The organism is Burkholderia territorii (genome assembly GCF_001718335.1).
In the GTDB taxonomy this organism is placed as follows: Bacteria; Pseudomonadota; Gammaproteobacteria; order Burkholderiales; family Burkholderiaceae; genus Burkholderia; species Burkholderia territorii.
This window is the reverse complement of record NZ_CP013366.1, coordinates 2,107,172-2,164,687: the sequence shown is the minus strand read 5'-3', so window position 1 is coordinate 2,164,687 and position 57,516 is coordinate 2,107,172. Positions and strand designations below refer to the sequence as shown.

At 67.2% G+C, this 57,516-nt stretch carries 51 protein-coding genes (2 of these 51 only partly in view); 34 read left to right on the top strand and 17 right to left on the bottom strand.

All coding sequences use genetic code 11. From position 1 onward, the window contains the following. Positions 1-1,034, top strand: partial view of a DNA repair protein RadA gene (radA, locus tag WS51_RS20545; protein ID WP_044847946.1) — the 3' portion only. Its footprint begins 343 nt before the window's first position; the window shows 1,034 of its 1,377 coding nt (coding positions 344-1,377); its start codon lies beyond the left edge, outside the window; it ends in the stop codon at positions 1,032-1,034. Between the two features lie 132 nt (positions 1,035-1,166). Then, positions 1,167-1,433 (top strand): DUF2866 domain-containing protein, encoded by a 267-nt coding sequence (locus tag WS51_RS20540; protein ID WP_059770265.1) that lies wholly within the window; start codon positions 1,167-1,169, stop codon positions 1,431-1,433. Positions 1,434-1,626: 193 nt separating this feature from the next. On the opposite strand, the gene WS51_RS20535 is transcribed toward WS51_RS20540, so the two are convergent. Next, positions 1,627-3,558 (bottom strand): ATP-binding cassette domain-containing protein, encoded by a 1,932-nt coding sequence (locus WS51_RS20535; protein WP_059448352.1) that lies wholly within the window; start codon positions 3,556-3,558, stop codon positions 1,627-1,629. A gap of 136 nt (positions 3,559-3,694) precedes the next feature. On the opposite strand from WS51_RS20535, the gene WS51_RS20530 reads away from it, so the two are divergent. Beyond that, complete coding sequence (locus WS51_RS20530; protein ID WP_059503294.1) at positions 3,695-4,174, top strand: glutathione peroxidase; 480 nt, start codon at positions 3,695-3,697, stop codon at positions 4,172-4,174. A 121-nt stretch (positions 4,175-4,295) separates the two neighbouring features. On the opposite strand, the gene cls is transcribed toward WS51_RS20530, so the two are convergent. The 6 genes from cls to dapC all read right to left on the bottom strand — a co-directional run bounded on the left by cls (position 4,296) and on the right by dapC (position 10,469). Then, entirely contained in the window at positions 4,296-5,735 is a 1,440-nt protein-coding gene (gene cls / locus WS51_RS20525) for a cardiolipin synthase (protein WP_059798136.1), read from the bottom strand. Positions 5,736-5,848: 113 nt separating this feature from the next. Then, a complete protein-coding gene (gene prmB / locus WS51_RS20520; RefSeq protein ID WP_069229708.1) occupies positions 5,849-6,757 on the bottom strand; it encodes a 50S ribosomal protein L3 N(5)-glutamine methyltransferase in 909 nt (302 codons plus the stop codon). Between the two features lie 11 nt (positions 6,758-6,768). Beyond that, entirely contained in the window at positions 6,769-7,908 is a 1,140-nt protein-coding gene (gene dapE, locus WS51_RS20515) for a succinyl-diaminopimelate desuccinylase (protein ID WP_069229707.1), read from the bottom strand. Between the two features lie 87 nt (positions 7,909-7,995). Then, on the bottom strand, positions 7,996-8,364 hold the full coding sequence (locus WS51_RS20510; RefSeq protein WP_059448347.1) for an ArsC family reductase: 369 nt from the start codon (positions 8,362-8,364) through the stop codon (positions 7,996-7,998). After that, positions 8,364-9,191, bottom strand: coding sequence for a 2,3,4,5-tetrahydropyridine-2,6-dicarboxylate N-succinyltransferase (gene dapD / locus WS51_RS20505; protein WP_006478479.1), 828 nt, complete (start codon positions 9,189-9,191; stop codon positions 8,364-8,366). Before dapD ends, WS51_RS20510 begins: the two co-directional genes overlap by 1 nt. A 45-nt stretch (positions 9,192-9,236) precedes the next feature. Continuing rightward, positions 9,237-10,469: a succinyldiaminopimelate transaminase gene (gene dapC / locus WS51_RS20500; RefSeq protein WP_069229706.1), complete on the bottom strand. Its 1,233-nt coding sequence runs from the start codon at positions 10,467-10,469 to the stop codon at positions 9,237-9,239. Positions 10,470-10,627: 158 nt separating this feature from the next. On the opposite strand from dapC, the gene WS51_RS20495 reads away from it, so the two are divergent. The 5 genes from WS51_RS20495 (at position 10,628) to def (ending at position 19,380) form a co-directional block, all read left to right on the top strand. Then, a complete protein-coding gene (locus WS51_RS20495; RefSeq protein WP_069229705.1) occupies positions 10,628-11,569 on the top strand; it encodes a DMT family transporter in 942 nt (313 codons plus the stop codon). 139 nt (positions 11,570-11,708) lie between these two features. Beyond that, entirely contained in the window at positions 11,709-15,221 is a 3,513-nt protein-coding gene (gene smc / locus WS51_RS20490; protein WP_059448344.1) for a chromosome segregation protein SMC, read from the top strand. A gap of 85 nt (positions 15,222-15,306) precedes the next feature. Then, positions 15,307-16,599, top strand: coding sequence for a cell division protein ZipA C-terminal FtsZ-binding domain-containing protein (locus tag WS51_RS20485; RefSeq protein WP_059448343.1), 1,293 nt, complete (start codon positions 15,307-15,309; stop codon positions 16,597-16,599). Between the two features lie 175 nt (positions 16,600-16,774). Beyond that, positions 16,775-18,850 carry an NAD-dependent DNA ligase LigA gene (gene ligA / locus WS51_RS20480; RefSeq protein WP_059503280.1) on the top strand — a complete coding sequence of 692 codons (2,076 nt, stop codon included), beginning with the start codon at positions 16,775-16,777 and terminating at the stop codon, positions 18,848-18,850. Next, positions 18,847-19,380: a peptide deformylase gene (gene def, locus WS51_RS20475; protein WP_059448341.1), complete on the top strand. Its 534-nt coding sequence runs from the start codon at positions 18,847-18,849 to the stop codon at positions 19,378-19,380. Before ligA ends, def begins: the two co-directional genes overlap by 4 nt. Positions 19,381-19,476: 96 nt before the next feature. Here def and WS51_RS31235 read toward each other — a convergent pair whose 3' ends face one another. From WS51_RS31235 to map, 3 genes are read right to left on the bottom strand one after another with little or no spacing between them, the layout of a single operon-like run. Continuing rightward, positions 19,477-21,378 carry a pseudouridine synthase gene (locus WS51_RS31235; RefSeq protein ID WP_081333590.1) on the bottom strand — a complete coding sequence of 634 codons (1,902 nt, stop codon included), beginning with the start codon at positions 21,376-21,378 and terminating at the stop codon, positions 19,477-19,479. A gap of 16 nt (positions 21,379-21,394) precedes the next feature. Next, the gene (locus WS51_RS20465; RefSeq protein WP_069229704.1) at positions 21,395-23,971 is read right to left on the bottom strand and encodes a [protein-PII] uridylyltransferase; all 2,577 of its coding nucleotides are present in this window, start codon (positions 23,969-23,971) and stop codon (positions 21,395-21,397) included. Between the two features lie 55 nt (positions 23,972-24,026). Further along, entirely contained in the window at positions 24,027-24,842 is an 816-nt protein-coding gene (gene map, locus WS51_RS20460; protein ID WP_059450024.1) for a type I methionyl aminopeptidase, read from the bottom strand. 389 nt (positions 24,843-25,231) lie between these two features. Here map and rpsB point away from each other — a divergent pair, with 389 nt between their 5' ends. The 16 genes from rpsB to WS51_RS20380 all read left to right on the top strand — a co-directional run bounded on the left by rpsB (position 25,232) and on the right by WS51_RS20380 (position 40,883). Beyond that, positions 25,232-25,972, top strand: a complete 741-nt coding sequence (gene rpsB, locus WS51_RS20455; protein WP_059450023.1) for a 30S ribosomal protein S2 — start codon at positions 25,232-25,234, stop codon at positions 25,970-25,972. 162 nt (positions 25,973-26,134) lie between these two features. Continuing rightward, on the top strand, positions 26,135-27,016 hold the full coding sequence (tsf, locus tag WS51_RS20450; protein WP_059503276.1) for a translation elongation factor Ts: 882 nt from the start codon (positions 26,135-26,137) through the stop codon (positions 27,014-27,016). A 156-nt stretch (positions 27,017-27,172) separates the two neighbouring features. After that, complete coding sequence (gene pyrH, locus WS51_RS20445; protein WP_011885142.1) at positions 27,173-27,886, top strand: UMP kinase; 714 nt, start codon at positions 27,173-27,175, stop codon at positions 27,884-27,886. Between the two features lie 102 nt (positions 27,887-27,988). Then, complete coding sequence (frr, locus tag WS51_RS20440; protein ID WP_006483822.1) at positions 27,989-28,549, top strand: ribosome recycling factor; 561 nt, start codon at positions 27,989-27,991, stop codon at positions 28,547-28,549. A gap of 49 nt (positions 28,550-28,598) precedes the next feature. Further along, positions 28,599-29,381: a polyprenyl diphosphate synthase gene (uppS, locus tag WS51_RS20435; RefSeq protein WP_059450021.1), complete on the top strand. Its 783-nt coding sequence runs from the start codon at positions 28,599-28,601 to the stop codon at positions 29,379-29,381. Further along, positions 29,375-30,196, top strand: a complete 822-nt coding sequence (locus WS51_RS20430) for a phosphatidate cytidylyltransferase (protein WP_059770255.1) — start codon at positions 29,375-29,377, stop codon at positions 30,194-30,196. The genes uppS and WS51_RS20430 overlap by 7 nt, the downstream gene beginning before the upstream one ends. Positions 30,197-30,211: 15 nt before the next feature. Continuing rightward, a complete protein-coding gene (locus tag WS51_RS20425; protein WP_059450019.1) occupies positions 30,212-31,408 on the top strand; it encodes a 1-deoxy-D-xylulose-5-phosphate reductoisomerase in 1,197 nt (398 codons plus the stop codon). An 11-nt stretch (positions 31,409-31,419) separates the two neighbouring features. After that, the gene (rseP, locus tag WS51_RS20420) at positions 31,420-32,808 is read left to right on the top strand and encodes an RIP metalloprotease RseP (protein ID WP_059798130.1); all 1,389 of its coding nucleotides are present in this window, start codon (positions 31,420-31,422) and stop codon (positions 32,806-32,808) included. 64 nt (positions 32,809-32,872) lie between these two features. Next, on the top strand, positions 32,873-35,179 hold the full coding sequence (bamA, locus tag WS51_RS20415; protein WP_044843770.1) for an outer membrane protein assembly factor BamA: 2,307 nt from the start codon (positions 32,873-32,875) through the stop codon (positions 35,177-35,179). A 64-nt stretch (positions 35,180-35,243) separates the two neighbouring features. Next, positions 35,244-35,741, top strand: a complete 498-nt coding sequence (locus WS51_RS20410) for an OmpH/Skp family outer membrane protein (protein WP_040144479.1) — start codon at positions 35,244-35,246, stop codon at positions 35,739-35,741. A 16-nt stretch (positions 35,742-35,757) separates the two neighbouring features. Further along, positions 35,758-36,837, top strand: a complete 1,080-nt coding sequence (lpxD, locus tag WS51_RS20405; protein WP_059450016.1) for a UDP-3-O-(3-hydroxymyristoyl)glucosamine N-acyltransferase — start codon at positions 35,758-35,760, stop codon at positions 36,835-36,837. Between the two features lie 129 nt (positions 36,838-36,966). Beyond that, positions 36,967-37,434 (top strand): 3-hydroxyacyl-ACP dehydratase FabZ, encoded by a 468-nt coding sequence (gene fabZ, locus WS51_RS20400; protein ID WP_006495559.1) that lies wholly within the window; start codon positions 36,967-36,969, stop codon positions 37,432-37,434. A 67-nt stretch (positions 37,435-37,501) separates the two neighbouring features. Beyond that, positions 37,502-38,290 (top strand): acyl-ACP--UDP-N-acetylglucosamine O-acyltransferase, encoded by a 789-nt coding sequence (lpxA, locus tag WS51_RS20395; protein ID WP_059450015.1) that lies wholly within the window; start codon positions 37,502-37,504, stop codon positions 38,288-38,290. A gap of 3 nt (positions 38,291-38,293) precedes the next feature. Continuing rightward, positions 38,294-39,463 (top strand): lipid-A-disaccharide synthase, encoded by a 1,170-nt coding sequence (gene lpxB / locus WS51_RS20390; protein WP_059547264.1) that lies wholly within the window; start codon positions 38,294-38,296, stop codon positions 39,461-39,463. Then, positions 39,460-40,104 carry a ribonuclease HII gene (rnhB, locus tag WS51_RS20385; RefSeq protein ID WP_069229703.1) on the top strand — a complete coding sequence of 215 codons (645 nt, stop codon included), beginning with the start codon at positions 39,460-39,462 and terminating at the stop codon, positions 40,102-40,104. Before lpxB ends, rnhB begins: the two co-directional genes overlap by 4 nt. Beyond that, positions 40,101-40,883, top strand: a complete 783-nt coding sequence (locus WS51_RS20380; RefSeq protein ID WP_059846056.1) for a TrmH family RNA methyltransferase — start codon at positions 40,101-40,103, stop codon at positions 40,881-40,883. The genes rnhB and WS51_RS20380 overlap by 4 nt, the downstream gene beginning before the upstream one ends. Before the next feature lie 109 nt (positions 40,884-40,992). Here WS51_RS20380 and ppsR read toward each other — a convergent pair whose 3' ends face one another. Continuing rightward, the gene (gene ppsR / locus WS51_RS20375; RefSeq protein WP_059450011.1) at positions 40,993-41,808 is read right to left on the bottom strand and encodes a posphoenolpyruvate synthetase regulatory kinase/phosphorylase PpsR; all 816 of its coding nucleotides are present in this window, start codon (positions 41,806-41,808) and stop codon (positions 40,993-40,995) included. A 376-nt stretch (positions 41,809-42,184) separates the two neighbouring features. Between ppsR and ppsA the strand changes: the two genes are divergently transcribed. From ppsA to WS51_RS20360, 3 genes are all read left to right on the top strand, one after another. Next, complete coding sequence (gene ppsA / locus WS51_RS20370) at positions 42,185-44,584, top strand: phosphoenolpyruvate synthase (protein WP_059450010.1); 2,400 nt, start codon at positions 42,185-42,187, stop codon at positions 44,582-44,584. A 219-nt stretch (positions 44,585-44,803) separates the two neighbouring features. Continuing rightward, the gene (locus WS51_RS20365) at positions 44,804-45,238 is read left to right on the top strand and encodes an NfeD family protein (protein ID WP_059450009.1); all 435 of its coding nucleotides are present in this window, start codon (positions 44,804-44,806) and stop codon (positions 45,236-45,238) included. Positions 45,239-45,271: 33 nt separating this feature from the next. Beyond that, positions 45,272-46,207 (top strand): SPFH domain-containing protein, encoded by a 936-nt coding sequence (locus WS51_RS20360; RefSeq protein WP_059450008.1) that lies wholly within the window; start codon positions 45,272-45,274, stop codon positions 46,205-46,207. A gap of 273 nt (positions 46,208-46,480) precedes the next feature. On the opposite strand, the gene smpB is transcribed toward WS51_RS20360, so the two are convergent. Beyond that, the gene (gene smpB / locus WS51_RS20355; protein WP_050012888.1) at positions 46,481-46,927 is read right to left on the bottom strand and encodes an SsrA-binding protein SmpB; all 447 of its coding nucleotides are present in this window, start codon (positions 46,925-46,927) and stop codon (positions 46,481-46,483) included. 98 nt (positions 46,928-47,025) lie between these two features. Here smpB and WS51_RS20350 point away from each other — a divergent pair, with 98 nt between their 5' ends. Further along, the gene (locus WS51_RS20350; protein ID WP_059450007.1) at positions 47,026-47,463 is read left to right on the top strand and encodes a type II toxin-antitoxin system RatA family toxin; all 438 of its coding nucleotides are present in this window, start codon (positions 47,026-47,028) and stop codon (positions 47,461-47,463) included. Between the two features lie 4 nt (positions 47,464-47,467). Further along, a complete protein-coding gene (locus tag WS51_RS20345; protein ID WP_059450006.1) occupies positions 47,468-47,791 on the top strand; it encodes an RnfH family protein in 324 nt (107 codons plus the stop codon). 64 nt (positions 47,792-47,855) lie between these two features. Here WS51_RS20345 and WS51_RS20340 read toward each other — a convergent pair whose 3' ends face one another. The 3 genes from WS51_RS20340 to WS51_RS20330 all read right to left on the bottom strand — a co-directional run bounded on the left by WS51_RS20340 (position 47,856) and on the right by WS51_RS20330 (position 50,955). Further along, positions 47,856-48,833, bottom strand: coding sequence for a DMT family transporter (locus tag WS51_RS20340; protein ID WP_059503268.1), 978 nt, complete (start codon positions 48,831-48,833; stop codon positions 47,856-47,858). 187 nt (positions 48,834-49,020) lie between these two features. Further along, entirely contained in the window at positions 49,021-49,704 is a 684-nt protein-coding gene (locus tag WS51_RS20335) for a Vgb family protein (RefSeq protein ID WP_059806759.1), read from the bottom strand. A 30-nt stretch (positions 49,705-49,734) separates the two neighbouring features. Further along, complete coding sequence (locus tag WS51_RS20330) at positions 49,735-50,955, bottom strand: hypothetical protein (RefSeq protein WP_060021560.1); 1,221 nt, start codon at positions 50,953-50,955, stop codon at positions 49,735-49,737. A 113-nt stretch (positions 50,956-51,068) separates the two neighbouring features. On the opposite strand from WS51_RS20330, the gene WS51_RS20325 reads away from it, so the two are divergent. From WS51_RS20325 to guaA, 5 genes are all read left to right on the top strand, one after another. After that, a complete protein-coding gene (locus WS51_RS20325) occupies positions 51,069-51,833 on the top strand; it encodes a DUF899 domain-containing protein (protein ID WP_059503262.1) in 765 nt (254 codons plus the stop codon). A 30-nt stretch (positions 51,834-51,863) separates the two neighbouring features. Next, positions 51,864-52,691, top strand: coding sequence for a DUF2182 domain-containing protein (locus WS51_RS20320; protein ID WP_069229702.1), 828 nt, complete (start codon positions 51,864-51,866; stop codon positions 52,689-52,691). A gap of 274 nt (positions 52,692-52,965) precedes the next feature. Continuing rightward, entirely contained in the window at positions 52,966-54,426 is a 1,461-nt protein-coding gene (gene guaB, locus WS51_RS20315) for an IMP dehydrogenase (protein ID WP_034207642.1), read from the top strand. A 6-nt stretch (positions 54,427-54,432) separates the two neighbouring features. Beyond that, positions 54,433-55,029 carry a hypothetical protein gene (locus WS51_RS20310; RefSeq protein WP_060296489.1) on the top strand — a complete coding sequence of 199 codons (597 nt, stop codon included), beginning with the start codon at positions 54,433-54,435 and terminating at the stop codon, positions 55,027-55,029. Positions 55,030-55,136: 107 nt separating this feature from the next. Continuing rightward, entirely contained in the window at positions 55,137-56,756 is a 1,620-nt protein-coding gene (guaA, locus tag WS51_RS20305) for a glutamine-hydrolyzing GMP synthase (protein ID WP_059449999.1), read from the top strand. Positions 56,757-56,999: 243 nt separating this feature from the next. Here guaA and WS51_RS20300 read toward each other — a convergent pair whose 3' ends face one another. Both WS51_RS20300 and WS51_RS20295 read right to left on the bottom strand, forming a co-directional pair. Beyond that, on the bottom strand, positions 57,000-57,341 hold the full coding sequence (locus tag WS51_RS20300) for a gamma-butyrobetaine hydroxylase-like domain-containing protein (RefSeq protein WP_069229701.1): 342 nt from the start codon (positions 57,339-57,341) through the stop codon (positions 57,000-57,002). Continuing rightward, positions 57,338-57,516, bottom strand: the final stretch of a protein-coding gene (locus WS51_RS20295; RefSeq protein ID WP_069229700.1) for a HEAT repeat domain-containing protein. 817 nt of this gene lie beyond the right edge of the window; the window shows 179 of its 996 coding nt (coding positions 818-996); its start codon lies beyond the right edge, outside the window; it ends in the stop codon at positions 57,338-57,340. The genes WS51_RS20300 and WS51_RS20295 overlap by 4 nt, the downstream gene beginning before the upstream one ends.

Genomic DNA, 57,516 nt, shown 5'->3' with positions numbered 1-57,516 from the left:
GTCGCGCGCTCTATATCAGCGGCGAGGAATCGGCCGCGCAGATCGCGTTGCGCGCGCAACGGCTCGCGCTGCTCGACGGCGGCGCGCCCGCGGCCGAGCTGAAGCTGCTCGCCGAGATCCAGCTCGAGAAGATCCAGGCCGCGATCGACGCGGAACGGCCGGACGTCGCCGTCATCGACTCGATCCAGACCGTCTATTCCGAAGCCCTGACGTCGGCGCCCGGTTCGGTGGCACAGGTGCGCGAGTGTGCGGCGCAGCTCACGCGCATCGCGAAGCAGTCCGGCACGGCGATCATCATGGTCGGGCACGTGACGAAGGAGGGCAACCTCGCCGGCCCGCGCGTGCTCGAGCACATCGTCGACACGGTGCTGTACTTCGAAGGCGATACCCATTCGTCGTTCCGGCTCGTGCGCGCGTTCAAGAACCGCTTCGGCGCGGTCAACGAGCTCGGCGTGTTCGCGATGACCGAGCGTGGGCTGCGCGGTGTCGCGAATCCGTCCGCGTTGTTCCTGTCGCAGCACGAACAGGTCGTGCCCGGTTCCTGCGTGCTCGTCACGCAGGAGGGCACGCGCCCGCTGCTCGTCGAAATCCAGGCGCTCGTCGATACGGCTCACGTGCCGAACCCGCGCCGGCTCGCGGTCGGCCTCGAACAGAACCGGCTCGCGATGCTGCTCGCGGTGCTGCACCGGCACGCGGGCATCGCGTGTTTCGACCAGGACGTATTCCTGAACGCGGTGGGCGGCGTGAAGATCACCGAACCGGCCGCCGACCTCGCGGTGCTGCTCGCGATCCATTCGTCGATGCGCAACAAGGCGCTGCCGAAGGGCCTGATCGTATTCGGCGAAGTCGGGCTGGCGGGCGAGATCCGGCCGTCCCCGCGCGGTCAGGAGCGGCTGCGCGAGGCGGCGAAGCTCGGTTTCACGGCGGCGCTGATTCCGAAGGCGAACGCGCCGAAACAGCCGATCGAAGGGCTGAACGTGATGGCCGTCGAGCGCATCGAGCAGGCGATCGACCGCGTGCGCGATCTCGAATGATCGTGCGCGCCGGCCGGCCGCGATCTGTCGCGTAATTCGTTGTAAAGAATATGTAGGCTGATGTAACCCGCCGGACATCGCTTTTCCCTATCCTTGGGCGGATTGTCGAACCGCGCAATGCGAAGGGAACCTATGTTCAAACAGTATGGGGAAACGTCGGGCGGACGCAGTTACAACCTGCGCGGCTGCCGCGTGTCGGAGCCGATCGTTCAGCCGTGGGGCGGTGGATGCCGGATCGTCGAGTGGATCGACGACGAAGGGCGCCTGGCACGCCGGGTCGTGTCGGAAGACGTGACGGAGGCGGAGGTCGCTGCGGCGATCCGCCGGCCGACCGAAGGGCGGCGCCATCTGATGGGCGACGACGAGCAGATGCCGCGCGATACGTTGCCACGGCGTTGAACGGGCGGCGGCGCCGGCGGGCAGTTGATGCGACGACGGCGAACGCGACAATGACGACAAGGCCGGGCCAGGGTGCCCGGCCTTGTCGTTTCCGAGCCAGGCGCAGCCGGGGCGGTGCGTCGCGCGCTCACCCAGCCCGGCGATGCCGCGCGTGGCCGATGCAACGATCGGCCGACGGCGCCCGGGGCAGCGTTCAGCCGATCTGCTCGAGTTCTTCCTGCGCTGCGAGCCAGTCCGCCTCGACCGTCTCGAGCCGGGTATTGACCTCGCCGAGCTTGCGGATCGCGTCGGTCAGTTCCGTCTTGCGCGCGGCCTCGTAGCTCGATGGATCGGCCACGAACGCGTCGAGGCGCGCCTTCTCCGCGTGCAGCGTTTCCATTTCCTTTTCGAGTTTCGTGATGCGGTTCTGCAGCGGCTTCTTCAACTGCGACAGCCGCTGGCGCTCCTCGGCCGCCTGACGTTTCTGATCCTTGCGATTGACGCCCGGATCCGCGCCCGCTGCCGCCGCGCTGTCGGCCTTCGCGGCCGCGCGCTGCTCTGCCGCATGCTGCAGCAGCCAATCGCGGTAATCGTCGAGGTCGCCATCGAACGGCTGCAGACGGTGCTTCGCGACGAGCATGAACTGGTCGGTGGTCGCGCGCAGCAAGTGGCGATCGTGCGAGACGAGGATCAGCGTGCCTTCGAACTGCGCGAGCGCCATCGTCAGCGCGTGACGCGTTTCGAGGTCCAGGTGGTTGGTCGGTTCGTCGAGCAGCAGCAGGTTCGGCTTCTGCCAGATGATCAGCGCGAGTGCGAGCCGCGCTTTTTCGCCGCCCGAGAACGGGCCGACCGGGCTCGTCGCCATATCGCCCGAGAAATTGAAGCCGCCGAGGAAATCGCGCAGCTCCTGCTCTCGCGTATCGGGGGCGAGCCGTGCAAGATGCGCGAGCGGCGAATCGTCCTCGCGCAGCGTTTCGAGCTGGTGCTGCGCGAAATAGCCGATCGTCAGCCCCTTGCCGTCGCGCACCTGGCCCGACAGCGGCGCGAGCGTGCCGGCCAGCGTCTTGATCAGCGTCGACTTGCCCTGGCCGTTCGCGCCCAGCAGGCCGATGCGCTGGCCGTTCTGGATCGACAGCGTCACGCGTTCGACGATGGGAATCTCGCCGCCGTCGTCGGCGTGGTAGCCGCAGCGGACATCCTCCATCACCATCATCGGATTCGGCGCGGCGTCGGGTGTGCGGAACTCGAAGGTGAACGGCGAGGCGATGTGCGCGGGCGCGATCAGCTCCATCTTCTCGAGCGCCTTCATCCGGCTTTGCGCCTGCTTGGCCTTGGTCGCCTTGGCCTTGAAGCGGTCGACGAAGCTCTGCAGGTGCTCGATCGTTTTCTGCTGCTTTTCGTATGCGCTTTGCTGCAGCGCCAGTTGTTGCGCGCGCAGCACTTCGAACTGCGAGTAATTGCCGCCGTAGCGCTTCACCTGGCGATTTTCCAGATGCAGCGTGACGTTGCAAATCGAGTCGAGAAATTCGCGGTCGTGCGAGATCACGACGAGCGTGCCGGCGTAGCGGTGCAGCCAGTCCTCGAGCCAGACGATCGCATCGAGGTCGAGGTGGTTGGTCGGTTCGTCGAGCAGCAGCAGGTCGGAGCGGCACATCAGCGCCTGCGCGAGGTTCAGCCGCATGCGCCAGCCGCCGGAGAAACTGGCGACCGATTCGCGCGTCTGCGCGAGCGTGAAGCCGAGGCCGAGCAGCAGCGCTTCGGCGCGCGCGGGTGCGGTATAGCCGTCGGCGTCGGCGAAGGCCGCATGCGCGTCGGCTTCGGCGGCGCCGTCATGCGCGGCCGAGGCGGCGGCGATCCGCGCCTCGATCTCGCGCAGCGCGGTGTCGCCGTCGAGCGTGTAGTCGAGCGCGGAACGGTCGACGGCAGGCGTTTCCTGCGACACGTGCGCGATCCGCCACGACGGCGGCATCGCGAAATCACCGGCGTCGGAATGCAGCTCGCCGCGCAGGACCGAGAACAGCGTCGATTTGCCGGCGCCGTTCGCGCCGATCAGGCCGGCCTTTTCGCCGGGATTGAGCACGAACGAGGCTGACTCGAACAGCGGCTTGGTGCCGCGCGCAAGGCTGAACTGATTGAAACGGATCACGGCGGGAATGACTGACCAAAACCGCTATTCTAGACTGCACGCGCGTCGCCCCGGATATCGGCCGTTCGGCAGGTGCCGCAACGGCGCGATTTGGCCTAGACTCCACGTCGATCCGGTTTCGTAAAAGGAGTGCCCGATGTCCACCCTGTATTCGTTCAGCGCAGAGACGCTCGCCGGTCAGCCGGCGTCGCTCGATGCGTACCGCGGCAAGGTGCTGCTGATCGTCAATACTGCGAGCGAGTGCGGTTTCACGCCGCAGTATGCGGGCCTGCAGAAGCTGTACGACCAGTACGCGGCGCGCGGTTTCTTCGTGCTCGGCTTCCCGTGCAACCAGTTCGGCAAGCAGGAGCCGGGCGACGCCTCGCAGATCGGCGCGTTCTGCGAGCGCAACTACGGCGTCACGTTCCCGATGTTCGCGAAGATCGACGTGAAGGGCGACCACGCGCATCCGCTGTACCGCTACCTGACCGACGAGGCGCCCGGCATCCTCGGCCTGAAGGCGATCAAGTGGAATTTCACGAAATTCCTGATCGACCGTGACGGGCGGATCGTCAAGCGCTACGCGCCGTCGACCAAGCCCGAGGAAATCGCCGCGGATATCGAGAAGCTGTTGTAACGCGTCGCAGCCGGGCGGGCCGTCCGTCCGGACCGAACGGGCAGTGGCTACGGCGGCGAGCCGAGCGCCGCGAAAGCGTGTGCCGCTTCCGTGCGGCGCGCGTCGGGCGCTCGCTCGGCTGCTACAGGATCGGTGCGAACAGGCGCGCGACGTGCATCGCGATGCGCCGCCACGCGGGCGAGTGCCGATATTCGTTCGCATCGACTTCGTAGGCTTGCGCGAAATCGGCGTCGAGCATGGCCTCGACCTCGTCGGCAAACGCGCGATCGACGGTCAGCACCATGATTTCGAAGTTGAGCCGGAACGAGCGGTTGTCCAGATTCGCGCTGCCGATCGCGGCGGCGACGCGGTCGATCAGCACGACCTTCTGGTGCAGGAATCCGGGCCGGTAGCGGAACACCTTGACGCCCGCGTCGACGAGATCACGCGCATAGAGCTTCGACGCCTCGAACACGACGTAGTGGTCGCGCCGGCTCGGGATCAGGATGCGCACGTCGACGCCGCGCATCACCGCCAGCTTCAGCGCGGCGATCACCGCTTCGTCGGGTATCAGATACGGCGTCGTGATCCACACGCGTTCGCGCGCGGCGTTGATCGCCTCGACGAAGAACAGCGAGCCGGTTTCCTGTTTGTCGGCCGGCCCCATCGGCACGGCGAGGCAATGCATCGCGTCGTCGGGCAGCGCCTGCGGCGGTGCTGCGAGCGGCGGCAGCGTCTGCGTGGCCCAGTGCCAGTCTTCGGCAAACACGTACTGAATGCTGGCGACCACCGGCCCGCGGATCTCGATATGCGTGTCGCGCCATGGCGACAGGCGACGGTTCGCGCCGAGGTATTCGACGCCGACGTTGTGGCCGCCGACGAATGCGCGATTGCCGTCGACGACGACGATCTTGCGATGGTTGCGGAAGTTGAGCTGGAAGCGGTTGACGAACTTGCGGTGGGTTGCGAACGGATGGACCTCGACGCCGCCGCGGCGCAGCGTGTCGACGTAGCTGTGCGGCAGGTCGAAGCTGCCGATGCTGTCGTACAGCACGTAGCAGCGCACACCGGCCGCCGCGCGGGCGAGCAGTGCGTCGCGCAGCATCTGGCCCAGCGCGTCGTCGCGCACGATGAAGAACTGGACGATCACGTAATCACGTGCGGTGTCGATCGCCGACAGGATCGCCGAGAAGGTCGCATCGCCGTTCACAAGCGTGCGCACCGCGTTGCCACCGACGAACGGCATTCCGCCCAGCCGTGTGAGCGCGAGCATGGCGGCGCGGCCGATCGCGTCGGCGGCCGGCCCGTCGGTTGCGTCCGCATCGGTCCACGGCGCGAGCGGCGTGTGCGTGCGTAGCGCCTCCATCTCGTGGCGCCGTGCGTCGACGTAGCCGGAGAACTTGCTGCGGCCGAGGAACAGATACGGAATGAGCGTCAGGTACGGCATCGCGGCGAGCGACACGGCCCACGCGATCGCGCCTTGCGACGTGCGCGTGTTCATGATCGCATGACACGCCCCGATGATCCCGAGCACGTGGATGGCCAGGATCAGGGTGCCGAGATGTAGCCAGTCGAGGGTCATGGGCGCGTGACGGACTCCTGAAGTCGTGCGGCGCGACGGCCGCTTACGCGCATCTTACCCAACCGTGCGGGACAACGGTGTGCCGTACCCCACGGTTGGATCGCGGCGTGTCGTCAGGCTTTGCGCGGCAGGTCCGATGCCTGGATCAGGAACACGGCGTCGTCGCCCGCGCTGGTGGGCAGCCACGTGAGCTCGAGGCCGCCGAACGCGGCCTCGACGTGCTCGCGCTCGTTGCCGATCTCGACCACGAGCACGCCGTCGTCGTGCAGCCACTTGTGCGCTTCGGCGACGATGCGCCGCACGATGTCCATGCCGTCGTCGCCGCCCGCGAGCGCCATCTCGGGCTCGTGCCGGTATTCGGGCGGCAGCGCGGCCATCGACGAAGCGTTCACGTACGGCGGGTTCGTCAGGATCACGTCGTAGCGCGAGTCGGGATCGGTCCGGAACGCGGGCAGCGGTGCGTAGAGGTCGCCGCGGTAGAGCCCGATGCGGTCTTCGAGGCCGTAGTCGCGCACGTTGATTTCCGCGACTTCGAGTGCCTTGTCCGACAGGTCGACCGCGTCGATCTCGGCGTTCGGGAATGCGCTCGCCGCGAGGATCGAGAGGCAGCCGGAGCCGGTGCACAGCTCGAGCACCGCGCCGACCTGCTCGGGATCGGCGACGTACGGCTGCAGCCCGTCGTCGAGCAGTTCGCCGATGAACGAGCGCGGCACGATCACGCGTTCGTCGACGTAGAAGCGGTGACCATGCATCCATGCTTCATGCGTGAGGTACGCGGCCGGCACGCGATCGGTCGCGCGTCGCTCGATCACCGCGAGTACGGCCGCGATTTCGTCGGGCAAGAGGCGCGCGTCGAGGAACGGCTCAAGCGTATCGAGCGGCAGGTCGAGCGTATGCAGCACGAGGTAGGCGGCTTCGTCGTACGCGTTGTCCGAGCCGTGGCCGAACGAGAGTTTCGCCTTCGAGAAGCGCGTGACCGCATAGCGCAGCAGGTCGCGAACGGTTGCAAAAGGTGTCGTCATGCGGGGCTCCGTCAGGCAATCAGTTGTTCGAGCACGCGCCGGTACACGTTCTTTAGCGGGTCGACGAAGCGCACGTCGATGTGTTCGTCGATCTTGTGGATGCTGCCGTTCGGCGGGCCGAATTCGATCACCTGCGGGCAGATGCGCGCGATGAAGCGGCCGTCGGACGTGCCGCCCGTCGTCGACAGTTCGGTCGTGAGGCCCGTTTCGGCGCGGATCGCGTTCTCGAGCGCGTTCGACAGCTCGCCGCGCGGCGTGAGGAACGGCAGGCCGCTCACCGACCACTTCAGCGTGTACTCGAGGCCATGCTTGTCGAGGATCGCGTGCACGCGGGCCTGCAGGCCCTCGACCGTGCTGGCCGTCGAAAAGCGGAAGTTGAACATCAGATCCGCGTGGCCGGGGATCACGTTGGTCGCGCCGGTGCCTGCGTGCAGGTTCGACACCTGCCAGGTGGTCGGCGGGAAGTATTCGTTGCCTTCGTCCCACTGTTCGGCGGCCAGCTCCGCGAGCGCCGGCGCGAGCAGGTGGATCGGGTTCCTCGCGAGGTGCGGATAGGCGATGTGGCCTTGCACGCCCTTGACGATCAGCTCGCCCGACATCGAGCCGCGGCGGCCGTTCTTCACGACGTCGCCGAGTTCGGTGGTCGACGTCGGCTCGCCGACGATGCAGTAATCGAGACGCTCGCCGCGTGCTTCGAGCAGCTCGACGACCTTCACGGTACCGTCGGTGGCCGGGCCTTCCTCGTCGCTCGTGATCAGGAACGCGATCGCACCGCGGTGGCCGGGGTGCGCCGCGACGAATTCCTCGGAGGCGACGACGAACGCCGCGAGCGACGTCTTCATGTCGGCCGCGCCGCGGCCATACAACTTGCCGTCGCGATGCGCGGGAACGAACGGCGGAGAGGTCCATTGCTCGAGCGGGCCGGTCGGCACGACGTCGGTGTGGCCCGCGAACGCGAGCAGCTTGCCGTCGCGGCCGTCGGTGCCGCGCTTGACGGCCCACAGGTTGGTCACGCCCTGCGACGCGATGGTCTCGCATTCGAAGCCGAGCGCGGCGAGGCGCTCGGTCATGATCTGCTGGCAGTGCTGGTCGTCGGGCGTGACGGACGCGCGGGCGATCAGCTGTTCGGTAAGGGCTAGGGTGGCGGACATGGTTCGGACCACTTTCGATAAAAAATGCCGGCGCGGTGGCCGGCAGCGATGGGGCGTCGTGCAGCGCCAAGCGCCGCGCGGGCGGCCCTATGCGGCAAACAGCGCCGCGTACTGATCGGCGGCGAAGCCGAGCGATTTCACGCGGCCGTTGATGACGAGCACGGGGCGCTTGATGACCGACGGCTTGTGGATCATCAGCGCGACCGCGCCGGACTTCGTTTCCGCGGCTGCCTTCATGGCGTCGTCCAGGCCGCGCCACGTCGTGCCGCGCTTGTTCACGAGCGCGTCGAGCGACACGTCCTTCAGCCAGTCTTCGACGAGCGGTGCGCTGACGCCGAGCTTCTTGAAGTCGTGGAACTCGAACTCGACGCCGTGATCGTCGAGCCACACGCGGGCCTTCTTCACGGTGTCGCAGTTCGGAATGCCGTAGACGACCACGGTGCGCGGCTTGGCCATCAGTCGCCTCGCAGCAGCTCGTTCAGGCCGACCTTCGCGCGGGTCTTCGCGTCGACCTTCTTCACGATCACCGCGCAATACAGGCTGTGCGAGCCGTCCTTCGACGGCAGGTTGCCGGCGACGACGACCGAGCCGGCCGGAATGCGGCCGTAGCTGACTTCACCCGTTTCGCGATCGTAGATCTTCGTGCTCTGGCCGAGGTACACGCCCATCGAGATCACCGAGTTCTCCTCGACGATCACGCCTTCGACGACTTCCGAGCGCGCGCCGATGAAGCAGTTGTCTTCGATGATGACGGGGTTCGCCTGCAGCGGCTCGAGCACGCCGCCGATGCCGACGCCGCCCGACAGGTGCACGTTCTTGCCGATCTGCGCGCACGAGCCGACGGTCGCCCACGTGTCGACCATCGTGCCTTCGTCGACGTACGCGCCGATGTTGGTGTACGACGGCATCAGCACGACGTTCTTCGCGATGAACGAGCCGCGGCGTGCGATGGCCGGCGGCACGACGCGGAAGCCGCCCGCGGCGAAGTCTTCGGCCGTGTAGTTCGCGAACTTCGACGGCACCTTGTCGTAGAACTGCGAGTAGCCGCCAGCCGGCATCGGTGCGTTGTCCTCCAGGCGGAACGACAGCAGCACGGCCTTCTTCAGCCACTGGTGGACCGTCCAGTTGCCGTCGATCTTCTCGGCGACGCGCAGCGCGCCCTTGTCGAGTTGCTCGATCGCGTGAGCGACGGCTTCGCGGACGTCGGCGGGCGCGGCCTTCGGCGACAGCTCGGCGCGGTTTTCCCAGGCGGTGTCGATGATTTGCTGAAGTTGTTGCGACATGTTCGTTTTCGCAGGAGATGAATGGAATTGATCGGGATGGACGACTTACCGCGCGAGAGCCCGGCAGAAATCGACGATGCGTTGCGCGCCCTCGACGCATTCGGGGGTGCCCGCGACGAGCGCGATCCGGATGAAATCGCGGCCCGGATTCGTGCCGTGCGCGTCGCGCGCCAGGTACGAGCCGGGCAGAACCGTCACATTATAGTCGGCGTACAGGCGGCGGGCGAACTCGGTGTCCGACAGGCCGGTGCGCGCGACATTGGCCCACAGGTAGAACGCGGCATCGGGCAGCTTCACGTCGATCACGTCGGCCAGCATCGGCGTGACCGTGCTGAACTTCTGCAGGTACTGCGCGCGATTCTCGCGCACGTGCGCCTCGTCGTTCCACGCGGCGATGCTCGCGTGCTGCCAGACCGGCGACAGCGCGGCGCCGTGGTAGGTGCGGTACAGCAGGAATTTCTTCAGCAGCGCGGCGTCGCCGGCGACGAAGCCCGAGCGCATGCCCGGCACGTTCGAGCGCTTCGACAGGCTCGACAGCATCACAAGCCGCTCGAAGCCGCGACCGAGGCGGTGAGCGGCCTCGAGACCGCCGAGCGGCGGCGCCGCTTCGTCGAAATAGATCTCCGAATAACACTCGTCGGACGCGATCACGAAGCCGTGGCGGTCGGACAGCGCGAACAGCTCGCGCCAGTCGTCGAGCGTCAGCACGGCGCCCGTCGGGTTGCCCGGCGAGCACACGTACAGCAGCTGGGTGCGCGCCCACACTTCATCGGGCACGGCCGCGTAGTCGCACGCGAAGTTGCGCGCCGGGTCGCTGTTCGCGAAATAGGGCTCGGCACCGGACAGGAGCGCCGCACCTTCGTAAATTTGATAGAACGGATTCGGACAGAGTACGATCGCTTTCTTGCCGTCCGCGCGCGGGCGGGCATCGATCACTGTCTGCGCGAGCGAGAACAGCGCCTCGCGCGACCCCGACACGGGCAGCACCTGCGTGGCCGGGTCGATCGACGGCAGCCCGTAGCGGCGTTCCAGCCAGTGTGCGATCGACGTGCGCAGCGCGTCCGAGCCGGCCGTGGCCGGATACGACGCGAGGCCGTCGAGCGAAGCCACGACGGCATCGCGGATCAGCGCCGGCGTCGGGTGCTTGGGCTCGCCGATGCCGAAGCTGATCGGTTTCAGGCCGGCGGAGGGCGTCACGTCCTTGAACAGGGCGCGCAGCTTTTCGAAGGGGTAGGGCTGGAGCGAGTCGAGTCGAGGGTTCACGGGCGAAGCGGCCACACGGCCGGTTGGAGCGAAAGGGGCGGCGCGGCTGCCGCACGGCTGCGAACGGGCGCCGACGGCGCGCGGGTCGCAACGGACGATTATAGCGTGACGCAATGCGGTCACGGCCCGCCGGAACGGCGGCCGGGCCGGTCGAACAAAGGGTATCGAAGCAAATGAACAACGCGGTACGCGGCAGCCTGCCGACGCTGGCCATCCTGATCGGCGCATCGGTATGGGGCCTGATCTGGTATCCGCTGCGGATCCTCGCATCGCTCGGCGTGACCGGCACTCTGGCGAGCGCGTTGACCAGCCTCGTCGCGTTCGTGTTCGTGATCGTCGTGCGGCACCGCACCATCGCGACGCTGCGCTGGCACTGGGTGCTGCCGGGCATTGCGATCACGGCCGGCGTGACGAACCTCGGTTTCGTGTGGGGCACGATCCACGGCGAAGTGCTGCGCGTGATGCTGCTGTTCTATCTGACGCCCGCATGGACCGCGGTCTACGCGCATTTCCTGCTGCGCGAGCGGCTCACCTGGGCCGGTGCGGGGCTCGCGGCGCTGTCGATCGGTGGCGCGATGCTGATGCTGTGGTCGCCGAGCCTCGGCATGCCGCTGCCGGCCAACCCGGCCGAATGGGCAGGGCTCGCGGCCGGCCTGAGTTTCGCGATGAGCAACGTGCTCGTGATCAAGGCGAGCCGCGAGCTGCCGGAGATGCGCGCGGAGATGCGCACCGCGACGCTGTTCGGCGGCGCGGCGGTGTTCGGCGCGATCGCGTCGCTGTTCGAGGGGCTGCCGGCCGCACCGGCAGGCGGCCAGCTCGGCATCGCCGCGATGATCGTCGCCGCGATCGGCGTGACGATGGCGGCGAACAACCTGCTGGTCCAATATGGCCTCGCACGCGTGCCCGCGAACCGCGCATCGATCATCATGCTGTTCGAGATCGTGATCACCGCGCTGTCCGCATGGGTGTTCGCGAACGAACTGCCGAGCGCGCGCGAGTGGGCGGGCGGCGCGTGCATCGTGCTGGCGACGCTGCTGTCGAGCCGCGTGCATCGTGCCGCGCCGGCATCGGGCAAACCCGGCGACGGGCGGGACGGCGCGCGCGCGATGGTATGATGGAAGCCGTTTGCGGGGCCCAACGCTGGATGCGCGCGGCCCCGCTTTTGAATTCCGGGGCGCATCGCGTGCACGGGCCGTCCGGCCCCGCGCGTCGCGGCCCCGTCCGTTTCACACCTTCTTCACATCCGATACCGCCGTGCGTCTGAGCTCGATCAAACTCGCTGGCTTCAAATCCTTCGTCGATCCCACGCATTTCCAGGTTCCGGGCCAGCTTGTCGGCGTGGTGGGCCCGAACGGGTGCGGCAAGTCCAACATCATCGATGCCGTGCGCTGGGTGCTCGGCGAGTCGCGCGCGTCCGAGCTGCGCGGCGAGTCGATGCAGGACGTCATCTTCAACGGCTCGACCGCCCGCAAGCCCGGCAGCCGGGCCAGCGTCGAACTGATCTTCGACAACTCCGACGGCCGCGCGGCTGGCCAGTGGGGCCAGTACGGCGAGATCGCCGTGAAGCGCGTGCTGACGCGCGACGGCACGTCGAGCTACTACATCAACAACCTGCCGGCGCGCCGCCGCGACATCCAGGACATCTTCCTCGGCACGGGCCTCGGGCCCCGCGCATACGCGATCATCGGGCAGGGCATGATCGCGCGGATCATCGAGGCGAAGCCGGAGGAACTGCGCGTGTTCCTCGAGGAAGCCGCGGGTGTGTCGAAGTACAAGGAACGCCGTCGCGAGACCGAGAACCGCCTGCACGACACGCGCGAGAACCTGACGCGCGTCGAGGACATCGTCCGCGAATTGGGCGCGAACCTCGAGAAGCTCGAGGCGCAGGCCGTCGTCGCGACCAAATACAAGGAACTCGTCGCCGACGGCGAGGAGAAGCAGCGCCTGTTGTGGCTGCTGCGCAAGAACGAGGCCGCGGGCGAGCAGCAGAAGCAGCAGCGCGCGATCGAGCAGGCGCAGATCGACCTCGAGGCGCAGACGGCGAAGTTGCGCGAAGTCGAGTCGCAGCTCGAGACGTTGCGGGTCGCGCATTATTCGGCGAGCGATGCGATGCAGGGCGCACAGGGCGCGCTCTACGAGGCGAACGCCGAAGTGAGCCGCCTCGAGGCCGAGATCAAGTTCATCGTCGAATCGCGCAACCGCGTGCAGGCGCAGATCGCCGCGCTGAACGCGCAGCGCGAGCAATGGCGCGCGCAGGCCGAGAAGGCGCAGGACGAGCTCGAGGAAGCCGAAGAGGCGCGGGCGATGGCCGACGAGAAGGCCGCGCTCGCCGAGGACAACGCAGCCGCGAAACACGACGCGCTGCCGGCGCTCGAGGCGAAATGGCGCGATGCGCAGGCGCAGCTCAACGAAGAACGCGCGCGGATCGCGCAGACCGAGCAGTCGCTGAAGCTCGAGGCCGCGCACCAGCGCAATGCCGACCAGCAGCTCCAGCAGCTTCAGCAGCGCCATGAACGCCTGAAGTCCGAGGCGGGCGGGCTCGACGCACCGGACGAAGCGCAGCTCGAGGAGCTGCGCATGCAGCTCGCCGAGCAGGAAGAGATCCTCGCCGAAGCCCAGGCACGTCTGGCCGATGCGCAGGAAGCGCTGCCGCGCCTCGACGGCGAGCGCCGTGCCGCGCAGGAGCGCGTGCAGGCCGAAAGCGCGCAGATTCACCAGCTCGAGGCGCGGCTCGCCGCGCTCAAGCAACTGCAGGAGAACGTGCAGACCGAAGGCAAGATCCAGCCGTGGCTCGACAAGCACGAGCTCGGCGCGCTGCCGCGTCTGTGGAAGAAGCTGCACGTCGAGGCCGGCTGGGAAGCCGCGCTCGAGGCCGTGCTGCGCGAGCGCCTCGCGGCGCTCGAAGTGTCGAATCTCGACTGGGTGAAGGCGTTCGCGACCGATGCGCCGCCCGCGAAGCTCGCGTTCTACGCGCCGCCCGCGGCCGGTGAGCCGCCCGCGGCCGCGGCCGGGCTGCGCCCGGTGCTGTCGCTCGTGCGCATCGACGATGCGGGCATTCGTGCGGTGCTGAACGACTGGCTCGGCAACGTGTACGTCGCCGACGACGTCGCGCAGGCGCTCGCGATGCGCGCGCAACTGCCGGCCGGCGGCGCATTCGTCGTCAAGGCGGGCCATGTCGTCACGCGTGTCGGCGTGCAGCTGTACGCGGCCGATTCGGAGCAGGCCGGGATGCTGGCCCGTCAGCAGGAAATCGAGAATCTGACGCGCCAGGTGCGCGCGCAGGCGCTGCTCGCCGACGAGGCGCGCACCGCCGCCGTGCGCGCGGAGGCGGCGCACACGCAGGCCACGCAGGCGCTCGGCGACGTGCGCGCGCAGGCCGAACGCGCGACGCAGCGCGTGCATGCGCTGCAGATGGACGTGCTCAAGCTCGCGCAGGCGCACGAGCGCTACACGCAGCGCAGTACGCAGATCCGCGAGGAGCTGGAGGAAATCGGCGCGCAGATCGACGAGCAGCGTGCACTGCGCGCGGAATCGGAAGCGAACTTCGAGCGTTTCGACGGCGAACTCGCGGAGCTGCAGGCGCGCTTCGAGGACAACCAGCTCGCATTCGAGGCGCTCGATGAATCGCTGACGCAGGCGCGCCAGGAAGCGCGCGACCTCGAGCGCGGCGCGAACGACGCACGCTTCGCCGCGCGCAACGCGGTCACGCGGATCGACGAGCTCAAGCGCAGCATCCAGGTCGCGCACGAGCAGAGCGAGCGCGTCGCCGCGTCGCTGGAAGACGCGCGCGCCGAACTCGAAACGATCAACGAGCAGACCGCGCACACGGGCCTGCAGGACGCGCTCGAAATTCGCGCGGTGAAGGAAGAGGCGCTGCAGGCCGCGCGGATCGAACTCGACGACCTGACCGCGAAGCTGCGTGCATCGGACGAGCAGCGTCTCGTCGCCGAGCGTTCGCTGCAGCCGCTGCGCGACCGCATCACCGAGCTGCAATTGAAGGAGCAGGCCGCGCGCCTGGCCGTCGAGCAGTTCGCCGAGCAGCTCACGGCGGCCGAGGTCGACGAGGAAGCGCTGCGCGAAAAGCTCACGCCGGACCTGAAGCCGTCGTACCTGCAGGGCGAGGTGACGCGCCTGAACAACGCGATCAACGCGCTGGGCCCGGTCAACATGGCCGCGCTCGACGAGCTGAAGGCCGCGAGCGAGCGCAAGGTGTTCCTCGATGCGCAGTCGGCCGACCTGACCGACGCGATCACGACGCTCGAGGATGCGATCCACAAGATCGACCAGGAAACCCGCACGCTGCTGCAGGGCACCTTCGACGAGGTCAACCGTCACTTCAGCGACCTGTTCCCGCGCCTGTTCGGCGGTGGCCAGGCGAAGCTGATCATGACGGGCGACGAGATCCTCGATGCCGGCGTGCAGGTGATGGCGCAGCCGCCGGGCAAGAAGAACGCGACCATCCACCTGCTGTCGGGCGGCGAGAAGGCGCTGACCGCCACCGCGCTGGTGTTCGCGATGTTCCAGCTGAACCCGGCGCCATTCTGTCTGCTCGACGAGGTCGACGCGCCGCTCGACGACGCGAACACCGAGCGTTTCGCGAATCTGGTGCGCGCGATGTCCGACAAGACGCAGTTCCTCTTCATCTCGCACAACAAGATCGCGATGGAGATGGCGCAGCAGCTGATCGGCGTGACGATGCAGGAGCAGGGCGTGTCGCGGATCGTCGCGGTGGACATGGAAACCGCCGCGGGTTTTGCCCAGAATTGACGTTTGACGAGACCGGACCGCGTTCGCGCGGCGCATGGGCGCCCGTTCGCGGGTCCGACGAACAAGAATTGCTGATGGAGCGTGCATGGACGAGTTGACACTCGGATTGATCGGCGCGGGCGCCGTCGTGGTGGGCGGCGTCGTGGTCTACAACGCATGGCAGGGCGCGAAGGTGCGGCGCAGGATGCCGCGCCCGATGCCGGAGGAAACGGCCGAGGCGATGAATCGCCCCGAGCGCGACGAAGAGTTGCCGTTCATCGAGCCGGTGCGCCAGCCCGTGCGCCGCGAATCCGCTGCGCCGGCACCGGCCGCTGCGGCCGCGGGCGCGCCGGCCGAAGCCGCGCGCGTCGAGCCGACCTTCGGCGGCGTGGCGCCTGCCGACACGCCGGCCGACCTGCAGGCCGAGGCCACCGGCGGCGACGCGCCGTCGGCGTCGAGCGGGCATGCGGAGCAGGTCGACGAAGGTGCGGTCGCCGCCGCACAGGAAGCACCGGCTGCCGACGCATCGAACGAACCGGCCGAACCCGTGCTGCCCGCCGCGACGACCATTTCGTCGGCGCCGCCCGCGATCGTCGACCGCCGGATCGACTGCATCGTGCCGATTCGCCTCGGCGCGCCGCTGCCGGGCGACAAGATCCTGCCGGTCGCGCAACGGCTGCGCCGCGCGGGCACCAAGCCCGTCCATATCGAGGGCAAGCCGGAAGGCGGCCAGTGGGAGCTGCTGCAGAACGGCGTGCGCTATGAAGAACTGCGCGCGGCCGCGCAGCTCGCGAACCGTAGCGGTGCGCTGAACGAGCTCGAATTCTCCGAATTCGTGACGGGCGTGCAGCAGTTCGCCGACGCGATCGACGGCGCGCCGGAATTCCCCGACATGATGGAGACGGTCGCGATGGCGCGCGAGCTCGACGGCTTTGCCGCGCAGTGCGACGCGCAGTTGTCGATCAACGTGATGTCGGACGGCGCGCCGTGGTCGGCGAACTACGTGCAGGCCGTGGCTTCGCAGGACGGGCTGCTGCTGTCGCGCGACGGCACGCGCTTCGTGAAGCTCGACGCGAAACAGAACCCCGTATTCATGCTGCAGTTCGGCGACACGAACTTCCTGCGTGACGACCTGACCTACAAGGGCGGCAACATGATCACGCTGGTGCTCGACGTGCCGGTGGCGGAGGAGGACATCCTGCCGTTCCGGCTGATGTGCGACTACGCGAAGTCGCTGTCCGAGCGGATCGGCGCGCGAGTCGTCGACGATTCGCGCCGGCCGCTGCCGGAATCGACGCTGGCGGCGATCGACCAGCAACTGATGAAGCTGTACGCGAAGCTCGAGGAAGCGGGCATCCCGGCCGGTTCGCCGGTCACGCGCCGCCTCTTCAGCCAGTAACGCGCTTCAAGGGGCGACGGCTTGCGGTGCCGTCGCCCGTCGTCGTTGCAGTGCACACATACATCGTCGGCGTGCACTGCAGCGGCCCGCCGCGCGGCACGCATCGTGCGCCCCCGCCGCGACGTCAAACTGAGATAATCGAACATCCGATTTTCCAGAACGAATTGCCGCCAGCATGGCCCGAACCCAAGCCGAACCGCCAGCCAGCCAGCCCGACGCGCGTGCCGCGTGGCTGCGCGATCAACTCGAGCGGGCGAACTACGCCTATTACGTGCTCGACCAGCCGGATTTGCCCGACGCCGAATACGACCGACTCTTTGGCGAGCTGCAGCAGCTCGAAGCCGATCATCCCGAACTCGTGACGCCCGATTCGCCGACGCAGCGCGTCGGCGGCGAAGTCGCGAGCGGCTTCACGCCGGTCGTCCATGATGCGCCGATGCTGTCGCTGAACAACGGCTTCGCCGACGAGGACATCGTCGCGTTCGACAAGCGCGTCGCCGATGCGCTCGACAAGACGACCGATCTCGCCGGCTCGGTTACGGACCCCGTCGAATACGCATGCGAGCTGAAGTTCGACGGGCTCGCGATCTCGTTGCGCTATGAGAACGGCGTGTTCGTTCAGGCAGCGACGCGCGGCGACGGCACGACCGGCGAGGACGTGACGGAGAACGTCCGCACGATCCGCTCGATTCCGCTGAAGCTGAAGGGCCGGCACGTGCCGGCCGTGCTCGACGTGCGCGGCGAGGTGCTGATGTTCAAGCGCGATTTCGCACGCCTGAACGAACGCCAGCGCGCGGCCGAGCAGCGCGAATTCGCGAATCCGCGCAACGCGGCGGCCGGCAGCCTGCGCCAGCTCGACCCGAAGATCACCGCGCAGCGTCCGTTGTCGTTTTTCTCGTACGGGATCGGCGTGCTCGACGGAATGCCGATGCCGGACACGCACAGCGCGCTGCTCGACTGGTACGAGTCGCTCGGCCTGCCGGTGAACCGCGAGCGCGCGGTCGTGCGCGGCGCCGACGGCCTGCTGGATTTCTTCCGCAAGATCGGCGAGAAGCGCGAGTCGCTGCCGTACGACATCGACGGCGTCGTCTACAAGGTCAACCGGCGCGACGAGCAGGATCGCCTGGGCTTCGTGTCGCGCGCGCCGCGCTTCGCGCTCGCGCACAAGTTCCCCGCGCAGGAAGCGCTGACGAAGCTCGTCGCGATCGACGTGCAGGTCGGCCGCACGGGCGCGATCACGCCGGTCGCACGGCTCGAGCCGGTGTTCGTCGGCGGTGCCACGGTGACCAACGCGACGCTGCACAACGAGGACGAAGTGCGCCGCAAGGACATCCGGATCGGCGATACCGTGATCGTGCGGCGCGCGGGCGACGTGATCCCCGAAGTCGTCGGCGCGGTGCTCGACCGCCGGCCGGCCGATGCGGCCGAGTTCGTGATGCCGACCGAGTGCCCGGTGTGCGGTTCGAAAATCGAACGCCTGCCCGACGAGGCGATCGCGCGCTGCACGGGCGGCCTGTTCTGCCCGGCGCAGCGCAAGCAGGCGCTGTGGCACTTCGCGCAGCGCCGCGCACTCGACATCGACGGGCTCGGCGAGAAGATCATCGATCAGCTGGTCGAGCTGAACCTCGTGCGCACGCCGGCCGACCTGTTCAATCTCGGTTTCGCGACGCTCGCGGAGCTCGACCGGTTCGCCGAGAAGTCCGCGCAGAATCTGCTCGACTCGCTCGAAAAGGCGAAGCATACGACGCTCGCGCGCTTCATCTACGGGCTCGGGATCCGCCATGTCGGCGAGTCGACCGCGAAGGATCTCGCAAAGCACTTCGGATCGCTGGACCCGATCATGAACGCATCGATCGAGGAGCTGCTCGAAGTGAACGACGTCGGGCCGATCGTGGCCGAGTCTCTCCATCAGTTCTTCGCGGAAGAGCACAACCGCACGGTGATCGAACAGCTGCGTGCGCCCGGCAAGGTCACGTGGGCCGAAGGCCCGCCCGCGCCGAAGGCGCCGCAGGGCGTGCTCGCCGGGAAGACGGTCGTGTTGACGGGCACGCTGCCGACGCTCACGCGCGACGCGGCGAAGGAAATGCTCGAAGCGGCGGGCGCGAAAGTCGCGGGCTCGGTATCGAAGAAGACGGATTACGTGGTCGCGGGCGCCGACGCCGGCAGCAAGCTCGCGAAGGCCGAGGAACTCGGCATCCCCGTGCTGGACGAAGACGGACTGCACCAACTCCTGGAGGGCAACACGCCATGATTCGCGAGATCCTGAAGATGGGCGATCCGCGCCTGCTCGAAGTCGCCAAGCCGGTCGAGCGGTTCGATACTCCCGAGCTGCACGAGATCGTCGCGGACATGTTCGAGACGATGCATCACGCGAACGGTGCGGGGCTTGCCGCGCCGCAGATCGGCGTCGGGCTGCAGATCATTATCTTCGGTTTCGGCAGCAACAACCGTTATCCGGACGCACCGCCCGTGCCCGAGACCGTGCTGATCAACCCGAAGGTCGAGTACATGCCGCCGGACATGGAGGAGGGCTGGGAAGGCTGCCTGTCGGTGCCGGGCATGCGCGGTGTCGTCAGCCGCTATGCGAAGGTGCGCTACAGCGGCTTCGACCAGTTCGGCGCGAAGCTCGACCGTGTCGCCGAAGGCTTTCACGCGCGGGTCGTGCAGCACGAATACGATCACCTGATCGGCAAGCTGTATCCGATGCGGATCACCGACTTCACGCGCTTCGGCTTCACCGAGGTGCTGTTTCCCGGTCTTGATCCGGCCGACGACGACTGACGTTCGGGCGGCCGCGCGCCGCCGCCGTACCGAAACGAAAAAGCCCGCTTGCGCGGGCTTTTTTGCATTGCGCGGCACGCGAGCGCGTGCCTGCCGTCAGAACGACTCGTCGGCCGACAGGTAGCGCCATTGCCCTTGCGGCAGCGCACCGAGCATCACGCGGCCCATCCGCACGCGTTTCAGGCCGATTACTTCGAGACCGACCAGTTCGCACATGCGCCGGATCTGACGCTTCTTGCCTTCGCGCAGCACGAAACGCAGCTGTTCGCCGTTCTGCCAGCTCACCATCGCGGGCTTCAGCGGGACGCCGTCGAGCTCCAGGCCGTGACGCAGCTTCGCGAGCGATTCCGCGGGGAAGTGCTGGTCGATGTCGATCAGTCGTTCGCGGTAGCGCACGCGTACCAGGTATTCCTTGTCGATGTCCGACTGCTCGCCGATCAGCTGCTTCGCGATCCGGCCGTTCTGCGTCAGCACGAGCAGGCCGGTCGAATCGATGTCGAGGCGCCCGGCGGGCGCGAGCGCGTGCAGATGTTGCGGCGAGAAGCGCACTTGCGAGCGATCGCCGCTCCACTGGTTCGCGCGCGTGATCAGCACCGACGCCGGCTCGTAGCCGTCTTCCGCCTGACCCGACACATAGCCGACCGGCTTGTGCAGCAGGATCGTCACTTGCGCGGCCTGCGCGGCGCTCGCGCGCTCGTCGATCTCGATCTTCTGGTCCGGGCGAACCTTGGTGCCGAGCGTGTCGATGCGTTCGCCGTCGACGAGCACCCAGCCCTTTTCGATCCATTCGTCCGCTTCGCGGCGCGAGCACAGGCCGAGTTCGGACATGCGCTTCGACAGGCGCATCAGGCCCGTTTCGTCGCCGTGGTCGACGTCGGCGGCGCGGCGCTTGACCGGTTGGGCGGTCTTCAGCGCGGCGCCGGTCGAGCGGCGATCGGTGTTGGTGCGCTCGCCGAAGCCGCGCTTCTCGGCATAGCCGGTTGCCTTGTCGCGATACGGTGCGCGTGCAGCGCCTTCGGCACCTGCGCGGCGCGGGCGCGCATCATCGTCGCTGCGGCGTGCGGGGCGATCGGACGACGTACGGCGTTCACCGAAGCTGCGCTTTTCGCCTGCGCCGGCCGCCTTGTCGCGATACGGTGCGCGAGCAGCGCCTTCGGCGCCTGCGCGGCGCGGGCGCGCATCGTCGTCGCTGCGGCGAGCCGGGCGATCGGACGACGTACGGCGTTCACCGAAGCTGCGCTTTTCGCCTGCGCCGGCTCCTTTGTCGCGATACGGTGCGCGTGCAGCGCCTTCGGCGCCTGCGCGGCGCGGGCGCGCATCGTCGTCGCTGCGGCGAGCCGGGCGATCGGACGACGTACGGCGTTCGCCGAAGCTGCGCTTTTCGCCTGCGCCGGCCGCCTTGTCGCGATACGGTGCGCGTGCAGCGCCTTCGCCGCCTGCGCGGCGCGGGCGAGTATCGTCGTCGCTACGCCGCGCCGGGCGATCGGAGGACGTACGGCGTTCACCGAAGTTGCGCTTTTCGCCTGCGCCGGCCGCCTTGTCGCGATACGGTGCGCGAGCAGCGCCTTCTCCGCTTGCGCGGCGCGGGCGCGTATCGTCGTCGCTACGCCGCGCCGGGCGATCGGACGACGTACGGCGTTCGCCAAAGCTGCGCTTTTCGCCTTCACCGGCTGCCTTGTCGCGATAGGGCGCACGTGCACCGCCTTCGGCGCGGCCGCCCGGCTTCGCATCGCTGCGATAACCGCGTTCGGCGGCGCCATCACGCGGTGTGCGCTTCGCCGGAGCGCGATCCGCACCCGGGTCCTCCGCGCCGCGCGGCTTGAACGCACGCTCGCCGGCGGCGGCCGGTGCGGCGGCCTTCTTCGGGCGCGGCGGCTTGTCGGCCGCGGACGGCGCGGCCGGGCGCACCGCCTTGCGGGCGACGAGGCTGCCGGAGCGGACGGGTGCGCGGGTCGGCGACGCCGGCCGCGGATTCTTGACGGTCAATTTGGTGCGCATAAACGCTGTGATTCATTCAGACTGCGATCGCGCGCAGCAATTCGGTTTCGAGCTGGATCTGCAGGCGGTTGTCGGACAGGCCGGCACCGTCAAGCAGGAAGATGTCCTCGACGCGTTCGCCGAGCGTATTGATCCGCGCCGCGTGGACGCCGACCCGATGCTCGGCCAGGACGCGCGCGATCGAATAGAGAAGGCCCGGCCGGTCGTTGGCGGACACGGACAGGATGTAGTACTGGCCGCGCTCGTCGGCCCGAAGGTCGACGCGCGGCGTGATCGGAAACGTCCGGGACAGCCTCGACAGGCGGCCCTTCGACGGTTCCGGCAGCGAAGCGGCTTCGGCAAGGCGCGTCGCGAGTTGCTGTTCGACCAGATTCGCGATGTCGCGGTAGCGCACGTCGTGTTCGGTCTGCGTGACGATGAAGTTGTCGAGCGCGTAGCCGTGCCGCGTCGTGCTGACGCGTGCATCGAGCACCGACAGCCCGTTGCGGTCGAAGTACGCACAGATGCCCGCGAACAGGTCGGGGCGGTCCTTCACGTACACGAGCACCTGCAGCGCGTCGCCGATCGGCGACGGCCGTGCGCGCACGATCGCGGTTTCGGCGTTCACGTACCGGTACAGCACACGCGTCTGCCAGGCGATGTCGGCCGCGTCGTGGCGCAGGAAAAAGCCGATGTCGAGCTGATCCCACAGCGCGCGGTGCGCGTCTTCGGGCACGGTTTCGAGGCGCAGCAGCGCGAGCGCCTGCTCCTGCCGCGACTTCAGTTCCGAATGCGCGTCGGGATTCGCGCCGCCGAGCACCGCCAGCGTGATCCGGTAGAGGTCTTCGAGAAGCTTGCCCTTCCACGTGTTCCACACCTTCGGGCTCGTGCCGCGGATATCGGCGACGGTCAGCAGGTAGAGCGCGGTGAGGTAGCGCTCGTTGCCGACGACTTCGGCGAAGCGCTTGATGACCTCGGGGTCGCTCGTGTCCTGCTTCTGCGCGACCTGGCTCATGGTCAGGTGATGCTGGACGAGCCATACGATCAGCGCCGCGTCGTCGCCGTCGATCCCGTGTTCGCGGCAGAAGCGTCGCGCGTCGGCCATCCCGAGCGTCGAGTGGTCGCCGCCGCGGCCTTTCGCGATGTCGTGGAACAGCGCCGCGACATACAGCACCCACGGGCGCTCGAAGTTGCCGATCAGCTGGCTGCAGAACGGGTATTCGTGCGCATGCTCGGCCACCGCGAAGCGGCGGATGTTGCGCAACACCATCAGGATGTGCTGGTCGACCGTGTACACGTGGTACAGGTCGTGCTGCATCTGGCCGACGATGCGGCGGAAATTCAGCAGGTAGCGGCCGAGCACGCTCGTCTGGTTCATCAGCCGGAACGCATGCGTGATGCCTTCGGGCTGCTGCAGGATCTGCATGAACGTGCGGCGGTTCTGCGGATCGCGCCGCCACGTGTTGTTCATGATTTCGCGCGAGTTGTACAGCGCGCGCAGCGTGCGGGCGGACAGGCCCTTCACGCCGCGGGTCGTCTCGTACAGCAGGAACGCTTCGAGGATCGCGTCCGGATGGCGCTCGAACACGCCGTCGTCGACTATCTCGAGCATGCCCTGCTTTTCGACGAAGCGATCGGGCGACAGCACGCGCGTGATGCCGCTCGTCGCGGGAAACAGCTGCGCCTCGATGTTCTGGATCAGGATCGTCGCCAGCTGCGTGACCGCTTTCGCGGCCCAGTAGTAACGGCGCATCAGCTGCTCGCTGGCGCGCTTGGCCTGCGTCGACTGGTAGCCGAAGCTCTCGGCGGCCTGCGTCTGCAGGTCGAACACGAGCATGTCCTGGCGGCGGCCGGCGATCACGTGCAGCCGCGCGCGCAACGTCTTCAGGAATCCTTCGTTGCGGCGCAGCTCGCGCGCCTCGCGATCGGTGATGAGGCCGCGCGTGTCGAGTTCGCGCCAGCTGCTGCCGAAGCCGGCCGCGCGCGCGATCCACAGGATCGTCTGCAGGTCGCGCAACCCGCCCGGGCTTTCCTTCACGTTCGGCTCGAGGCTGTACGGCGTGTCCTGGAACTTCGCGTGGCGCTGGCGCATTTCGAGCACCTTCGCGGTGAAGAACGCGCGCGCGTCGAGCGCCTCGTGATACCGGACGGTGAAGCGCTCGAACAGCGCGGTGCTGCCGACGATGCGGCGCGCCTCGAGCAGCGACGTCTGCACGGTGACGTCCTGCGACGCTTCCTCGATGCACTGCGCGACCGTGCGCACGCTGCTGCCGATCTCGAGGCCGAGATCCCATGCCATTCCGATGAAGCGCTCGATGCGTGCGTCGAGCGACGGGTCGTGCGCATCGGGCAGCAATACGAGGATGTCGACGTCGGAGTAGGGGGCGAGCTCGCCGCGCCCGTAGCCGCCGACGGCGACCAGCGCGAGCGTCGCGGGCAGCGCGCAATCGTCCCACACGCGCTTGAGCGCGTCGTCGGTGAGTTTCGACAGCGCGTGCATCAGCGATGCGACGTTCGCCGCGCTGCGAAAGCGCGCGAGCATGTCGGCCTTGGCGGCCTTGAATTCGGCGCGCCGCGACAGCGCTTCGGGCGAGGGGGCGGCGTGAGCGCTCATGGGCGGGCCGTTCGGGTCAGCAGGTCGGTGGGGCGGGCGGGGCTGGCGCGGCGGCTCAGACCGCGGCGGCCGGTTGCGCGAACACCGGGCGCGCCGGCGTGCCGGCGGACACGGTCAGCACCTCGTAGCCCGTCTCGGTGACGAGCACCGTGTGCTCCCACTGCGCGGACAGGCTGCGGTCGCGCGTCTTGACCGTCCACTGGTCGGGCATCGTGCGGATGTCGCGCTTGCCGGCGTTGATCATCGGCTCGATCGTGAAGATCATCCCGGCCTTCAGCTCGATGCCGGTGCCCGGGCGCCCGTAGTGGACCACCTGCGGATCCTCGTGGAACACCGTGCCGATGCCGTGGCCGCAGTATTCGCGCACGACGCTGTAGCCCTGCGCTTCCGCATGCTTCTGGATTGCGTGGCCGATATCGCCGAGGTGGGCGCCGGGCCGGACCTGGTCGATGCCGAGCCACATGCACTCGTAGGTCGTCTGCACGAGGCGCTTCGCGAGGATCGAGCCCTCGCCGACGATGAACATCCGGCTGGTGTCGCCGAAGTAGCCGTTCTTGATCACGGTGATGTCGATGTTCAGCGCGTCGCCGTTCTTGAGCACCTTCTCACCCGGAATGCCGTGGCAGATCACGTCGTTGACCGAGATGCAGGTCGCCTTCGGGTACGGCGGATAGCCGGGCGGCTGATAATTCAGCGGCGCGGGGATCGTACCCTGCTCGTTGAGCATGAATTCGTGACAGAGCCGGTCGAGTTCGGCGGTCGTGATGCCTGCGACGACGTGCGGCGTGATGAAGTCGAGCACTTCGCTCGCGAGACGGCAGGCGACGCGCATCTCGGCGATGTCGTGTTCGTTTTTGAGCGTAATAGCCATCGAGGTATGCCTGGAATGCGGTGAATTGACGGATTATCGCACCTTATGGCGGGCCTCGCAGCCCCTGCCGGCGGTGCCGATGCGGGTTTTCGCGGATTGTCCGGCCGGCTGCCGGGCGGCAAGCGAAAGTGTCGGGCGACTTGAGAGCCGACAAATCGGCGTGCTATACTCTTTGGCTAAGTCGACATCCAAATGCCAAGCGTGCACCGTCATGGGGCGGTGTCGGGCGGCATGGCGATGAAAGGCTTGCGGCACGGGCATTTTCGCACGTGTCGAATCGCAAGCCGGCGCAACCAGGGTGCCGGCCGCGCGGAACGAGGGTCCTTCGGGGCGCGTTCGCGCGGCGGTACGGCAGCCGGCTTAAGACCCAACCCTCGTGGAGAATTTACATGGCAGTCACGATGCGCCAAATGCTGGAAGCGGGTGTCCACTTCGGTCACCAGACCCGTTTCTGGAACCCGAAGATGGCTCCGTTCATTTTCGGTCACCGCAACAAGATTCACATCATCAACCTCGAAAAGACGCTGCCGATGTTCACGGACGCACAGAAGTACGTGCGCCAGCTGGCAGCGAACCGCGGCACGATCCTGTTCGTCGGCACGAAGCGTCAGTCGCGTGACACGATCGCCCAGGAAGCGCAGCGCGCGGGCATGCCGTACGTCAACGCACGCTGGCTCGGCGGCATGATGACGAACTTCAAGACGCTGAAGGTTTCGATCAAGCGCCTGAAGGACATGGAAGCGGCAGTCGAGGCGGGCGAACTCGAGAAGATGAGCAAGAAGGAAGCGCTGCTGTTCGAGCGTGAAATCGCCAAGCTGCAGAAGTCGATCGGCGGCGTGAAGGACATGGGCGGCATTCCGGACGCGATCTTCGTCGTCGACGTCGGCTACCACAAGATCGCCGTCACCGAAGCGAACAAGCTGGGCGTGCCGGTCATCGCCGTGGTCGATACGAACCACTCGCCGGAAGGTGTGGACTACGTGATCCCGGGTAACGACGACTCGAGCAAGGCAGTTGCGCTGTACGCGCAAGGCGTGGCCGACGCGATCCTGGAAGGCCGTGCGAACGCGGTCAACGAAGTGGTCCAGGCTGTGCGTGGCGACGACGAGTACGTCGAGGAAAACGCGTAACTGGCCCCGAGCCGGCGCAAAAAGGGGGCTCTCAACAGGCCCCCTTTTTTTAAGCTTGTGCGCCGGACCTGATCGCGCGAAATCGGCGCGGGTCCGGAAACGATTTTCGGCCGTTCGCGTCCAAGCGGGCGGCGTTGTGAATACAGACTCAAGGAGCGAATGATGGCGGCAATTACCGCAAGCATGGTGGCAGAACTGCGCGCAAAGACCGACGCACCGATGATGGAGTGCAAGAAGGCGCTGACGGAAGCCGACGGCGATCTGGCCAAGGCTGAAGAACTGCTGCGCGTGAAGCTCGGCAACAAGGCGAGCAAGGCGGCATCGCGCGTGACGGCCGAAGGCGTCGTCGCATCGTTCGTCGGCGGCAACGCGGGCGCGCTGGTCGAACTGAACTGCGAAACCGACTTCGTCGCGAAGAACGACGACTTCCTCGCATTCTCGAAGACGGTCGCGGAACTCGTCGCGACGCAGAACCCGGCCGACGTGGCAGCCCTGTCGGCGCTGGCGCTCGACGGCAAGACGGTCGACGAAGTGCGTCTGGCACTCGTCGGCAAGATCGGCGAGAACATCTCGATCCGCCGTTTCGTCCGTTTCGAAACCGCGAACAAGATCGCGACGTACCTGCACGGCGCGCGCATCGGCGTGATCGTCGAGTACACGGGCGCGGACGAGCAGGTCGGCAAGGACGTCGCGATGCACATCGCCGCGATGAAGCCGGTCGCGCTGTCGTCGGCCGACGTGCCGGCGGAACTGATCGAAACGGAACGCCGCGTCGCCGAGCAGAAGGCTGCCGAATCGGGCAAGCCGGCTGAAATCGTCGCGAAGATGGTCGACGGCAGCGTCCAGAAGTACCTGAAGGAAGTGTCGCTGCTGAACCAGACGTTCGTGAAGAACGACAAGCAGACGATCGAGCAGATGCTCAAGGCAGCGAATGCGGCAGTGCAGAAGTTCGCGCTGTTCGTCGTCGGCGAAGGCATCGAGAAGCGCCAGGACGACTTCGCCGCCGAAGTGGCCGCGCAAGTCGCAGCAGCAAAGCAGCAGTAAGCAGTCAGGCAGTATCCGCGGCGGGCGTCCGCTCCGCCGCGGCCGGCGGCGCCGCCGGCCGGCCGGGAAACCCGGTCCGGTCGTCGGCGCTTGCCCGAATCAGTATTTCGCCCCTACAGTTCGTGGTTGTCATCCTCTCGTCGCTCGGAAGCCCCTATGTCCAATGCCTATAAACGCGTCCTCCTCAAACTCTCCGGCGAAGCGCTGATGGGCGACGATGCCTTCGGCATCAATCGCGCGACGATCGAGCGGATGGTGGCGGATATCGCCGAAGTCGTGGGTCTCGGTACGCAACTCGCCGTCGTGATCGGCGGCGGTAACATTTTCCGCGGTGTCGCGGGCGGCGCGGCCGGCATGGACCGCGCGACGGCCGACTACATGGGGATGCTGGCGACGATGATGAACGCGCTGGCGCTGCAGGACGCGATGCGCCACGCCGGCATCGTCGCGCGCGTGCAGTCCGCGCTGCGCATGGACCAGGTCGTGGAGCCGTACATCCGGCCTCGCGCGATCCGCCAGCTCGAGGAAGGCAAGGTCGTGATCTTCGCGGCCGGCACGGGCAACCCGTTCTTCACGACGGACACGGCCGCCGCGCTGCGCGGTTCGGAAGTGGGTGCCGAGGTCGTGCTGAAGGCGACCAAGGTCGATGGCGTATATTCTGCCGATCCGAAGAAGGATCCGTCGGCCACGCGCTACACGACGATCAGCTTCGACGAGGCGATCAGCCGCAATCTGCAGGTGATGGACGCCACCGCCTTTGCGCTGTGCCGCGACCAGAAGCTGCCGATTCGCGTGTTCTCGATCAACAAGCCGGGCGCGCTCAAGCGTATCGTGCTGGGCGAGGACGAAGGTACGCTCGTCCACGTGTAAACTCCCGCGGATGCGGGCAAGCGGCGTGGGTCGTTGGCCGCGGTGCGTGGCGCGCCGGGCGGGGCCCGCGTTCTTTGAAGGTTGGAAGGTTTGGAGGTTGAAATGAGTGTCGCTGATGTCAAGAAGGGCGTAGAGCAGAAGATGCAACGCTCGATCGAAGCGTTCAAGAACGATCTGGCGAAGATCCGTACGGGCCGTGCGCATACCGGTCTGCTCGATCACGTGCAGGTCGACTACTACGGTTCGATGGTGCCGATCTCGCAGGTTGCGAACCTGACGCTCGTCGACGCACGCACGATCGGCGTGCAGCCGTGGGAAAAGAACATGGTCGCGAAGGTCGAGAAGGCCATTCGCGAAGCCGACCTCGGCCTGAACCCGGCAACCGCGGGCGACCTGATCCGCGTGCCGATGCCCGCGCTGACGGAAGAACGCCGCCGCGAGCTGACCAAGGTCGTCAAGAGCGAAGGCGAAACGGCCAAGGTCGCGATCCGCAACCTGCGCCGCGACGCGAACGAAGCGCTGAAGAAGCTCGTGAAGGACAAGGAAATCTCGGAAGACGACGAGCGCCGTGCGAGCGACGACGTGCAGAAGCTGACCGACAAGCACGTTGCCGAAGTCGACAAGCTCGTGCAGACCAAGGAAGCCGAGATCATGACGGTCTGACGACCGTCCTCGCGCGCCGCCTTCTTCCCGCATTACTGTCTCAACGGCCATGACCTATACCAGCTCTACCGTTCGCGTGCCTGACGTCGGCGCCGTGCCGCGTCATATCGCGATCATCATGGACGGCAACGGCCGTTGGGCGACCGAACGCCGCTTGCCGCGCGTCGCGGGGCACACCCGCGGCGTGGATGCCGTGCGGGCGGTGGTCGAAGGCTGCGCGCGCGCCGGCGTCGAATACCTGACGCTGTTCGCGTTCAGTTCGGAAAACTGGCGCCGGCCGAGCGACGAAGTGTCGTTCCTGATGCGGCTGTTCATTACCGCGCTCGAGCGCGAGATCGGCAAGCTGCATGCAAACGGGATCCGCCTGCGGGTGGTGGGCGATCTCGAGCGCTTCGAGCCGCGCATCCGCGAACTGATCCGGCGCGCCGAAACCAAGACGGCGCGCAATACCCGTCTCACCCTGACGATCGCCGCGAACTACGGCGGCCGCTGGGACATCCTGCAGGCGACGAAGAAGCTCGTCGAGCAGGCCGCGCGCGAGGGCCGCGAGGTCGACGTGACCGAAGACGCGTTCGCGCCGCACCTGGCGATGGCCTATGCGCCGGAGCCCGATCTCTTCATCCGCACCGGCGGCGAGCAGCGTGTCAGCAATTTCCTGCTGTGGCAGCTCGCATACGCCGAATTCTATTTCACCGACAAATACTGGCCGGACTTCGACGGCGCGGCGCTGGCCGACGCGATCGCGTCGTATACCGAGCGCGAGCGCCGTTTCGGGCGCACCAGCGCACAGCTCGAACCGCAATCGCAGAACGCCGATTCCCTTTCATGCTGAAGACCCGTGTGATCACGGCGGTCGTGATGCTGGCAGTGTTGCTGCCGGTGACGCTGTTCGCGCCGCTCGCCGCGTTCGGCGCGCTGATCGGCGTCGTGCTCGTGTTCGCCGCGTGGGAGTGGGCGCGCCTGCTCAAGCTCGGCGCGACCGGTTCGATCGTCTACGCGATCGTCGCGGCATTGGCGCTCGCGGCGACCGCGCCGCTCGGCGTCGAGGCGGCCTCGTCCCGTCCCCTTTTCATGGCGGCCGGCGTGTTCTGGCTGCTGGTCGGCCCGTTCTCGCTGCGGCGCAAGCCCGAGCTCGCGGGCCGCGTATGGCGGCCGTTCCTGCTCGCAGCCGGGCTCGTGGTGTTCGCGGCCTGCTGGCACGCGGTCGTCGCAGCGCGTGCGCAGGGCGTTCCGTTCGTGCTGTCGCTGCTTCTGGTCGTATGGCTGGCCGATATCGGCGCATACTTCGCCGGCAAGGCCTTCGGAAAGCGTAAACTGGCCGTCACGATCAGCCCCGGCAAGAGCTGGGAAGGTGCGATCGGCGGCTGGCTCGCCGTGATGGTCGTCGCGAGTGTCGCGATGGCCGCGCACTGGTTCGAACCGACCCTGTTTTCCGCATTCGCCGCACGCTACGGGATGCCCGGTGCGTGGGCCGCGCTGACGCTGCTGGTCGTCTACAGCGTGATCGGCGACCTGTTCGAGTCGCTGCTCAAGCGTCAGGCGGGCGTGAAGGATTCGAGCGGCCTGCTGCCGGGTCATGGCGGCGTGCTCGACCGCGTCGACGCGCTGCTGCCCGTGCTGCCGCTCGCAATGCTGCTGCTTGGTTAAACCACTATTTCTGCTATGCAAAAACGTCTGACACTGCTCGGTTCCACGGGCTCGATCGGAGACAGCACGCTCGACGTGGTCGCCCGCCATCCCGAGCGTTTCTCCGTCTACGCGTTGACCGCGCACCGCAACGGCGACAAGCTCGTCGAGCAGTGCCTGCGCTTCGCACCCGAAATCGCGGTGGTCGGCGATGCGAACACCGCGGCGCACGTTGAGGCGAAACTGCGGGCGGCGGGCAGCAAGACCACGGTGCTGTACGGGCCGCAGGCGCTCGTCGACGTGTCGAAGAGCGACGGCTGCGATACGGTCGTCGCCGCGATCGTCGGCGCGGCCGGCCTCGCGCCGAGCCTCGCGGCCGCGCGCGCCGGCAAGCGCATCCTGCTCGCGAACAAGGAATCGCTCGTGATGTCCGGCGCGATCTTCATGGACGCCGTGCGCGACCATGGCGCGATCCTGCTGCCGGTCGACAGCGAACACAACGCGATCTTCCAGTGCATGCCGCGCGACGAGAACGAGCACGGCGGGATCTCGAAGATCATCCTGACCGCATCGGGCGGCCCGTTCCGCACGCGCGAGCCGGCAACGCTCGTCGACGTGACGCCGGACGAAGCATGCAAGCACCCGAACTGGGTGATGGGCCGCAAGATTTCCGTCGATTCCGCGACGATGATGAACAAGGGCCTCGAAGTGATCGAGGCGCACTGGATCTTCGGCCTGCCGGGCGACCGGATCGACGTGCTGATCCACCCGCAGAGCGTGATCCATTCGCTCGTGTCGTACCGCGACGGCTCGGTGCTCGCACAGCTCGGCAACCCCGACATGCGCACGCCGATCGCGCATGCGCTGGCGTTCCCGGAGCGCGTGGACGCCGGGGTCGACCAGCTCGACCTCGCGCAGATCGCGCAACTGTCGTTCGAGAAGCCCGACTACACGCGCTTCCCGTGCCTCGCGCTCGCGCTGAAGGCGCTCGAGGAGGGCGGTATCGCGAGCGCCGCGTTGAACGCGGCCAACGAAATTGCGGTCGAAGCGTTTCTCGAGCGCCGGATCGGCTTCATGGCGATCGCGGCGACGGTCGATGCGGTGCTCAACGCACTGCCGAACCGTAATCCGAACGGGCTCGACGACGTCCTTGCGGCGGACGCCGAGGCACGCCGCCTCGCCGCCGAGATCATTGCGAAAGCGCCTGCGCCACGCGTGGAGCGCGCTGTCTGAATGAGGTGCTCATGAACGTGCTGGTCGAACTGATCGCGTTTGCGGTGGCGATCGGGGTGCTGGTCGTCGTGCATGAGTACGGACATTATCGCGTCGCGCGCTGGTGCGGCGTGAAGGTGCTGCGTTTCTCGATCGGCTTCGGCCAGCCCGTCGCGCGGTGGGTCAGCCGCAGGACGGGCACCGAGTGGACGCTCTCCGCGTTGCCGCTCGGCGGCTACGTGAAGATGCTCGACGAGCGTGAACCGGGGCCGGCCATCAAGCCCGAGGAGCTCGATCAGGCATTCAACCGGCAATCGGTGTTCAAGCGCATCGCGATCGTCGCCGCCGGCCCCATCGCGAACTTCCTGTTGGCAATCGTCCTGTTTTCCGCGGTATTCGCAACCGGCGTGACCGAGCCCGCAGCGGTGCTCGCACCGCCGGCCGCGGGCACGGTGGCCGCTCGTGCCGGGTTCGACGGCAACGAGACGATCGTTTCGATCCGCGACGTGCGCGAAGGCGACGCGCAAGGCGGCGAGGCCGTGCCGGTGCGCTCGTGGTCGGACTTGCGCTGGAAGCTGCTGTCCGCCGCGTTCGATCATCGCGAGGTCGTGCTGGGCGCGCGCGACGGCGGCGCGGCGACGTTCGATTTCCGCGTCGACCTGCGCAATGTGCCCGAAAGCCAGCTCGACGACGATTTCATGATGCACCTGGGCTTCGAGACCGGCGGCGGCACGCTGTCGGTGGCGTCGGTGCAGCCCGGCAGCGCGGCCGAGCAGGCGGGCCTGAAGGCCGGCGACAAGCTGCTGGCGCTCGACGGCAAGCCGATCGGCGGCGCATCGCGCTTCATCGATGCGGTGAAGCACCATGCGGGCCAGGCGGTCGAACTGCAGGTCGAGCGCGGCGGCGTTTCCCGGACGGTGTCGATCGTGCCGCAGGCGCAGCGCGACGATGAAACCGGGCAGCAGATCGGACGCATCGGCGCGGCGCTGTCGATGCACACGCCGTCGGTCGACGTGCGCTACGGGCCGATCGAGAGCCTGCGGCTCGGCGCGCATCGCACGTGGGACATCGCCGTTTATTCGCTGAAGATGTTCGGCCGGATGATCACGGGCAATGCATCGCTGAAGAATCTGTCCGGCCCGGTGACGATCGCCGACTACGCGGGCAAGAGCGCGCGGCTCGGTCCGTCGGCCTTCCTGTCGTTCCTCGCCCTTGTCAGCATTAGCCTCGGGGTGCTGAACTTGCTGCCGATTCCCGTTTTGGACGGGGGGCATCTGTTATATTATCTGGTTGAAGCCGCGACCGGGAAAGCCGTCTCGGAGCGTTGGCAGCTGATTCTGCAAAGAGCCGGGTTGATCTGCATCGTCGCGTTGTCGGCGATCGCGCTGTTCAACGACCTGGCTCGGTTAATCCATTTCTGAAGCGTCAGGCGGCGGCCAGTCGGCCGCCGCCTGATTTGATGCAGCTAAATATTGGGGATGCACGTTGTTCAAACCTCATCGCTTTGTACCTAAGACAGTTGCAGCGGCCGCGCTCGCCGCGCACGGCCTCGCGGCGCATGCAGCGGCACCGTTCGTGGTGCAAGACATCAAGATCGAGGGGTTGCAGCGCGTCGAAGCGGGTTCGGTGTTCGCCTACCTGCCGATCAAGCAGGGCGATACCTTCACCGACGACAAGGCATCCGAAGCAATTCGTGCGCTGTACGCCACGGGCTTCTTCAACGACGTGCGCATTGCCACCCAGGGCAACGTCGTGATCGTGCAGGTGCAGGAGCGGCCGGCCATCGCGTCGATCGACTTCACCGGCACGAAGGAATTCGACAAGGACAACCTGACGAAGGCGCTGCGCGCGGTAGGTCTGGCCGACGGCCGCTACTACGACAAGGCGCTCGTCGACAAGGCGGAGCAGGAGCTCAAGCGTCAGTACCTGACGCGCGGCTTCTATGCGGCCGAGGTCAAGACGACGATCACGCCGGTCGACGCGAACCGCGTGTCGATCCTGTTCGCGGTCGCCGAAGGTCCGAGCGCGAAGATCCGCCAGATCAACTTCATCGGCAACAAGGCGTTCAGCACCAGCACGCTGCGCGACGAAATGCAGCTGTCGACGCCGAACTGGTTCTCCTGGTACACGAAGAACGACCTGTACTCGAAGGAAAAGCTGACGGGCGACCTCGAGGCCGTGCGTTCGTACTACCTGAACCGCGGTTATCTCGAGTTCAACATCGAGTCGACCCAGGTGTCGATCTCGCCCGACAAGAAGGACATGTACCTGACGGTCACGCTGCACGAAGGCGAGCCGTACACGGTGTCGGGCATCAAGCTGTCGGGCAACCTGCTCGATCGCGAAGCCGAACTGAACAAGCTGATCAAGATCAAGCCGGGCGATCGCTTCTCGGCCGAAAAGCTGCAGCAGACGACGAAGTCGATCGTCGACAAGCTCGGTGAATACGGCTACGCGTTCGCGACCGTCAATGCACAGCCGGACATCGACCAGGCGAACCACAAGGTGAACCTGAATCTCGTCGTCGATCCGAGCCGCCGCGTGTACGTGCGTCGCATCAACGTGGTCGGCAACACGCGTACGCGCGACGAGGTCGTGCGCCGCGAAATGCGCCAGCTCGAAAGCTCGTGGTTCGATTCGAACCGCCTCGCGCTGTCGAAGGACCGCGTGAACCGTCTCGGCTACTTCACCAACGTCGACGTGACGACGGTACCCGTCGAAGGCACGAACGACCAGGTCGACGTGAACGTGAAGGTCGATGAAAAGCCGACCGGCGCGATCACGCTGGGCGCGGGCTTCTCGTCGACGGACAAGGTGGTGCTGTCGGCCGGCGTGTCGCAGGACAACGTGTTCGGCTCCGGCACGAGCCTGTCCGTGAACGTCAACACTGCGAAGAGCTACCGCACGCTGACGGTCACGCAGGTCGACCCGTATTTCACGGTCGACGGCATCAAGCGGATCACGGACGTCTACTACCGCACGTACCAGCCGCTCTACTACTCGACGAGCTCGAGCTTCCGGATCATCAGCGCGGGCGGCAACCTGAAATTCGGCATTCCGTTCTCGGAAGTCGACACCGTCTATTTCGGCGCGGGCTTCGAGCAGAACCGTCTCGACGTCGACTCGAACACGCCGCAAAGCTACCAGGATTACGTGAACGAATTCGGCCGCGTGTCGAACACGGTGCCGCTGACGGTCGCGTGGTCGCGCGACGCGCGCGACAGCGCGCTGATCCCGAGCCGCGGCTACTTCACGCAGGCGAACGTCGAATACGGCGTGCCGGTCGGCAAGATCCAGTACTACAAGGCCGACCTGCAGGCGCAGTACTACTATTCGTTCTCGCGCGGCTTCATCCTGGGGCTGAACCTGCAAGGCGGCTACGGCAACGGCATCGGCAACCCGTACCCGATCTTCAAGAACTACTACGCGGGCGGTATCGGCTCCGTGCGTGGCTACGAGCCGAGCTCGCTGGGCCCGCGCGACACGAAGACGAACGACCCGATCGGCGGTTCGAAGATGGTGGTCGGCAACATCGAGCTGACGTTCCCGCTGCCGGGCACCGGTTACGACCGCACGCTGCGTGTGTTCACGTTCCTCGACGGCGGTAACGTGTGGGGCAACGCGCCGGGCGGCACGAGTACCGGCGCGAACGGCCTGCGTTACGGCTACGGCGTGGGCCTCGCATGGATCTCGCCGATCGGCCCGCTGAAGCTGAGCCTCGGCTTCCCGCTGCAGAAGCATGAAGGCGACCAGTACCAGAAATTCCAGTTCCAGATCGGGACGGCGTTCTGATCGAACGCATGACAACAGCAACGAGAGGGTAATTTTGCTAACCGGTAAGTTTTCGAAACGAGTGATGTGTGCGCTGACCGTTGCGCTGGCCTTGGGCGCGGCGACGGCGCATGCTCAGGACGTCGCCCGCATCGCGGCGGTCAATTCGGATCGGATCCTGCGCGAGTCGGCGCCCGCCAAGGCGGCGCAGACGAAGCTCGAAGCCGAGTTCGCGAAGCGCGACAAGGATCTGCAGGACCTCGCGGCGCGTCTGAAGTCGATGTCCGACTCGCTGGACAAGAACGGTGCGTCGCTGTCGGCGGCCGATCGCGCGCAGAAGCAGCGCGATCTCGCGCAGCTCGATACCGACTTCCAGCGCAAGCAGCGCGAATTTCGCGAAGACCTGAACCAGCGCCGCAACGAGGAGCTGGCGGCGGTGCTGGAGCGCGCGAACAAGGTCATCAAGCAGATCGCCGAGCAGCAGAATTACGACCTGATCGTGCAGGAAGCCGTGTACGTCAGCCCGCGCATCGACATCACCGACAAGGTGCTCAAGGCGCTCGCGTCCGGCTCGACGAACTGAACGGAGCAGACGACGAATGGCATTGACGCTTGAGGCACTCGTAACGCGGTTCGGCGGCGAGATCGTCGGCGACGCCCAGTGCAAGGTGGGCGGCCTCGCGCCGCTCGACCAGGCAGGCCCTCAGCAACTCGCGTTTCTCGCGAATCCGAAGTACCTGTCGCAGGTCGAGACGACCCGTGCCGGCGCGGTGCTGATCGCGCCGAAGGATCTCGAAAAGCTCGGTGAGGCCGCCGGCCCCCGCAACTTTATCGTGACGCCGAATCCTTACGCGTACTTCGCACGCGTCGCGCAGATGTTCATCGATCTCGCCATGCCGCCGCGCGCGGCCGGCGTGCATCCGAGCGCGACGATCGACCGGGCCGCGCAGGTCGCGGCGAGCGCGGTGATCGGTCCGCACGTGACGGTCGAGGCCGGCGCGGTGATCGAGGACGGCGTGCAGCTCGACGCGAACGTGTTCGTCGGGCGCGGCACGACGATCGGCGCGGGCTCTCACATCTATCCGAACGCATCGGTGTACCACGGCTGCAAGATCGGCCCGCGCGCGATCATCCACTCGGGTGCGGTGATCGGCTCCGACGGTTTCGGCTTCGCGCCGGATTTCGTCGGCGACGGCGATGCGCGCACCGGCAGCTGGGTCAAGATCCCGCAGGTCGGCGGCGTATCGATCGGCCCGGACGTCGAGATCGGCGCGAACACGACGATCGACCGCGGCGCGATGGCGGACACCGTCATCGAGGAATGCGTGAAGATCGACAACCAGGTGCAAATCGCCCACAACTGCCGGATCGGGGCCTACACGGTGATCGCCGGCAAGGCGGGCATCGCGGGCAGCACGACGATCGGCCGCCACTGCATGATCGGCGGCGCGGCCGGGATCGCCGGCCACGTGACGCTCGGCGACTATGTCATCATCACCGCGAATTCGGGCGTGTCGAAGTCGCTGCCGAAGGCCGGCATCTACACGAGCGCATTCCCGGCCGTCGACCACGGCGAATGGAACAAGAGCGCCGCGCTCGTGCGCAACCTCGACAAGTTGCGCGACCGCATCAAGGCGCTCGAAACCGCACTGGCCGCCCAGGGCGGCACGCACGCCTGAGCGCACCATGCGAGACCACGAACCGGGCACGGCCAGCGCATCCGGCCCGGTTTGCCAGACAGGGCCGCGCGGCGGCCCGCTTCAGCCTTTGCATCACCACCGCGCAGCTTCTGCGTGAGACGAACCATCATGAGCACTGAAAAAATCAATCTCGACATCCACAAGATCCTCACGCTGCTGCCGCATCGCTATCCGATTCTGCTCGTCGATCGCGTGCTCGAACTCGAGCCGCACAAGGGAATCAAAGCGCTGAAGAACGTGTCGATCAACGAGCCGTTCTTCCAGGGGCACTTCCCGAAGCGGCCGGTGATGCCGGGTGTGCTGATCCTCGAGGCGCTCGCTCAGGCGGCCGCGCTGCTGACGTTCGCGGAAGAGCAGCCGAAGGATCCGGAAAACACGCTGTACTACTTCGTCGGCATCGACGGCGCGCGCTTCAAGCGCGTGGTGGAACCGGGCGACCAGCTGATTCTGAACGTGACGTTCGAACGCTACATCCGCGGCATCTGGAAGTTCAAGGCGGTGGCGGAAGTGGACGGCAAGGTGGCGGCGGAAGCCGAATTGATGTGCACGGTCAAGACGGCCGACGCGGCGCCCTGAGCGACGCGGCACGCATGGGTAACGTAACGCGAGCAACGCGACACATCATATCGAGAGGCAACGGCGCATGACCAGGATTCATCCTACCGCGATCGTCGAACCGGGCGCGCAGATCGACGAGTCCGTCGAGATCGGGCCGTACGCGATCGTCGGGCCGCACGTCACGATCGGCGCGCGTACGACGATCGGCTCGCACAGCGTGATCGAAGGCCACACGACGCTCGGCGAGGACAACCGCATCGGCCATTACGCGTCGGTCGGCGGTCGTCCGCAGGACATGAAGTACAAGGACGAGCCGACGAAGCTCGTGATCGGCAACCGCAACACGATCCGCGAATTCACGACGATCCACACCGGCACCGTCCAGGACGCCGGCGTGACGACGCTCGGCGACGACAACTGGATCATGGCCTATGTGCACATCGGTCATGACTGCCGCGTCGGCAACAACGTGATTCTGTCGAGCAACGCGCAGATGGCCGGCCACGTCGAGATCGGCGACTTTGCGATCGTCGGCGGGATGTCGGGCGTGCACCAGTTCGTGCGCATCGGTGCGCATTCGATGCTGGGCGGCGCATCGGCGCTCGTGCAGGACGTGCCGCCGTTCGTGATCGCGGCCGGCAACAAGGCCGAGCCGCACGGCATCAACGTCGAAGGGCTGCGCCGGCGCGGTTTCTCGCCCGACGCGATCTCGGCGCTGCGCAGCGCGTACCGCCTGCTGTACAAGAACGGCCTGTCGCTCGAGGAAGCGAAGGTGCAGTTGCGCGAGCTGGCGGCCGCGGGCGGCGATGGCGACGCGGCAGTCGCCGCGCTCGTCGCGTTCATCGACGCGTCCCAACGCGGCATCATCCGCTAAGCGATGTCGCTCCCGACCAATCAGCTCCGGCTCGCGATGGTGGCCGGCGAGCCGTCGGGCGATCTGCTCGCGGCGTCGTTGCTCGGCGGGCTTCACGAGCGGCTGCCCGCGTCGACTCACTATTACGGGATCGGCGGGCAGCGGATGCTCGCGCACGGCTTCGACTCGCACTGGCAGATGGACAAGCTCACGGTGCGCGGCTACGTCGAGGCGCTGGGCCAGATTCCCGAGATCCTGCGGATTCGCGGCGAGTTGAAGCGCCAGCTGCTCGCGGAGCGGCCCGACGCATTCATCGGCGTCGACGCACCCGACTTCAACTTCAATGTGGAGCAGGCCGCGCGCGACGCGGGCATCCCGTCGATCCACTTCGTGTGTCCGTCGATCTGGGCGTGGCGCGGCGGGCGGATCAAGAAGATCGCGAAGTCCGTCGATCACATGCTGTGCCTGTTCCCGTTCGAACCGGCGATCCTCGACAAGGCGGGCGTCGCGTCGACCTATGTCGGCCACCCGCTGGCCGACGAGATTCCGCTCGAGCCCGACACGCACGGCGCGCGCATCGCACTGGGCCTGCCCGTGGACGGCCCCGTGATCGCCGTGCTGCCCGGCAGCCGGCGCTCGGAGATCGCGCTGATAGGCCCGACCTTCTTCGCGGCGATGGCGCTGATGCAGCAGCGCGAGCCCGGCGTGCGGTTCGTGATGCCGGCCGCGACGCCGGCGCTGCGCGAACTGCTGCAGCCGCTCGTCGACGCGCATCCGCAGCTCGCGCTGACGATCACCGACGGGCGCTCGCAGGTCGCGATGACGGCCGCCGATGCGATCCTCGTGAAGAGCGGCACCGTCACGCTTGAAGCCGCGTTGCTCAAGAAGCCGATGGTGATTTCGTACAAGGTGCCGTGGCTGACCGGGCAAATCATGCGCCGTCAGGGCTATCTGCCGTACGTCGGCTTGCCGAACATCCTGGCGGGGCGCTTCGTCGTGCCCGAGCTGCTGCAGCATTTCGCGACGCCCGAGGCGCTCGCCGATGCGACGCTCACGCAGCTGCGCGACGACGCGAACCGCCGCACGCTGACCGAAGTGTTTACCGAAATGCATCTTTCGCTGCGGCAGAACACGGCCGCGAAGGCGGCCGAGGCGGTCGTGCGGGTCCTCGAGCAACGCAAGGGGCGCGCATGACGGCAGTTCGTGCACCACGCCGCCGCGTGTCGATCGACGTGCAAAGCGGCTTCGACTTCAGCCGGCCCGACGAGATCGTCTGCGGCGTCGACGAAGCGGGCCGCGGCCCGCTCGCGGGGCCGGTGGTTGCCGCCGCGGTGATCCTCGATCCCGCGCAGCCGATCGACGGGCTCGACGATTCGAAGGCGTTGTCCGCGAAAAAGCGCGACGCGCTGTACGACCTGATCGTCGCGCGCTCGCGCGCATATTGCGTCGCTTTGGCCAGCGTCGACGAGATCGACACGCTCAATATCCTGCACGCGACGATGCTCGCGATGAAGCGGGCCGTCGAAGGCCTGTCGGTGCTGCCGACGCTCGCCCAGATCGACGGCAATCGCTGCCCGACGCTGAAGGTGCGTGCCGAGGCGATCGTCAGCGGCGACGCGCTCGTGCCGAGCATCTCGGCCGCGTCGATCCTCGCGAAGGTCGCGCGCGACCGCATGCTCGTCGAGCTGCACGAGCGCTTCCCGGTATATGGCTTCAACGTGCATGCCGGCTACGGCACCGAGAAACACCTTGCCGCGCTGCGCGAGCACGGCCCGTGCGAAGCCCATCGGCGCTCGTTCGCGCCGGTGCGTGCGGCACTTGACCTGATTCGATGAAAAGCATTACTTCCCGCGACAATCCGCTGTACAAGCGCCTGAAGGCGCTCGCGGGTTCGACGTCCCAGCAGCGCCGCGGCGGCCAGGCACTGCTCGAGGGTTTCCACCTCGCCGGCGCGTATCTCGACACGGGCGCTGTGCCCGAACTGTGCGTCGCCACCGAAGGCGCGCTCGCGCACGACGAAGCGCAGGCGCTCATCGCGCGCGTCGATGCGCAGCGCGTCGTCACGCTGCCCGATGCGCTGTTCGGGCAACTGTCGAACGTGGTCAGCGGTGTCGGCTTCCTGTTGCTCGTGGATCGGCCCGCGCAGCCGCTGCCGGAGCGCATCGCGCACACGTCGGTCGTGCTCGACGGCGTGCAGGACGCCGGCAACGTCGGCTCGATCCTGCGCAGCGCGGCGGCCGCCGGCGTGCGGCACGTCTTCTGCGCGCCCGGCACGGCCTACGCGTGGTCGTCGAAGGTGCTGCGTTCGGCGATGGGCGCGCATTTCCTGCTGTCGATCCACGAAGACGTCGAGCCCGACGCGCTCGCCGTGCGCCTCGACGTGCCGATCGCGCTGACCGATTCGCACGGTGCGCAGGCCGTCTACGACTGCGACCTGTCCGGGCCCGTCGCATGGGTGTTCGGCAACGAGGGCGCCGGCGTGTCGGCGTTCTGGCGCGATGCGGCCACGCATCGCGTGACGATCCCGCAGCCGGGCGGCATGGAGTCGCTGAACGTCGCGGCAGCGGCGGCGGTGTGCCTGTTCGAGCAGGTGCGGCAGCAGCGGCGCGCATGACATGACGACGTGACGCACGGCGTTGTCCGTGCGCCGTAACCCGCACCATGAAAAAAGGCCGCGTTCGACGCGGCCTTTCTGTTTCCGGCGGCGGCCGACGGCCAGGCCGTCAGTACGACTGCCGGTCGAGACGGATTTCCTGCAGGATCGTCGTGGCGATCTCCTCGATCGACTTGTGCGTCGACGACAGCCACTTGATCCCTTCGCGACGCATCATCGCCTCGGCCTCGTTGATCTCGTAGCGGCAGTTCTCCGGGGCCGCGTACTTGCTGCCGGGGCGGCGCTCGTTGCGGATCTCCGACAGACGCTGCGGGTCGATCGAAAGCCCGAACAGCTTGTCGCGATGCGGCGACAGCGCCGACGGCAGCTTGCCGCGCTCGAAGTCTTCCGGAATCAGCGGGTAGTTGGCGGCCTTCACGCCGTACTGCATCGCGAGATACAGGCTCGTCGGCGTCTTGCCGCTGCGCGACACGCCGACCAGGATCACGTCGGCTTCCGACAGGTTGCGGTTCGACTGGCCGTCGTCGTGCGCGAGCGAGAAGTTGATCGCCTCGATCCGCGTCTTGTATTCCTCGGTATCGGCGTTCTGGTGGCCGCGGCCCATCGCGTGGCTCGACTTCAGCTCCAGTTCCTGCTCGAGCGGCTCGACGAAGCGCTGGAACATGTCGAGCACGAGCGCATTCGAGCGCTTGACGATGTCGTTCGACTCGCTGTCGACGAGCGTCGTGAACACGATCGCGCGCCGGCCGTCGTGCACCGCGGCTTCGTTGATCTTCTCGACGGTCGCAAACGCCTTGTCGAGCGAGTCGACGAATGGCAAGCGTACGAGGCGGAATTTCTGGTCGAACTGCGAGAGGATCGAGTGCGCGAAGGTTTCGGCAGTGATCCCGGTGCCGTCGGAGACGATGAAAACGGTAGGCAGCATGAATCTGGGCGTCGAGCGTGAAGGGCGGTTGCGCGGGCGGCTGGAGGTCCGCCTCCAGACGCAGTGACAAGGTCGCGCCACATCCGGCATCCGGCACGGTAGAATAGCGGCAACCTGTTGGATAAGCAATTGCGGGGGCACGGTGCGAACGGCACCGCGGGCTTGCCCTGATCGATCGAAAACTCCCGGCAAGTTCGGCGATTCGTCTGAATATATCGCCCTTCTGCCGGGATTTTTGCAAATCGGGTCGGAAGATTTTCCGCCGCTGCGATTGTTTCTCCAACAGGTTGCGCAAGACGCGCCGCGCCTTTTTGCAAGCGCCCGCGTCCGAGCCCACTTGCGCAATCGAGCATTTTTTTCACACTTAGGGGCTTGTATGACTAACGCAGCAAACGTCGCAAAGGACCAGGCGTATGTAATCCCGTTCGAGCAGTTGCGGATGACCGATGTGGAGATCGTGGGCGGCAAGAATGCGTCGCTCGGCGAGATGATCAGCCAGCTTTCCGAAGCAGGCGTTCGCGTGCCCACCGGTTTCGCCACGACCGCGCTCGCCTTCCGTGATTTCCTCAAGCACAACGATCTGACCGATCGCATCGCCAAGCGTCTCGAGTCGCTCGACATCGACGACGTGAAGGCGCTCGCCGAAGCTGGTGCCGAAATCCGCAAGTGGATCGTCGAGGCGCCGCTGCAGGCACGCCTCGAGCAGGAAATCCGCGCACAGTTCGAAACCCTGAAGAACGGCTCGCCGAGCGAGTTGTCGTTCGCCGTGCGTTCGTCCGCGACCGCGGAAGACCTGCCCGACGCGTCGTTCGCGGGTCAGCAGGAGTCTTACCTGAACGTGGTCGGCATCGACGACGTGCTCGATCGCATGAAGCACGTGTTCGCGTCGCTGTACAACGACCGCGCGATCTCGTACCGCGTGCACAAGGGCTTCACGCACGCCGAAGTCGCGCTGTCGGCCGGCGTGCAGCGCATGGTCCGCTCGGACGTCGGTGCGGCCGGCGTGATGTTCACGATCGACACCGAATCGGGCTTCAAGGACGCCGTGTTCATCACGTCGAGCTACGGCCTGGGCGAAACCGTCGTGCAGGGCGCGGTGAACCCGGACGAGTTCTATGTGTTCAAGACGACGCTTGCGCAGGACAAGTATCCGATCATCCGCCGCTCGATCGGCTCGAAGCTGATCAAGATGGAATTCACGCAGCCGGGCGAGCCGGGCCGCGTGAAGACGGTCGACGTGCCGCACGAGCAGCGCAACCGCTACTCGATCACCGACGAAGACGTGATCGAGCTGGCGAAGTACGCGGTCATCATCGAGAAGCACTACCAGCGTCCGATGGACATCGAGTGGGGCAAGGACGGCCGCGACGGCAAGATCTTCATCCTGCAGGCGCGTCCTGAAACGGTGAAGAGCCAGGCGAGCGGCAAGGCCGAGCAGCGCTTCAAGCTGAAGGGTCAGTCGCAGGTGCTGGCGACGGGCCGTGCGATCGGCCAGAAGATCGGTGCGGGTCCCGTGCGCGTGATCCAGGATCCGTCGGAAATGGAACGCGTGCAGCCGGGCGACGTGCTGGTGGCCGACATGACCGACCCGAACTGGGAGCCGGTGATGAAGCGTGCGGCGGCAATCGTCACGAACCGTGGCGGCCGGACCTGCCACGCGGCGATCATCGCGCGTGAGCTCGGCGTGCCGGCAGTCGTCGGCTGCGGCGATGCGACCGACGTGCTGAAGGACGGCGCGCTGGTGACGGTGTCGTGCGCGGAAGGCGACGAAGGCAAGATCTACGACGGGCTGCTCGAGACGGAAGTCACGGAAGTGCAGCGCGGCGATCTGCCGGAAATCCCGGTCAAGATCATGATGAACGTCGGCAACCCGCAGCTCGCGTTCGACTTCTCGCAACTGCCGAACGGCGGTGTCGGCCTCGCGCGTCTCGAGTTCATCATCAACAACAACATCGGCGTGCACCCGAAGGCGATCCTCGAGTACCCGAACATCGACCAGGACCTGAAGAAGGCGGTCGAGAGCGTCGCGCGCGGTCACGCGTCGCCGCGCCAGTTCTACGTCGACAAGCTGACGGAAGGCGTTGCGACGATCGCGGCGGCGTTCTATCCGAAGCCCGTGATCGTGCGTCTGTCCGACTTCAAGTCGAACGAGTACAAGAAGCTGATCGGCGGTTCGCGCTACGAGCCGGACGAGGAAAACCCGATGCTGGGCTTCCGCGGCGCGTCGCGCTACATCGCGGAAGACTTCGCGCAGGCGTTCGAGATGGAATGCCGTGCACTGAAGCGCGTGCGCGACGAGATGGGCCTGACCAACGTCGAGATCATGGTGCCGTTCGTGCGTACCGTGAAGCAGGCGGAGCGCGTCGTCGGCCTGCTCGAGAAGTTCGGCCTGAAGCGCGGCGAAAACGGCCTGCGCCTCGTGATGATGTGTGAAGTTCCGACCAACGCGATCCTCGCCGAAGAGTTCCTCGAGCACTTCGACGGTTTCTCGATCGGTTCGAACGACCTCACGCAGCTCACGCTCGGCCTCGACCGCGACTCGGGCATGGAACTGCTGGCCGTCGACTTCGACGAACGCGACCCGGCCGTCAAGTTCCTGCTCAAGCGGGCAATCGATACCTGCCGCAAGATGGGCAAGTACGTCGGTATCTGCGGCCAGGGCCCGTCCGATCACCCGGACTTCGCGCAATGGCTGACCGACGAAGGCATCGTGTCGATCTCGCTGAACCCGGACACGATCATCGATACGTGGCAGGCGCTCGCCAACCGGAAGTAACGGTCGGTAATGTCCGCTCGGCACAAGCGCGCTCCGCCGCGCTTGTGTTGAAGGCAAAATGCAAGGTTCGTGTTATAAACACCCCGGTAAGCACCGGGGTGTTTTTGTTTGTCGGTACGTAACGGGCGAATTTCGGGTGTACCCGGGCGTGGCGGCCGCATCCGCTTGCGGCGGCGAAGAATATAGTGTGCGTACGGGAGCGTTTTTCTGGAGACCACAATGATGTCGGGGCATCTGTTCTGGTGGGTCGGAGTCGGCGTGCTGGTCGTCGCCGAATTGCTGACCGGCACGTTCTACCTGCTGATGATCGCGCTCGGCTTTCTCGCCGGCGGCTTGCTGCAACTGGCCGGTTTCGCGCCGCACGTGCAGTTCGGCGTGGCCGCCGCGGTCGCGATCATCGCGATGATCGTGCTGCGTCGGTCGGGGCTCGGGCGCAAGCAGAAGCGCGACACGTCGACGAATCCGGACGTCAATCTCGATATCGGCTCGACCGTCACGGTCGACGCGTGGCATGACGGCCGCGCGCGCGTGCAATATCGCGGCGCCGACTGGGACGTCGAACTCGCGCACGGCGAGCGCGACGATGCGCGCGTGTATCAGGTGCGCGCCGTGCGCGGCAACTGTCTCGTGGTCGTAGCGAAACCCGCGGGCTGATCGTCCGCCAATACAACAAGGAGGAAACATTTCATGGATTCGCTGATCATCTGGGTCGTCCTGCTCGTCATCGCCATCGTGATCGTGTCGAAGACGGTGAAGATCGTGCCGCAGCAGCATGCGTGGGTGCTCGAACGCTTCGGGCGCTATCACGCGACGCTGTCGCCCGGCCTCAATATCGTGCTGCCGTTCGTCGACCGGATCGCCTACCGCCACGTGCTGAAGGAAATTCCGCTCGACGTGCCGAGCCAGGTCTGCATCACGCGCGACAACACGCAACTGCAGGTCGACGGCGTGCTGTACTTCCAGGTGACCGATCCGATGAAGGCCTCGTACGGGTCGAGCAACTTCGTGCTCGCGATCACGCAACTCGCGCAGACCACACTACGGTCGGTGGTCGGCAAGCTCGAACTGGACAAGACCTTCGAGGAGCGCGACTTCATCAACCACAACATCGTGTCGGCGCTCGACCAGGCTGCCGCGAACTGGGGCGTGAAAGTGCTGCGTTACGAGATCAAGGACCTGACGCCGCCGAAGGAAATCCTGCACGCGATGCAGGCGCAGATCACCGCCGAGCGGGAAAAGCGCGCGCTGATCGCCGCATCCGAAGGCCGCAAGCAGGAGCAGATCAACCTCGCGTCGGGGGCGCGCGAGGCGGCGATCCAGAAGTCGGAAGGCGAGCGGCAGGCCGCGATCAATCAGGCGCAGGGCGAGGCGGCGGCGATTCTCGCGGTGGCCGAGGCGAACGCGCAGGCCATCCAGAAGATCGCGAACGCGATCCAGTCGCAGGGCGGGATGGACGCCGTGAACCTGAAGGTTGCAGAGCAGTATGTCGGTGCGTTCTCGAACCTCGCGAAACAGGGCAATACGTTGATCGTGCCGGCGAACCTGTCCGATCTCGGCACCGCGATCGCGTCGGCGCTGACGATCGTCAAGAACGCGGCGCCGGCGGCAGGCGCGAAGGGCTGAGCGCGCGTGCGTCGACCGCGTGCCGGCCGTTGCAGCGCTGGCCGGTCTCGCAGCGGTGTTGCGCCGCGCATGTGCTGAAGATGTGCGCCGCGTGCGACGAATCGTCGCGCAGGTTCACATCAGCAGCGCTTGCACGGCGGCAAGCGCGTGACGCAGCAATTCATCCGGCGCGACAGGCAGCGGTGCGACCGACGCCCACACGCATCGCACGACACAAAAAGAAACGGCCCGCTTCGAGCGGGCCGTGTCGTTTGGAGTGCCGGGTGTTGCGCGTCAGGTGCCGGCTCGCATGATGCGGGCCTTTTCGCGCTCCCAGTCGCGCTTCTTCTCGGTTTCGCGCTTGTCGTGCAGCTTCTTGCCCTTCGCAAGCGCGATGTCGCATTTCACGCGACCGCCCTTGTAGTGGAAGTTCAGCGGCACGAGCGTGTAGCCGCGCTGCTCGACCTTGCCGATCAGTTTCTTGATCTCGTCGCGGTGCAGCAGCAGCTTGCGCGTGCGGACCGGATCGGGCTTGATGTGCGTCGAGGCTTCGGGCAGCGGGCTGATGTGGGTGCCGATCAGGAAGATCTCGGCGTTCTTCACCACGACGTAGCCTTCCTTGATCTGGCCGCGCCCGGCGCGCAGCGCCTTGACTTCCCAGCCCTCCAGCACGAGCCCCGCCTCGTAGCGTTCCTCGATGTGATAATCGAAGTGCGCTTTCCTGTTGTCGATGATGCTCATGAAAGGATCGGGCCAACTCGTTTAAAATCACGATTTTAGCAAAGCGGGGCGGGAATCGCCCGGCTTGCGTTCTCACCTTGAGCGATGCCGCGCGATTTATGGCAGATGTCCAGAAAACCGTATTGATCCGCCATTCGGCGGAACAGATGTTCGACCTCGTCACCGACGTGGCCGATTACCCCAATTTCCTGCCCTGGTGCGGCGGCGTCGAGATTCGCCGTCAGGACGACAGCGGGATGGAGGCGCGCATCGACATCAACTTCAAGGGCATCAAGCAGCATTTCGCGACGCGCAACACGCAGCAGCGCCCGACGCGGATCGACATGGAGTTCGCCGACGGCCCGTTCAAGAAGTTCACCGGCTCGTGGCGCTTCATCCCGCTGCGTTCGGACGCATGCAAGATCGAGTTTGCGCTGCACTACGAGTTCTCGAGCATCCTGCTCGAGAAGATCATCGGGCCCGTGTTCAGCCATATCGCGAATACGTTCGTCGATTCGTTCGTCAAGCGCGCCGACCAGCGCTACGGGAAGGGGTGACGCGATGCTGTCGATCGAAGTCTGTTACGCGCTGCCGGATCGCCAGACGCTGATTCCGGTGTCGCTGCCCGAAGGCGCGACGGTGCGCGCGGCGATCGACGCGAGCGGCGTGCTCGCGCTGCACCCGGAAATCGACCTCGCGCACGCAAAGACCGGCGTGTTCGGCAAGCTCGCGCCGCTCGATGCGCCGCTCGCCGATCATGATCGTGTCGAGATCTACCGCCCGTTGATCGTCGATCCGAAGCTCGCGCGCCAGCGGCGCGTCGACAAGACCCGCCGCGAGGGCTCCATCGAGGGCCGCAAGTGGATGCACAAGGACGCACGCTGACGCGTCGCGCCAGCATCGCTTCCTCTGTTTTTGTCCCGATTCGTCAGACCAGGCGCGCACGCGCTCAGTGGGCCGTGATGTTCGCGCTCGCGCGGCCGGGTGTGTCGCCGCCCGCATGCGTGTCGCCGTGCCGGCGCACCGACCCGTAGACGCCCGCCAGCAGCAGCGCGAGCGCCGCGATCTCGAGTACGCGCGGCATCCGCTGGTCGTAGATGAACGCGTAAAGCATCGCGAATACGGTCTCGAACACGATCAGCTGGCCGGACAGCGTCAGCGGCAGCCGCTTCGACGCCGCGTTCCACAGTCCGTTGCCGAGCCACGACGCGCCGATCGCGAGCACGAGGTTCAGCAGCCAGAACAGTTGCCAGCGCGATGCCGGGGTTGCGGCCTGGATCGTGCCCGCCGGCAGCGCGAGGATCGCGAGCCAGCAGAGGCCGCCGATCACGCCTGTCACGACGCCCCACAGCACCGACCATTCGTTGCCGCCGAAATGATGGTGGCGCTGCAGGTAGCGCGTATTCGCGACCGCATACCAGGTCCAGCTCGCGAGCGCACCGGTCGCGCACGCGATGCCGGCGAGTTTCTGGCCGAGCGTCGTCGCATGCGCGGCTTCCGATGTGAAGAGATCGACGTTGATGCACGCGATGCCGGCGATCACCAGCGCGAGCGGGGCGGCGAGGCGCCGCAGCGGCATCGCGCCCTGGTCGCCCAGGCCGGCGAGCGTGACGGTCACGGGCAACACGCCGACGATCAGCGAGCTGGGCGCGATGCCGATCAGGTGCACGGCGCCCGACAGCAGCATGTAGTACGCGACGTTGCCGATCAGCGCGAGCTTCGCGAGCGCGACGAGATCCTCGCGGGTCAGCCGCGCGAGCAGCGAACGGGCGGCCGGCAGTGCCGCCGCCAGCGACACGAGGCCGTACATCGCGTAGCGGCCCGCGCTCAGCAGCAGCGGCGAGAAGTCGGTCATCAGCCGCGGCACCAGAAAGACCATTCCCCACAACGCGCCCGCCAGGACGCCATACACCACACCGCGCTGCATCGACTGCTCCGAACGAATGACCGACGAGCGCGCATCTTAACGACGGCGGCGCGACAGCGTCTTGTTCATTCCTGCACTCGCGCGCGGGCACGGCTCGGGATCGGCGGCGCGAGGCCGACGCATCGCGATTCGCCGCGGTGTTTGCCGCGGATCGCGGCGGGCCGTGTGACCCGTCGATGATCGGCGATCAGCGCTCGACCGGCTCGGTTGCCGTCGCACCGTCGCCTTGCGCGCGTGTTCGCGCGGGGCGGCGCACGGCGCGCAGCTTGCCGCTGTTGCCGCCGCCGCAATAGAACAGGTCGCGCCCGTCGGATTCCAGCCCCGACACGCCGACACCCGGCGGCATGTCGACCTGTTCGAGCACCTGCCCCGTGCGCGGGTCGATCCGCCGCAGCGCGCTCTCGTCCGCTTCCCAGGTGCCGTGCCAAAGCTCGCCGTCGACCCAGGTCACGCCGGTGACGAAGCGGTTCGATTCGATCGTGCGCAGCACGGCGCCCGATTGCGGATCGACCTGATGAATCTTGCGCTCGCGATACTGGCCGACCCACAGCGTGCCTTCGGCCCACGCGAGCCCGGAATCCGCGCCGCCGCCGGGCGCGGGGATCGTCGCGAGCACGCGGCCCGAATCGGGATCGATCTTCTCGATGCGGCCCTCGACGATCTGGAACAGATGACGCCCGTCGAACGCGGTGCCCGCGTGCGCGGCGACGTCGAGGGCACGCACGGTCGTGCCGCATGCCGGGTCGAGCGCGTTCAGCTTGTCGCCGGACGCGAACCAGACGCGCTGCCCGTCGAACGTGACGCCGTGCACGCCGTCGACGCCCGGAAACGGGCCGTATTCGCGGATGATGTCTGCGGTGGAGCGTTTCATGTCCGTCACCTCGTCGTTGGTGTGCCCATCCTAATCGCCCGGCAGCGGCGCGGGGAGTAACAAGGTCGTCGCGAATCCGGGCAGCGGCGGCGTCATCCAGCGGCGCGCGCGCCCGCGCCCGAGCGCCTGCACCTTGTCCGCTTCGGCGAGCGCGTCGAGCGCGCGCTGCACGGTGCGCTGGCTCGCGCCGAGCGCGAGCGCCAGCGCGGAACTCGACCATGCCTCGCCGTCCGCGAGCAGTGCGAGCACGGCCGCGTGGCGATCGTCGACCGGACGCGCGAGCACGACGGTCTCGCGCAGGCCGAGCGGCTCGAGCGCGAAGCCGCGTGGCGTCGCGGTGACGTTCGCGAGCGGGCGCAGCATCGCGCGCAAGCGGCCGATCTCGACGCGCAGGCGCGCGCGATGCGATTCGTCCGCGTGTCTCGCGCGAAACGCCGCGGCGACGAGCGCGTTTCTCGATACGTCGCCGGGCCACGCCTCGCCCAGCGCGCGGGCGAGCACGAACAGCACCGGGCGGCGCGCGAGCGACACGGTCGTGCGTGCGTCGCGTACCGTGTGGCGACATGCATCGACGACCAGCGCGTTCGATGCCAGCAGCGCCTCGACCTCGTCGAGCAGCACGAGCCGCGACGTGCCGCGTGCGATGAGTCGCGCGGCCGGCGTATCGAGCATGCGCGCGGCCGTCTCGACTTCGGCCGTCAGCGCGGCAATGCCGGCGTCCCGGGCGGCCGCGCGGGCACGGGCCAGTGCCGCGCGCGCGAAGTGCGGCCGGATGCGGCGCATCGCGATGCCGGCCGCGATCAGTTCGTGGGCCGCGCGCGACGCCGCCGGCAGCGGCGCGGGATCGAGGTTCGCGAGCTGCCGCTCCGCATCGTCGACGTGTCCGATCAGCAGCAGCCGGCGCACGCCGAGATAGCGTGCATGCGCGGCGTTCGCGCGATCGCCGTGTGCATCGAGCGTCGCGCAGGCGGCTTCGAGATCGCGCGACGGCCAGCCGAGGTCGCGAGACGCGAGCGCGATTTCGGCTTCCGCGACGACGCAGCGGGCCCGCGCGACGGCTTCCTTCGCGCCGAACGCGCGTGCCGCGCTGCGCACAAGCGCCCGCGCGCGCTCGAAATCGCCGAGCTGCGCCATCGCGATGCCGCGCAACGCGAGCGCCGGCGCGTCGTCGCGCAGCGCGACGCGGTTCAGCGCGCCGAGCGGGTCGCCTGCCGCGAGCGCCCGCGCGGCCGCCGTGATCAGCGAATCCATCCGAATCCCGACACAGTTGTCACTCCCTTCGGTCCGAGGCCCGGCCCTAATCTAGCACCACGCACATGGCAGACGCGCCGTGTCCGGATATCCATCGAAAGGAGGAACCTGCAATGACGAACCATCTCACCGGCACGCGCGCCGAATGGCTGACCGCGCGGCGCGCGCTGCTCGATGCGGAAAAGACGTTGACGCGGCAGAGCGACGAACTCGCGCGGCGGCGTCAGGCACTGCCGTGGGTGCGGGTCGACAAGGCTTACCGGTTCGATACCGAGGACGGTCCGGCGACGCTTGACGACCTGTTCGGCGGCCGCTCGCAACTGCTTGTCTATCACTTCATGTTCGGCCCCGACTACAAGGCCGGCTGCCCGTCGTGCTCGGCGCTTGCCGACGGTTTCGACGGCTTTGCGATCCATCTGGCGAACCACGACGTGACGCTCATGGCGGTGTCGCGCGCGCCGCTCGCGAAGCTGCTCGCGTACCGGCAGCGGATGGGCTGGCATTTTCCGTGGGCGTCGTCGGACGGCGGCGAGTTCAATTTCGACTTCAACGTGTCGTTCACCGAAACGCAGCAACGCACCGGCGACGTCGAATACAACTATGCGCGCGCCGGTCACGCGATGGACATGGACCCGCCGCCGGCGGCCGTCGCGCAGTTCGCGGCGACCTGCGGCACCGACGCGGCCACGTACGCCCGCGACCGGCCGGGGATGAGCGCGTTCGTGCGCGAGGACGGCGTGGTCTATCACACGTATTCGACGTACGCACGCGGGCTCGACGGGCTGTGGGGGATGTACCAGTGGCTCGATCGCGCGCCGCTCGGACGCAACGAGACGGGCGTGTGGTGGCGCCGCCATGACGAATACGCGCGCGGTTGAACGCCGGCCGGCACGCGGCGGGCGCGGACCATGAACGCTGCGACGAAACCGGCTGCGCGCGGCAATGCGGGCGATGGCCGGCGGCTATTCGGCGCCGCGCTCGTCGCGGTATTGGGTGCCGCCATCTGGGCGACGCTCGCGCAGCACGCATCGATGGACGCGATGGGCGGCATGCCGATGCCGGGCGGCTGGACGCTGTCGGCCGGATGGCTCGGGCCGTGCGGATGGCGGGCAGGGCGCGCGTTCGCCGCGTTCGCTCGCATGTGGGGCGCGATGACGGTGACGATGATGCTGCCGGTGCTGGCGCCGGTGCTCTGGCGATACCGGCAGTGCCTCGGCCCGGTGGGCGCCGTGCGCGCGGCATGGTTGGTCGCGCTCGTGGGCGCCGGGTATTTCACGGCGTGGATGGCGCTCGGCGCGCTGGTGTTCCCGGGCGGTACCGCATTGGCGGCGGTGGCCGTGCGGCTGCCCGCGCTCGCCGCCGCAATGCCGTTCGCGGCCGGCGCGGTCGTGCTCGGCGCGGGCATGCTGCAGTTTTCCGGCTGGAAGGCGCGCCGGCTCGCTGGTTGCCGGCATGCATCGGACGATGCATGCGAGCGGCGGCCGGGCGCCGCGGCCGCGATCGCGTGGCGGTACGGCGTGCGGACCGCGCTCCATTGCGGCGCTTGTTGCGGGAACCTGATGGCCGTTGCGCTGGCGGCCGGCATGATGGATCTGCGCGTGATGGCCGCCGTGACCGTGGCGATCGCCGCCGAGCGGCTGGCGCCGGCCGGCGAGCGCGTCGCGCGGATCGTCGGCGGCCTCGCGGTCGGCGCCGGCGCGGCGATGATCGTATGCGCCGCGGCCGGGCTGGTTTAGCGCGTTGGCGGCCGGCCGCGCGTTTCCGGCGGGCAGGCCGAGGCCTCGCCGGCAGGTCCGGCATCGTGCGGCCGGGACGCGCCGTTTGGCCGATTCCGGCCGGCTGCGCGAATGGGTCGATGCGGGGGGGAAACGAAAGGCGATCGAAAACGAACCGAACGACGATCCGAACGATTCGGCCCCCGAACGCTTGAAAACGCCTAACCCGTTGTTCGTGTTGTGAAAATTCGCAGCGCTTCGCGTATAATTCGCTTTTGCGCCCATAGGATTTGCCATGCGTCTGATCCAAAAAGCACTCACTTTCGATGATGTGCTCCTCGTTCCCGCCTTCTCCGACGTTCTCCCGCGCGACACCAGCCTGAAAACCAAGCTGACCCGCAACATCTCCCTGAACATGCCGCTCGTGTCCGCCGCGATGGACACGGTCACCGAAGGTCGCCTCGCGATCGCGATGGCGCAGCAGGGTGGCGTGGGTATCGTCCACAAGAACCTCACGCCGGCCGAGCAGGCCCGCGAGGTCGCGAAGGTCAAGCGTTTCGAATCCGGCGTCGTGCGTGACCCGATCACGGTCCCGCCGCAGATGAAGGTGCGCGACGTGATCGCGCTGTCGCGTCAGCATGGCATCTCGGGCTTCCCGGTCGTGGAAGGCCCGCAACTCGTCGGCATCGTCACGAACCGCGACCTGCGTTTCGAGACGCGTCTCGACGAGCCGGTCAAGTCGATCATGACGCCGCGCGAGCGTCTCGTCACGGTCAAGGAAGGCACGCCGCTCGCCGAGGCGAAGGCGCTGATGCACAGCCACCGCCTCGAGCGCGTGCTGGTCGTCAACGACGCGTTCGAACTGCGCGGCCTGATGACCGTCAAGGACATCACCAAGCAGACCGAACACCCGGATGCGTGCAAGGACGAACACGGCAAGCTGCGCGCGGGCGCGGCGGTCGGCGTCGGCCCGGACAACGAAGAGCGCGTCGAGCTGCTGGTGCAGGCCGGCGTCGACGTGATCGTCGTCGATACCGCGCACGGCCACAGCAAGGGCGTGCTCGAGCGCGTGCGCTGGGTCAAGCAGAACTTCCCGCACGTCGAGGTGATCGGCGGCAACATCGCGACGGCAGCCGCCGCGAAGGCGCTCGTCGAATACGGCGCGGATGCGGTCAAGGTCGGCATCGGCCCGGGCTCGATCTGCACGACGCGGATCGTCGCGGGCGTCGGCGTGCCGCAGATCAGCGCGATCGCGAACGTCGCGGAAGCGCTGAAGGGCACCGGCGTGCCGTGCATCGCCGACGGCGGCGTGCGTTTCTCGGGCGACGTGTCGAAGGCCCTCGCGGCCGGCGCGAACGCGGTGATGATGGGCAGCATGTTCGCGGGCACCGAAGAGGCGCCGGGCGACGTGTTCCTGTACCAGGGCCGCCAGTACAAGTCGTACCGCGGCATGGGTTCGGTCGGCGCGATGAAGGACGGCGCGGCAGACCGCTACTTCCAGGACAACTCCGCGAATATCGACAAGCTCGTGCCGGAAGGCATCGAAGGCCGCGTCGCGTACAAGGGTTCGGTCAACGCGATCCTGTTCCAGCTGGTCGGCGGCGTGCGCGCGAGCATGGGCTACTGCGGCTGCCGCACGATCGACGAGCTGCACGAGAAGGCCGAATTCGTCCAGATCACCGCGGCGGGCATGCGCGAGTCGCACGTGCACGACGTGCAGATCACGAAGGAAGCACCGAACTACCACGTGGACTGATCGGCGATGAAACCGTTGCTGCGAGCCGTGCTGATCGTCGATGCGGTGCTGCTGCTGGCGTTTGGCGTGCTGTTCGTGCTGACGCCCTGGCAGGCGCTGTTCAACGCGCTGCAGCTGGCGAACATCCAGCCGGCGATGCTCGGCCAGGCGTTCGGCATCGCGCTGCTCGGCCTCGCGTGGCTCGCGTTTCATGCAGCGGTCAACGGCGATCTCACGGCGCCCGTCGCGCGTGCGGTCGGCCACGTGAACTGGCTGATCGGCGCATTGGCGGTGGTGTGGTCGCTCGGCACCGGCAACGGTCCCGCGCTCGCGGCTGCCGGTCGCGTGCTGTCGGCGATGGCCGGTGTCGCGCTGATCGTGCTCGGTGTCGGCGGCGTACGCCTCGCGTCGGCGGTGCGGCGGCGCGAGAAGGCGCAGGCGCTCGAGGCTCGCGACGCGCAGCGTCCGGCCGCGCCGGCGCCGGCGCCGGCCGCCGCCGCGCAGCAGCGGGTCGAGCCGGTCGTCGGTCGTCCGACGGCGCCGTCGTCGGCAGCCACGCCGGCCGCATCCGACCGAGTGTCAGGCAGCGTCGCGTTCGACGCCCGCCCGCCGTCGCAGGATTGACCGGCGGTGCGTCGCGCGAGCCGCCCGCCGCCCGACGCCGTTGTCCATGCTATTGACGCAGCGCTTCGTGCGCTGCTTTTCTTATTCTCTTCATCCTGTCCGCAGCCATGCACGACAAAATCCTGATTCTCGACTTCGGTTCGCAAGTCACCCAACTGATCGCGCGCCGCGTGCGCGAAGCGCACGTCTACTGCGAAATCCATCCGAACGACGTGTCCGACGACTTCGTCCGCGAGTTCGCGCCGAAGGCAGTGATCCTGTCGGGCAGCCATGCGAGCACGTACGAAGATCACCAGCTGCGCGCGCCGCAGGCCGTCTGGGATCTCGGTGTGCCCGTGCTCGGCATCTGCTACGGCATGCAGACGATGGCCGTGCAGCTCGGCGGCAAGGTCGAGTGGAGCGACCATCGCGAATTCGGCTACGCGGAAATGCGCGCGCATGGCCATACGCGCCTGCTCGACGGCATCGAGGATTTCCAGACGGCCGAAGGCCACGGGATGCTGAAGGTCTGGATGAGCCACGGCGACAAGGTTGCCGAGCTGCCGCCGGGCTTCTCGCTGATGGCATCGACGCCGAGCTGCCCGATCGCCGGCATGGCTGACGAGGCGCGCGGCTATTACGCGGTGCAGTTCCACCCGGAAGTCACGCACACGCTGAAGGGCCGCCAGATCATCGAACGCTTCGTGCTGCAGATCGCCGGCGCGAAGGCCGACTGGATCATGAAGAACCACATCGAGGAAGCCGTCGCGAAGATCCGCGAGCAGGTGGGTGACGAGGAAGTGATTCTCGGCCTGTCGGGCGGTGTCGATTCGAGCGTCGCGGCCGCGCTGATCCATCGCGCGATCGGCGACCAGCTCACCTGCGTGTTCGTCGACCACGGCCTGCTGCGCCTGAACGAAGGCAAGATGGTGCTCGACATGTTCGAGGGCCGCCTGCATGCGAAGGTCGTGCACGTCGACGCGTCCGAGCAGTTCCTCGGCCATCTGGCCGGCGTGACCGATCCGGAGCAGAAGCGCAAGATCATCGGCCGCGAGTTCGTCGAGGTGTTCCAGGCCGAGGCGAAGAAGTTGTCGAAGGCGAAGTGGCTGGCCCAGGGCACGATCTATCCGGACGTGGTCGAGTCCGGCGGCACGAAGACGAAGAAGGCGACGACGATCAAGAGCCACCACAACGTCGGCGGCCTGCCGGAAACGCTCGGTCTGAAGCTGCTCGAGCCGCTGCGCGACCTGTTCAAGGACGAAGTGCGCGAACTGGGCGTCGCGCTCGGCCTGCCGCCGGAAATGGTGTACCGCCATCCGTTCCCGGGCCCGGGCCTCGGCGTGCGGATCCTCGGCGAAGTGAAGCGCGAATACGCGGACTTGCTGCGTCGCGCGGATGCGATCTTCATCGAGGAACTGCGCGGCACGACCGCCACCGCGCAGGACGCGGCAGCGGGGCTGTGCGGCGAGGCCGACGTCGGCAAGACCTGGTACGACCTGACGAGCCAGGCGTTCGCGGTGTTCCTGCCGGTGAAGTCCGTCGGCGTGATGGGCGACGGCCGCACGTACGACTACGTGACGTCGCTGCGCGCGGTGCAGACGACCGACTTCATGACCGCGCACTGGGCACATCTGCCGTACGCGCTGCTCGGCCGTGCATCGAACCGGATCATCAACGAGGTGCGCGGGATCAACCGCGTCGTGTACGACATCTCGGGCAAGCCGCCGGCGACGATCGAGTGGGAATAACGGACGCGGCAAGGCTTGCCTCGCCAGCAGATCGACGCATCGGATGATGCGAACGCCCGGCAGGGAAACCTGCCGGGCGTTTTTTCTGTGCCACGCGAAGATTTGCCGGATCATCGATGATCGATGCTCGTTCCCCGGCGTATCCCGATGCTGCGTTCGACGGGCGCACGAGCAGCACATCATGCCCGCGCGGCACGACGCCGATCGCGGCGGGCCCGGCACGCAGCGGTGACGTGTGGCCGCTCAGTTCGAGTGCTGTCGGGAGACGGGCACGGCGAGCGACGCGACGCGGACATCGGTGTCGTCGCGGCCGAGTTCGGCCAGATACGGCCACGGGTAGATCCCGCGCGCGTGACCGTCGCCGAACAGCAGGCGGATGCCGTAACCGGCGGCCTCCACGCCGTCCAGCTTCACGCCCGGCGGCGCGGCGACCCGGCCGCCATCGAGCCGGATCTTCCGGCACGCCGCGCATGGGCACGCGCTGCGCAATCGCACATAGCCGATTCGCTGCATGTCGCCGTCCGGCCAGCGCAGCGTCAATACCTGCGCCGCATGGTCGACGAGGATTTCGGTCGGCGCAATCATCGAGCGTCTGCTTCGATCTGCGCAATGGCGATCCGCACGGCCTTGCGTACTTCGGGATCGCGATCGTTCAGCGCATCGTGCAGCACGGGCAACGTCGCGGGGTCGCGCAATTCGCCGAGCGCGAGCGCCGCCTCCTTCCGGAGGTTGCTGATCGGATGCGACAGCAGCGGGGCCA

Coding starts and splice junctions, on each gene's coding strand:
- ppsA (WP_059450010.1), top strand. CDS start 42,185: ATGACTAACGCAGCAAACGTCGCAAAGGACCAGGCGTATGTAATCCCG.
- WS51_RS20495 (WP_069229705.1), top strand. CDS start 10,628: ATGAACAACGCGGTACGCGGCAGCCTGCCGACGCTGGCCATCCTGATC.
- WS51_RS20335 (WP_059806759.1), bottom strand. CDS start 49,704: ATGAAACGCTCCACCGCAGACATCATCCGCGAATACGGCCCGTTTCCG.
- WS51_RS20530 (WP_059503294.1), top strand. CDS start 3,695: ATGTCCACCCTGTATTCGTTCAGCGCAGAGACGCTCGCCGGTCAGCCG.
- ppsR (WP_059450011.1), bottom strand. CDS start 41,808: ATGCTGCCTACCGTTTTCATCGTCTCCGACGGCACCGGGATCACTGCC.
- frr (WP_006483822.1), top strand. CDS start 27,989: ATGAGTGTCGCTGATGTCAAGAAGGGCGTAGAGCAGAAGATGCAACGC.
- cls (WP_059798136.1), bottom strand. CDS start 5,735: ATGACCCTCGACTGGCTACATCTCGGCACCCTGATCCTGGCCATCCAC.
- WS51_RS20300 (WP_069229701.1), bottom strand. CDS start 57,341: ATGATTGCGCCGACCGAAATCCTCGTCGACCATGCGGCGCAGGTATTG.
- uppS (WP_059450021.1), top strand. CDS start 28,599: ATGACCTATACCAGCTCTACCGTTCGCGTGCCTGACGTCGGCGCCGTG.
- dapE (WP_069229707.1), bottom strand. CDS start 7,908: ATGTCCGCCACCCTAGCCCTTACCGAACAGCTGATCGCCCGCGCGTCC.
- lpxD (WP_059450016.1), top strand. CDS start 35,758: ATGGCATTGACGCTTGAGGCACTCGTAACGCGGTTCGGCGGCGAGATC.
- guaA (WP_059449999.1), top strand. CDS start 55,137: ATGCACGACAAAATCCTGATTCTCGACTTCGGTTCGCAAGTCACCCAA.
- fabZ (WP_006495559.1), top strand. CDS start 36,967: ATGAGCACTGAAAAAATCAATCTCGACATCCACAAGATCCTCACGCTG.
- map (WP_059450024.1), bottom strand. CDS start 24,842: ATGGCTATTACGCTCAAAAACGAACACGACATCGCCGAGATGCGCGTC.
- WS51_RS20425 (WP_059450019.1), top strand. CDS start 30,212: ATGCAAAAACGTCTGACACTGCTCGGTTCCACGGGCTCGATCGGAGAC.
- WS51_RS20325 (WP_059503262.1), top strand. CDS start 51,069: ATGACGAACCATCTCACCGGCACGCGCGCCGAATGGCTGACCGCGCGG.
- lpxB (WP_059547264.1), top strand. CDS start 38,294: ATGTCGCTCCCGACCAATCAGCTCCGGCTCGCGATGGTGGCCGGCGAG.
- WS51_RS20320 (WP_069229702.1), top strand. CDS start 51,864: ATGAACGCTGCGACGAAACCGGCTGCGCGCGGCAATGCGGGCGATGGC.
- lpxA (WP_059450015.1), top strand. CDS start 37,502: ATGACCAGGATTCATCCTACCGCGATCGTCGAACCGGGCGCGCAGATC.
- WS51_RS20365 (WP_059450009.1), top strand. CDS start 44,804: ATGATGTCGGGGCATCTGTTCTGGTGGGTCGGAGTCGGCGTGCTGGTC.
- ligA (WP_059503280.1), top strand. CDS start 16,775: ATGGCCCGAACCCAAGCCGAACCGCCAGCCAGCCAGCCCGACGCGCGT.
- WS51_RS20510 (WP_059448347.1), bottom strand. CDS start 8,364: ATGGCCAAGCCGCGCACCGTGGTCGTCTACGGCATTCCGAACTGCGAC.
- WS51_RS20350 (WP_059450007.1), top strand. CDS start 47,026: ATGGCAGATGTCCAGAAAACCGTATTGATCCGCCATTCGGCGGAACAG.
- def (WP_059448341.1), top strand. CDS start 18,847: ATGATTCGCGAGATCCTGAAGATGGGCGATCCGCGCCTGCTCGAAGTC.
- WS51_RS20540 (WP_059770265.1), top strand. CDS start 1,167: ATGTTCAAACAGTATGGGGAAACGTCGGGCGGACGCAGTTACAACCTG.
- guaB (WP_034207642.1), top strand. CDS start 52,966: ATGCGTCTGATCCAAAAAGCACTCACTTTCGATGATGTGCTCCTCGTT.
- rseP (WP_059798130.1), top strand. CDS start 31,420: ATGAACGTGCTGGTCGAACTGATCGCGTTTGCGGTGGCGATCGGGGTG.
- WS51_RS20310 (WP_060296489.1), top strand. CDS start 54,433: ATGAAACCGTTGCTGCGAGCCGTGCTGATCGTCGATGCGGTGCTGCTG.
- smpB (WP_050012888.1), bottom strand. CDS start 46,927: ATGAGCATCATCGACAACAGGAAAGCGCACTTCGATTATCACATCGAG.
- WS51_RS20340 (WP_059503268.1), bottom strand. CDS start 48,833: ATGCAGCGCGGTGTGGTGTATGGCGTCCTGGCGGGCGCGTTGTGGGGA.
- rpsB (WP_059450023.1), top strand. CDS start 25,232: ATGGCAGTCACGATGCGCCAAATGCTGGAAGCGGGTGTCCACTTCGGT.
- rnhB (WP_069229703.1), top strand. CDS start 39,460: ATGACGGCAGTTCGTGCACCACGCCGCCGCGTGTCGATCGACGTGCAA.
- WS51_RS20380 (WP_059846056.1), top strand. CDS start 40,101: ATGAAAAGCATTACTTCCCGCGACAATCCGCTGTACAAGCGCCTGAAG.
- dapD (WP_006478479.1), bottom strand. CDS start 9,191: ATGTCGCAACAACTTCAGCAAATCATCGACACCGCCTGGGAAAACCGC.
- WS51_RS20345 (WP_059450006.1), top strand. CDS start 47,468: ATGCTGTCGATCGAAGTCTGTTACGCGCTGCCGGATCGCCAGACGCTG.
- WS51_RS20410 (WP_040144479.1), top strand. CDS start 35,244: ATGTGTGCGCTGACCGTTGCGCTGGCCTTGGGCGCGGCGACGGCGCAT.
- WS51_RS20330 (WP_060021560.1), bottom strand. CDS start 50,955: ATGGATTCGCTGATCACGGCGGCCGCGCGGGCGCTCGCGGCAGGCGAC.
- WS51_RS20430 (WP_059770255.1), top strand. CDS start 29,375: ATGCTGAAGACCCGTGTGATCACGGCGGTCGTGATGCTGGCAGTGTTG.
- WS51_RS20360 (WP_059450008.1), top strand. CDS start 45,272: ATGGATTCGCTGATCATCTGGGTCGTCCTGCTCGTCATCGCCATCGTG.
- tsf (WP_059503276.1), top strand. CDS start 26,135: ATGGCGGCAATTACCGCAAGCATGGTGGCAGAACTGCGCGCAAAGACC.
- WS51_RS20485 (WP_059448343.1), top strand. CDS start 15,307: ATGGACGAGTTGACACTCGGATTGATCGGCGCGGGCGCCGTCGTGGTG.
- WS51_RS31235 (WP_081333590.1), bottom strand. CDS start 21,378: ATGCGCACCAAATTGACCGTCAAGAATCCGCGGCCGGCGTCGCCGACC.
- prmB (WP_069229708.1), bottom strand. CDS start 6,757: ATGACGACACCTTTTGCAACCGTTCGCGACCTGCTGCGCTATGCGGTC.
- pyrH (WP_011885142.1), top strand. CDS start 27,173: ATGTCCAATGCCTATAAACGCGTCCTCCTCAAACTCTCCGGCGAAGCG.
- WS51_RS20465 (WP_069229704.1), bottom strand. CDS start 23,971: ATGAGCGCTCACGCCGCCCCCTCGCCCGAAGCGCTGTCGCGGCGCGCC.